This is a genomic window from Prosthecobacter sp., from assembly GCF_046154365.1.
GTDB lineage: Bacteria > Verrucomicrobiota > Verrucomicrobiia > Verrucomicrobiales > Verrucomicrobiaceae > Prosthecobacter.
In genome coordinates this window covers 1-55,473 of record NZ_JBJXFV010000122.1, presented here as the reverse complement: position 1 = coordinate 55,473, position 55,473 = coordinate 1, and the positions used below count along the sequence as shown (strand labels likewise).

At 60.2% G+C, this 55,473-nt stretch carries 44 protein-coding genes and 1 CRISPR repeat array; of the genes, 34 read left to right on the top strand and 10 right to left on the bottom strand.

Annotation, left to right across the window (positions count from 1 at the left end):
• A partial coding sequence (locus ACKVY0_RS15930; protein WP_409215812.1) for a PSD1 and planctomycete cytochrome C domain-containing protein occupies window positions 1-2,194 on the bottom strand: 2,194 nt, incomplete at its 3' end.
• 42 nt (window positions 2,195-2,236) lie between these two features.
• Window positions 2,237-3,481, bottom strand: a complete 1,245-nt coding sequence (locus ACKVY0_RS15925) for a polysaccharide pyruvyl transferase family protein (RefSeq protein ID WP_409215811.1) — start codon at window positions 3,479-3,481, stop codon at window positions 2,237-2,239.
• A 108-nt stretch (window positions 3,482-3,589) separates the two neighbouring features.
• Here ACKVY0_RS15925 and ACKVY0_RS15920 point away from each other — a divergent pair, with 108 nt between their 5' ends.
• The 5 genes from ACKVY0_RS15920 to ACKVY0_RS15900 all read left to right on the top strand — a co-directional run bounded on the left by ACKVY0_RS15920 (window position 3,590) and on the right by ACKVY0_RS15900 (window position 15,316).
• Entirely contained in the window at window positions 3,590-11,650 is an 8,061-nt protein-coding gene (locus ACKVY0_RS15920) for an MG2 domain-containing protein (RefSeq protein WP_409215810.1), read from the top strand.
• Window positions 11,651-11,697: 47 nt separating this feature from the next.
• The gene (locus tag ACKVY0_RS15915) at window positions 11,698-12,156 is read left to right on the top strand and encodes a c-type cytochrome domain-containing protein (protein WP_409215809.1); all 459 of its coding nucleotides are present in this window, start codon (window positions 11,698-11,700) and stop codon (window positions 12,154-12,156) included.
• Between the two features lie 70 nt (window positions 12,157-12,226).
• Entirely contained in the window at window positions 12,227-13,363 is a 1,137-nt protein-coding gene (locus ACKVY0_RS15910; protein WP_409215808.1) for a hypothetical protein, read from the top strand.
• Window positions 13,364-13,490: 127 nt separating this feature from the next.
• Window positions 13,491-14,591, top strand: coding sequence for an AAA family ATPase (locus ACKVY0_RS15905; protein WP_409215807.1), 1,101 nt, complete (start codon window positions 13,491-13,493; stop codon window positions 14,589-14,591).
• Window positions 14,588-15,316 carry a DUF4276 family protein gene (locus ACKVY0_RS15900; protein WP_409215806.1) on the top strand — a complete coding sequence of 243 codons (729 nt, stop codon included), beginning with the start codon at window positions 14,588-14,590 and terminating at the stop codon, window positions 15,314-15,316. Before ACKVY0_RS15905 ends, ACKVY0_RS15900 begins: the two co-directional genes overlap by 4 nt.
• On the opposite strand, the gene folP is transcribed toward ACKVY0_RS15900, so the two are convergent.
• Window positions 15,306-16,238, bottom strand: a complete 933-nt coding sequence (gene folP / locus ACKVY0_RS15895; RefSeq protein ID WP_409215805.1) for a dihydropteroate synthase — start codon at window positions 16,236-16,238, stop codon at window positions 15,306-15,308. The genes ACKVY0_RS15900 and folP overlap by 11 nt on opposite strands.
• Before the next feature lie 77 nt (window positions 16,239-16,315).
• Between folP and ACKVY0_RS15890 the strand changes: the two genes are divergently transcribed.
• From ACKVY0_RS15890 to ACKVY0_RS15865, 6 genes are read left to right on the top strand one after another with little or no spacing between them, the layout of a single operon-like run.
• Window positions 16,316-17,752, top strand: coding sequence for a hypothetical protein (locus ACKVY0_RS15890; protein ID WP_409215804.1), 1,437 nt, complete (start codon window positions 16,316-16,318; stop codon window positions 17,750-17,752).
• Window positions 17,749-18,030: an acylphosphatase gene (locus ACKVY0_RS15885; RefSeq protein WP_409215803.1), complete on the top strand. Its 282-nt coding sequence runs from the start codon at window positions 17,749-17,751 to the stop codon at window positions 18,028-18,030. The genes ACKVY0_RS15890 and ACKVY0_RS15885 overlap by 4 nt, the downstream gene beginning before the upstream one ends.
• Before the next feature lie 5 nt (window positions 18,031-18,035).
• Entirely contained in the window at window positions 18,036-18,890 is an 855-nt protein-coding gene (locus ACKVY0_RS15880; protein ID WP_409215802.1) for an ABC transporter ATP-binding protein, read from the top strand.
• A complete protein-coding gene (locus ACKVY0_RS15875) occupies window positions 18,887-19,810 on the top strand; it encodes a hypothetical protein (RefSeq protein ID WP_409215801.1) in 924 nt (307 codons plus the stop codon). Before ACKVY0_RS15880 ends, ACKVY0_RS15875 begins: the two co-directional genes overlap by 4 nt.
• Entirely contained in the window at window positions 19,807-20,598 is a 792-nt protein-coding gene (locus ACKVY0_RS15870) for a hypothetical protein (protein ID WP_409215800.1), read from the top strand. Before ACKVY0_RS15875 ends, ACKVY0_RS15870 begins: the two co-directional genes overlap by 4 nt.
• Window positions 20,599-20,654: 56 nt before the next feature.
• Window positions 20,655-21,272 carry a redox-sensing transcriptional repressor Rex gene (locus tag ACKVY0_RS15865; RefSeq protein ID WP_409215799.1) on the top strand — a complete coding sequence of 206 codons (618 nt, stop codon included), beginning with the start codon at window positions 20,655-20,657 and terminating at the stop codon, window positions 21,270-21,272.
• A 3-nt stretch (window positions 21,273-21,275) separates the two neighbouring features.
• Here the strand turns inward: ACKVY0_RS15865 and ACKVY0_RS15860 are convergent, their stop codons facing one another.
• Genes ACKVY0_RS15860 through proS form a run of 3 tightly spaced genes read right to left on the bottom strand, consistent with a single transcriptional unit; the run spans window position 21,276 to window position 23,302 of the window.
• Window positions 21,276-21,578 (bottom strand): hypothetical protein, encoded by a 303-nt coding sequence (locus tag ACKVY0_RS15860; protein WP_409215798.1) that lies wholly within the window; start codon window positions 21,576-21,578, stop codon window positions 21,276-21,278.
• Window positions 21,575-21,775, bottom strand: a complete 201-nt coding sequence (locus tag ACKVY0_RS15855; RefSeq protein WP_409215797.1) for a hypothetical protein — start codon at window positions 21,773-21,775, stop codon at window positions 21,575-21,577. The genes ACKVY0_RS15860 and ACKVY0_RS15855 overlap by 4 nt, the downstream gene beginning before the upstream one ends.
• Window positions 21,776-21,787: 12 nt before the next feature.
• On the bottom strand, window positions 21,788-23,302 hold the full coding sequence (gene proS, locus ACKVY0_RS15850; protein WP_409215796.1) for a proline--tRNA ligase: 1,515 nt from the start codon (window positions 23,300-23,302) through the stop codon (window positions 21,788-21,790).
• Window positions 23,303-23,412: 110 nt separating this feature from the next.
• Here proS and ACKVY0_RS15845 point away from each other — a divergent pair, with 110 nt between their 5' ends.
• Window positions 23,413-27,102 carry a S8 family serine peptidase gene (locus ACKVY0_RS15845; RefSeq protein WP_409215795.1) on the top strand — a complete coding sequence of 1,230 codons (3,690 nt, stop codon included), beginning with the start codon at window positions 23,413-23,415 and terminating at the stop codon, window positions 27,100-27,102.
• A gap of 22 nt (window positions 27,103-27,124) precedes the next feature.
• Window positions 27,125-27,430, top strand: coding sequence for a hypothetical protein (locus ACKVY0_RS15840; RefSeq protein WP_409215794.1), 306 nt, complete (start codon window positions 27,125-27,127; stop codon window positions 27,428-27,430).
• Here ACKVY0_RS15840 and ACKVY0_RS15835 read toward each other — a convergent pair.
• Window positions 27,412-27,612: a hypothetical protein gene (locus tag ACKVY0_RS15835; protein WP_409215793.1), complete on the bottom strand. Its 201-nt coding sequence runs from the start codon at window positions 27,610-27,612 to the stop codon at window positions 27,412-27,414. The genes ACKVY0_RS15840 and ACKVY0_RS15835 overlap by 19 nt on opposite strands.
• A gap of 119 nt (window positions 27,613-27,731) precedes the next feature.
• Here ACKVY0_RS15835 and ACKVY0_RS15830 point away from each other — a divergent pair, with 119 nt between their 5' ends.
• From ACKVY0_RS15830 to ACKVY0_RS15820, 3 genes are all read left to right on the top strand, one after another.
• Window positions 27,732-28,904 carry a PQQ-dependent sugar dehydrogenase gene (locus tag ACKVY0_RS15830; protein WP_409215792.1) on the top strand — a complete coding sequence of 391 codons (1,173 nt, stop codon included), beginning with the start codon at window positions 27,732-27,734 and terminating at the stop codon, window positions 28,902-28,904.
• 58 nt (window positions 28,905-28,962) lie between these two features.
• Entirely contained in the window at window positions 28,963-29,472 is a 510-nt protein-coding gene (locus ACKVY0_RS15825; protein ID WP_409215791.1) for a Uma2 family endonuclease, read from the top strand.
• A 62-nt stretch (window positions 29,473-29,534) separates the two neighbouring features.
• Window positions 29,535-33,221: a c-type cytochrome domain-containing protein gene (locus tag ACKVY0_RS15820; protein WP_409215790.1), complete on the top strand. Its 3,687-nt coding sequence runs from the start codon at window positions 29,535-29,537 to the stop codon at window positions 33,219-33,221.
• Window positions 33,222-33,363: 142 nt separating this feature from the next.
• Here ACKVY0_RS15820 and ACKVY0_RS15815 read toward each other — a convergent pair whose 3' ends face one another.
• The 3 genes from ACKVY0_RS15815 to ACKVY0_RS15805 all read right to left on the bottom strand — a co-directional run bounded on the left by ACKVY0_RS15815 (window position 33,364) and on the right by ACKVY0_RS15805 (window position 35,451).
• Entirely contained in the window at window positions 33,364-34,122 is a 759-nt protein-coding gene (locus ACKVY0_RS15815) for a hypothetical protein (protein WP_409215789.1), read from the bottom strand.
• Between the two features lie 259 nt (window positions 34,123-34,381).
• The gene (locus ACKVY0_RS15810; protein WP_409215788.1) at window positions 34,382-35,014 is read right to left on the bottom strand and encodes a fibronectin type III domain-containing protein; all 633 of its coding nucleotides are present in this window, start codon (window positions 35,012-35,014) and stop codon (window positions 34,382-34,384) included.
• Window positions 35,011-35,451, bottom strand: coding sequence for a hypothetical protein (locus tag ACKVY0_RS15805; RefSeq protein WP_409215787.1), 441 nt, complete (start codon window positions 35,449-35,451; stop codon window positions 35,011-35,013). Before ACKVY0_RS15805 ends, ACKVY0_RS15810 begins: the two co-directional genes overlap by 4 nt.
• A 44-nt stretch (window positions 35,452-35,495) precedes the next feature.
• Between ACKVY0_RS15805 and cas10 the strand changes: the two genes are divergently transcribed.
• The 18 genes from cas10 to cas2 all read left to right on the top strand — a co-directional run bounded on the left by cas10 (window position 35,496) and on the right by cas2 (window position 53,543).
• Window positions 35,496-37,319, top strand: a complete 1,824-nt coding sequence (gene cas10 / locus ACKVY0_RS15800) for a type III-B CRISPR-associated protein Cas10/Cmr2 (RefSeq protein ID WP_409215786.1) — start codon at window positions 35,496-35,498, stop codon at window positions 37,317-37,319.
• Window positions 37,316-38,764: a type III-B CRISPR module-associated Cmr3 family protein gene (locus ACKVY0_RS15795; RefSeq protein ID WP_409215785.1), complete on the top strand. Its 1,449-nt coding sequence runs from the start codon at window positions 37,316-37,318 to the stop codon at window positions 38,762-38,764. The genes cas10 and ACKVY0_RS15795 overlap by 4 nt, the downstream gene beginning before the upstream one ends.
• 56 nt (window positions 38,765-38,820) lie before the next feature.
• Window positions 38,821-39,651 carry a type III-B CRISPR module RAMP protein Cmr4 gene (gene cmr4 / locus ACKVY0_RS15790; protein ID WP_409215784.1) on the top strand — a complete coding sequence of 277 codons (831 nt, stop codon included), beginning with the start codon at window positions 38,821-38,823 and terminating at the stop codon, window positions 39,649-39,651.
• A gap of 24 nt (window positions 39,652-39,675) precedes the next feature.
• Window positions 39,676-40,086 (top strand): type III-B CRISPR module-associated protein Cmr5, encoded by a 411-nt coding sequence (gene cmr5 / locus ACKVY0_RS15785; RefSeq protein WP_409215783.1) that lies wholly within the window; start codon window positions 39,676-39,678, stop codon window positions 40,084-40,086.
• Complete coding sequence (gene cmr6, locus ACKVY0_RS15780; RefSeq protein WP_409215782.1) at window positions 40,083-41,483, top strand: type III-B CRISPR module RAMP protein Cmr6; 1,401 nt, start codon at window positions 40,083-40,085, stop codon at window positions 41,481-41,483. The genes cmr5 and cmr6 overlap by 4 nt, the downstream gene beginning before the upstream one ends.
• The gene (cmr1, locus tag ACKVY0_RS15775; protein ID WP_409215781.1) at window positions 41,480-42,352 is read left to right on the top strand and encodes a type III-B CRISPR module RAMP protein Cmr1; all 873 of its coding nucleotides are present in this window, start codon (window positions 41,480-41,482) and stop codon (window positions 42,350-42,352) included. Before cmr6 ends, cmr1 begins: the two co-directional genes overlap by 4 nt.
• Entirely contained in the window at window positions 42,349-42,603 is a 255-nt protein-coding gene (locus ACKVY0_RS15770) for a hypothetical protein (RefSeq protein WP_409215780.1), read from the top strand. The genes cmr1 and ACKVY0_RS15770 overlap by 4 nt, the downstream gene beginning before the upstream one ends.
• A gap of 175 nt (window positions 42,604-42,778) precedes the next feature.
• Window positions 42,779-43,168 (top strand): hypothetical protein, encoded by a 390-nt coding sequence (locus ACKVY0_RS15765; RefSeq protein ID WP_409215779.1) that lies wholly within the window; start codon window positions 42,779-42,781, stop codon window positions 43,166-43,168.
• A 35-nt stretch (window positions 43,169-43,203) separates the two neighbouring features.
• The gene (gene csm6, locus ACKVY0_RS15760) at window positions 43,204-45,273 is read left to right on the top strand and encodes a CRISPR-associated ring nuclease Csm6 (RefSeq protein ID WP_409215778.1); all 2,070 of its coding nucleotides are present in this window, start codon (window positions 43,204-43,206) and stop codon (window positions 45,271-45,273) included.
• A 14-nt stretch (window positions 45,274-45,287) separates the two neighbouring features.
• Complete coding sequence (locus ACKVY0_RS15755) at window positions 45,288-45,692, top strand: cupin domain-containing protein (RefSeq protein WP_409215777.1); 405 nt, start codon at window positions 45,288-45,290, stop codon at window positions 45,690-45,692.
• A 4-nt stretch (window positions 45,693-45,696) separates the two neighbouring features.
• Window positions 45,697-46,281, top strand: a complete 585-nt coding sequence (locus tag ACKVY0_RS15750) for an NADPH-dependent FMN reductase (RefSeq protein ID WP_409215776.1) — start codon at window positions 45,697-45,699, stop codon at window positions 46,279-46,281.
• 58 nt (window positions 46,282-46,339) lie between these two features.
• Window positions 46,340-47,797, top strand: coding sequence for a putative CRISPR-associated protein (locus ACKVY0_RS15745; RefSeq protein ID WP_409215775.1), 1,458 nt, complete (start codon window positions 46,340-46,342; stop codon window positions 47,795-47,797).
• Between the two features lie 58 nt (window positions 47,798-47,855).
• Window positions 47,856-49,052, top strand: a complete 1,197-nt coding sequence (gene csm6, locus ACKVY0_RS15740; RefSeq protein ID WP_409215774.1) for a CRISPR-associated ring nuclease Csm6 — start codon at window positions 47,856-47,858, stop codon at window positions 49,050-49,052.
• 71 nt (window positions 49,053-49,123) lie between these two features.
• A complete protein-coding gene (locus tag ACKVY0_RS15735; RefSeq protein WP_409215773.1) occupies window positions 49,124-49,270 on the top strand; it encodes a hypothetical protein in 147 nt (48 codons plus the stop codon).
• A 64-nt stretch (window positions 49,271-49,334) separates the two neighbouring features.
• Window positions 49,335-50,780, top strand: coding sequence for a hypothetical protein (locus ACKVY0_RS15730; RefSeq protein ID WP_409215772.1), 1,446 nt, complete (start codon window positions 49,335-49,337; stop codon window positions 50,778-50,780).
• Between the two features lie 14 nt (window positions 50,781-50,794).
• The gene (locus tag ACKVY0_RS15725; RefSeq protein ID WP_409215771.1) at window positions 50,795-52,153 is read left to right on the top strand and encodes a reverse transcriptase domain-containing protein; all 1,359 of its coding nucleotides are present in this window, start codon (window positions 50,795-50,797) and stop codon (window positions 52,151-52,153) included.
• Between the two features lie 23 nt (window positions 52,154-52,176).
• The gene (gene cas1, locus ACKVY0_RS15720; RefSeq protein WP_409215770.1) at window positions 52,177-53,190 is read left to right on the top strand and encodes a CRISPR-associated endonuclease Cas1; all 1,014 of its coding nucleotides are present in this window, start codon (window positions 52,177-52,179) and stop codon (window positions 53,188-53,190) included.
• 5 nt (window positions 53,191-53,195) lie between these two features.
• On the top strand, window positions 53,196-53,543 hold the full coding sequence (gene cas2 / locus ACKVY0_RS15715; RefSeq protein WP_409215769.1) for a CRISPR-associated endonuclease Cas2: 348 nt from the start codon (window positions 53,196-53,198) through the stop codon (window positions 53,541-53,543).
• 214 nt (window positions 53,544-53,757) lie between these two features.
• Window positions 53,758-55,430: direct repeats of the CRISPR family, unit length 37 nt; unit sequence GGCATCAAAGCCCACACAGCCGAAAGGCATTGGAGAC.
• Between the last annotated feature and the right edge of the window lie 43 nt (window positions 55,431-55,473).

Here is a 55,473-nt window from a genome sequence, read left to right as displayed (position 1 = left end):
GCGGCACGTTCGTCACATCGCGGTCGCCCGTGACGAGATTGGGGTTCGCCACATCGAACTGCTCCAGCACGTCGGGCAGGTGATCCCGCAGTACCGGCAAATAAATGGAGCGACGCTTCGATCCATCAAGATCGGACGGCAGCTTGGTGTTGAAGCCGATGAGCGAGACCGACTGGCCATCCAGCTCCGACACCAGTGATCCCGGCCTGCGCGAAGTGTCCAGCACGCCGGAGACGGCCAGCATCGAATCACGAATCACCTCGGCATCGAGCCGGCGTTTGTTCGCACGCGAGAGGAGGCGATTGTCTGGATCGGCATTCGCTGCGGAGTGCTGGAGTGATGGAGTATTGGAGTGCTGACCATCACTCCCTTTCTCCATCACTCCACCACTCCCCTGCCGATACGTCTTCGACATCACGATCTCCTTGATGAGCGTCTTCACGGACCAGCCATTGTCCATGAAACGAACTGCGAGGTAATCCAGCAGCTCAGGATGGCTTGGCCGTTCGCCGCTGAAGCCAAAATTATCGACGGTGCGCACGATTCCCGCGCCAAACAGATGACGCCACACACGATTCGTCATCACACGCGCCGTCAGCGGATTTTCGCGACTGGTGAGCCACTGCGCGAGTTCGAGACGGCCGCTTTGCTGCTTTGGAACCGTGCCTTGGACCTCGATCACACGCGGAAAGCCACGCGGCACCGCCTTCACCGGATGCGCGATCTCGCCGCGATCATAAAGCTGCGAGTCGGTGATGCGTTTGGCATCTTGAACGCCCATGCACAGCGGCAGGGCGCGTCCGGCGTCATCCACCGTCTCAAGCTGGCCTTCAATCCCGCCGCGCGTCCACAGGATGCGGATTGCGTTGGTGAGCAGCTTGTGGAACTCGCCGCTGATGTCGCGGCCTTCGAGCTTCGCCTTGATGGCGTATTCCTTTTGATCCTGTTCCTCCTGGTTCAGCTTCGCCAGATCGTTTTTGAGCTGCTTCACGCGTTCTGCCGTCAACGGTTTGTTCGGAATCACCTGACCAGGAAGATCAGGCAGACGGATGAGGTGGCCGTGGTTGTTGTTCTCGGAGTCGATCCAGTTGCCGTAAAAGGTCTGCGTGCTCTTGAAGATGCCTGCCAGCCCATAGTAGTCTTCCATGCTGAACGGCTCCGTCTTGTGATCATGGCAGCGCGAGCAGGCCACCGAGCTGGCCATCACCGCGCGTGTCACCGTGTCGAGCTGCTCATCGGCCACGTCTGCGGCGAACTGCGCCGGACTCATCTCATTCAGCCCCTTGGGGCCAAAGGCGAGAAAACCGGTCGCGATGAGCAGCCGCGCACGTTCCGCATCGTCCTTCGCCGGCAGCAGATCACCTGCGATCTGCTCGGTGACAAAGCGGTCAAACGGCACGTCCGCGTTCACCGCGTCGATCACATAGTCGCGGTAACGCCACGCATGCGGGAAAGCCAGATTCGACTCGCGGCCATTCGATTCCGCAAAGCGCGCCACATCCAGCCAGTGGCGGCCCCAGCGCTCGCCGAAGCGTGGGCTGCGCAGAAGCTCGTCCACGACTTGCTCATAGGTCTTATAGGACGCATGTGACCTATTCAGGAATGCCGCCACTTCTTCCGGCGTCGGCGGCAGGCCGATGAGATCAAAGTAAAGCCGCCGCAGAAGCACCACCGGCTCCGCTTCAGGCGCAGGAACCAACCCGTTCTCCTTCAATTTGGCTTCAATGAATCCATCAATGCTGCCAGCAATCAGTTTCGGCTTTTGATAGCTCCAAAACTTCCTCCCCGACTCCACATCCACCGGCGGACGCTCAGCCGCCTTCACCGCCGATTCACGCGAATCAGCCGCGCCGGCTTTGATCCACGTTTCAAAGTCCGCGATGATCGCTTTTGGCAACTGCGGCTTCTTCGGCGGCATTTCGAGATCAGGATCACTGTGCTTGATCGCCGAGAGCAGCAGACTCCTCGCGGCATCACCCGGCACCACCGCCGGACCCGTTTCGCCTCCCGCACGAATGCTCTGTTTCGTGTCCAGCATCAGATCGCCCTTCGATTTGCCGGATTCAGCCGAATGGCATTCATAGCAATGCTTCACCAGCACCGGACGAATCTTCGCCTCAAAGAAGGCGATGCCGTCCTCGCCATTCGCATGGACGGCGAACAGCAAAACGGCAAGCAAAGGCGTCGGCTTCATGAGCAGAAGATAAACGCGACGCCTGCCGCCGTCATTGCAGACTCACGCTGGCAGTTGGCCCTTCACCACACCCATGCTGGCAGCGAACTTGCCCATGACGAAGTCGCGCGCCTTCGCGGCTTTCGCCTTCGATCCGACGGGATCTTTTGCCATGGCGAGCACGGTTTCGGCAACGCGGGCGAGTTCGTCGTCCTTGTCGAGATCGAACAGCCAGTCATTCAGGCCGATGTCGCGCCACATGAAGCCTTTGCTCGTTTGTTCGGCCCAGCGGCACACGATGGCGGGGATGCCGTTGCCGATGCACATGATCGGGCTGTGCATCTCGTGACCGAACAGGCCGGCGCTGCGGCGGTAGGTGCTGATCGCCTCGTCGGTGAGCCAGTAGTTCTCGCGCCAGACCACGCGTGACTTCACATCCTCCGGCAGCTTGTCGTAGAGCATCTCTTTGCTGATCTTCATCTGCGTCTTGTCCTCCGGGCAGAGCAGGATCTTCAAATCGGTGTTCTTGATCACGCTCACGATGGCATCGAGCAACGGCTTGCCGTCGTGATCCTTCATCGCCTCGTTACGAGCGTGCCTCTTTTCATCCAGCGCCGCCTTTTTCTCCGGCAGCGTCCAGTAGGGCGTGTTGCGCATGCGCGGAATGCAGCAGAGGAATTTGCCCTCCTCCAGCCCATGCGCCTTCAAGAACGCCTCCGCCTTCGCATCGTCCTTCAAATCGACCGCGAAAGCACCATCGGGACCGAACTCCATCAGCGGGCAGGTGCAGCCCATCTTCTTCGCCAGTTCCAGCGACACCGAGTCGCGGAAATAGGCAAACTTCGCGCCGCTGAGCACATCGATGGTCTTCGGCACCGGCTTAGACTTGTCCTTGGACGCCTGCTGGCCCGAGAACGTGATGCCATACACGCCGTAGGGTTTGCCCGTGGCCTGCGACCACTTCACCACATCTTTTTCGGCCACCAGCGACGGCCCGGAGCCATGCAGCAGGAAGTCACACTCCTCGAAGGCCGTCTTCACCGCTTCACCGCGAATCACCGTGACCTTCGGGAAACGTGCCGCGAGCATCTCCGCGACACCGTTGTCCAGATTGCTCGGCCACAGTCGCACTTCCACATCCGGCAGATGTTTTTCCAACAGCGCCAGCACGCCCGGTGTGTGCGCGATGTCGCCGATGTTCACCGTCTGCCACGATGATCGCAAAACGAGCCGCTTCGGCTTTTCCGCCGCGATGGCAGAGATAAAGGGCAGTGCGGCGGCCGAATGGATGAAGTGGCGGCGATTCATGGGAAGTTGGTGTGATTGTAAACGGAGCGTAAATTGAATGCTTCTACTTCATGCGCCTTGCCATGCGCAACACAAGATGCGCATAATGCCTCATTCATTGGAGGCATCATGCACAACCACACCATCCTCATCCTCGCGTTCGCGCTCACTCAAACACTCCACGCTGGTCCTGTCGAAGACGCCAGCCTGCTGCTGCAACAGCAGCGCTATGCCGAGGCCGCCGTGAAGCTCACCGACACAGCCATCGGCGCTGAAAAGGACGCCGGCTACGCGCACTACCTCCGCGCTGTCGCCTGGGCCGAGTCCAAAATGCACGACCGAGCTATCGCTGACTGCGACGCGGTGCCCGCCGGTCATGCGTGGCAGCGGAAAGCACTTTTTCTCAAAGCGCAGTGCCTCGCCGAGCTGAAACGGCATCAAGAGGCCGAGGCGATTTACAGCGCGGAAGCCACGCGGCTGTTTGCGACGACGCGCAAAGAAACCCTGGCCGCAGCGCTCGTCACCCTCGCACAGGAGATCACCAAACCGGCCGTGCCAGGCCAAAGCGTGAGCGGTGATGCCCACGCGAAAGCGCTCGCGCTGTACCGCAAGGCGCTCGAACTCGAAACGGGGCCCACGTTGCGTGAGAACCTGCTGTTTCAATCAGCGGCGATCATCCGGCGCATCTTGAAGCACCAGGAGTTCCCCACCGCGTGCGATGCGTATCTGCGCGAGTTCGATCCCGACTGGCGTGGCCTCACCGGCAGCACACCGCCGAAGACTCCCGCCAAGGAAACCGGCGCGCGTCGCTGGGAAGTGCGGGCGATGCTCATCGAGAGCCTGCTCGTCAACGGTGCCAGTGATGCTTCACGCGTTTACGCCGAGGACATGCTCAAGCTCTGGCAGGCAAAACCGCTCGCCGCAGGCACGAAGCCGGACATCGGCGAACTGGAATGGCTGCTGTGCCGCAGTCACGGCGCATCTGCTTACCGTGAATTTGATCCTCCACAGATCGCGCAAACTCGCGAGGACGTTCAAGACGTTCAGCAGGGCACTTTTCAGCGACTGCAGTTGCAACAGGGCACGATGCTCACCCCCGGCGACCCCGTGAAGCATGTCGCGGCATTACGGGCCTTTTTGAAAGCGTATCCGGCGCATACGCGATCCGCCGAGGCGGCGGTGACGCTGGTGCAGGCCCTGATCGGTCAAAACAAGCCGGATGAGGCCATCGAAGCCTGCAAGGCGCTCTACGATCGTGCCGACTGGCCCGCACCCGCCGCGAACGAGATGGACAAACGCACACCAGCGGAGCGTCTGGAGTCATGGCGGCAGATGGCGTTCTTCCAGATCGGCGCACTGCATTTCGCCGCACGCCGTTATCCGCAGGCCATCGAGCAATGGCGCGGCTACATCGCCAAACATCCTGATGGCGGCCTCTGGCAGCAGGCGCAGGCGCGGATTATTGAGGCGGAGTTTCAGCTCTGCCTCGAAGCCGTGGCGACAGACAACCGCGACGAGGCCACGAAGCGCTTCGATGCCTTCATCGCCGCGCATCCGCTCGATGCGCGTTGCGCACAGTTGCTGTTCTTGAACGGCCAGTGGCACTATGCGGCGGCATTGAAGGCCAAAGAGGGTGCGAAGCCGCTGTTTGAAAGCGCCATCGCCGAGTGGGCGCGGCTCATCATCAAGCATCCGCAGAGCGAGGAGGCCTCGCTCGTGCTCTACCGCACCGGCGTGATTCAAGCTGAGCATCTGGACCGGCATGAGGATGCGTTGAACACGTTTCAGCGTCTGAACTGGGGCGGCTGGAAGCAACTGGCCGCCGAACGTGCCGCGATGATGCCGGAACGCTCGCTGGCGCTGCGCACGCCGCGCACCTTCCGCACGAACGAAGCCGCGCAGGTGCGCGTGAACGTGCGCAACCTCGAAAAGCTCAAGGTCTCGCGCTACACGCTCAATCTCGAAGATTTTTTCCGCAGCCGGCATCGCCTGGATGGTGAGTCGGGCATCGGCTCGCTCGACATCGATTTGATCCAGCCGGACAAAACCTGGGAAGTGCCGGTGACCGGTTACACGCGGCTCAAACCCATCGAGCAGGCCATCGACGTGCCGTTTGACGATGCGAAGCCCGGCGTGTGCCTCATCCGCGTCGAAGGCGAAGACTGGCAGGCCAGCACGATCGTCATCCGCAGCGACATCGACCTCATCGTGCAGTCGGCGTGGACGGAGGCGCTCGTGTTCGTGCAGGATCGCGTCAAAGGCAGCGCTGTGGCCGATGCGGAAGTGCTGATCAGCAACGGCAAGGAAATCATCGGCCAGGGCCGCACGGCGAAGGATGGCGTGTTTCGTCTGCGTGGCGAAATGATCCGCGAGGCAGCCGATCTCTGCGTGCATGTGCTCACCGATGCCGGTGTGGCGATCCAGCGGCTCAATCTTCGCGGCATGACGCAGGAAATCACCGGCGGCGGCACGGATCGCGACAGCGTGGCGCTGTCACGACGCGGTTTCCTTTACACCGACAAGTCCGCCTACCGCGCCGGCGATGCGGTCCACTTCCGCGGCATCATTCGCGACGTGCAGGACGGCGCCTACAGCGTTCCCGTGGGCCGCGAGTATGACATCAGCATCACGGATGATGGCGGGCGGGTGCTGCGCCGCATGAAGTCGAAGCTCGGCGACTTCGGCAGCTTCACGCATAGCGTCCCCCTGCCTGCCAGCACGCCGGTCGGCAACTATCGCATCACCGCGAAGGCTGTGGAGGGCGATGAATCACACACGGCTTGGTTTGAGGTGAAGGAATTCGAGATCGAGGAGATCAGCGCTGTCATCGAGACCAAACCGGAGGCCGTTTTCCGTGGTGACCACATCGAGGGCACGTTGCGCGTGAGCTATTCGTGGGGTGCGCCACTCGCGGACGAGCCCGTCCGTCTCCGCATGCCGGACGGGCGGCTCCTCGAAGGCAAAACCGATGCAGAGGGCATCTTCGCCTTCACCCAGGAGACCACCGCGTTTCAACCCGGCGGCTTTGTGTCCTTCCACGCCGAACTGCCCGCACGCCGCCGCCACGTGCCGCACACAGTCGCCATTTTGAGCGCTGGACTGCGGCTCGTGTGGGACCGCGTGCCAGCACCTGCGCTCACGGACGAGCCTGCGCTCATTCGTGTGAAGGCGCTCGATCATCGCGGCAAACCGGCTGCGACATCGGTGAAGGTCACGCTCTCACGTCTCGACACGCAACTGGCGAATCCCGTGCTCTCCGGCCTGCCAGGACTCGTTTACATCCCCAATGCCAGCGCACCGGCGCGCATCGCTGAGTTCGTCATCGAAACCGATGCCACCACCGGCGTCGGCAGTTCCACCGTGGTGCTGCAATCCGCCGTGCAGCACCAGCTTCACGCACAAGCCGCCGACGCACGCGGAAACGCGGTGGAAATCACCACCCATGTGCAAGCCTCCGGCCCCGAGGACACGACGAAGCTGCGCTTGTTCAGCGACGATGACGAGGTCAACGAAGGAGCCGCGCTCAAGGTCGATGCTCACAGCCGCATCGCCGCGCCACTCGCGCTCGTGACGCTCGCGGGCGAGGAGATGATCGAGCATCGCATCATCAAGCTCGCTCCGGGGCACAATGACCTGCCTGTCGCCGTCGCCACCGCGCATTGGCCGCACTTCGAGGTCAGCATCGCCTGCCTCGACGGCGACAAGCTGCACAGCGCCCGCCGTGGCTTCGCGGTGAAACGTCCGCTCAAGATCGAAATTCAAACACTCGCCCAGCCCGTGAAACCCGGCGCTGCCACCGAGATCACGCTCACCACCACCGATGCGAACGGCAAACCCGTCGCCGCCGAGCTGAGCCTCGCACTCGCCAGCGCCGCGCTCTTTGCGCAATACCCGGATGACACCGAAAGCATCGACGACTTCTTCCACGGCAGCCTGCGCCATGCCACCAGCCTGCGCATCAGCAGCAACGCCGGTTTCGAGCATCGCGCCGCTTCGCAAGTCCTCACCAAAGACGAATCCGGCAACGTCATCGCTAGCACGAACACCACGCCGTCACATGTCGAACGTCTGCGCGAGATGGAGGGACGCGAACGCGGTGCTTGGAACAATCAGGCAGCCTATAATCAGCAACGTGCGCGAGTGCTTGTGCAGCGAGATTTCACCTACCCCGCCGAGTTTGATCCGCCGCAACTGCCGCAACTCGGGCAAACCGTGGCCTTGGGCAGTAGTGGCGTGCTGGTGACGAATGGCAGTGGAACGATGAACACTCTGAATTTTTCCGGCGCCATCAGCGGCGGCTGGGCCGTGAACACACCCACGACACCGGCTGCGTTTGAAACCCGTGATCGCTATGTCGATTTGAATGAACCCGTGACCCGACTGAGGCGGCTTAACGACATTCCCATGATCGGCAGATTGTTCCAAACCGCCGACGGTCATCCCAACCACGGCAAACCTTTCGCGCCGGATGCGCAATGGTATTGCCCGCTCGTCACCGATGCCTCTGGCAAGGTGAAGGTAAGCGTGACCTCACCCGGCGTCGGTGGTGCATGGCGTTTGTCCAGCCGTGGCTGCACGGTCACGACGCATGTTGGGCAGGCGGAGAAGGAGATGATCACGAAACGCGACTTTGATGTCGAGGTTCGGGCACCCCATGCGCTCAGTCCCGGCGACACCTTCACGCCGCGCATGCTGCTCCACGGTGCGCCCGCAGGTGAAACGACTGCGGAGGCTGCGTTCGAAGCCGCCAGCATGCAGAAGCGCAGCGTGACCCTGAAGCCGGACGGCACCGTTGAAGTTTTCTTTGATGCGGTCACTGCGCCCGCATCGCCGGGTCTGAGCATCGCCACCGCATCTGCCAAGACTGCCAAAGGAGTGATTTCGCTGCCGGCGAATTTCATCGTGACGCCTGCCGGCGAAACACACTTCACTCATGCCGCGAATTTCCTCGCCGCTTCGGGCGAAGCATTGATCGCAGCGGTTCCAGCTCAACGCCTGCAAGTCTCCGTGCTCGCTTCGCCACTCGCCTTGCTGCAAAGCATGCCGTCCGTGTCGCAAACGGCCGCCAGTCGCTTGTTGCAGCGCGTTTCCGCCGCTCGTGCTGGCAAAGCATCGAACGAAGAACAAATGCGTCTTCTGATCTCCGAGCTTCAGATCACCCAGCGCGACGGCGGCTGGACCTGGCAGGACGTGGCCTGGCAGCATGACAGCGTCGTGACCAGCCTTGGCCTGTGGGCCTTGATTGAAGCGCGTGCGCTTGGCTTTGAAGTCGAGAACGACGCCATCAAGACGGCTTCGGCCTATTTGAAGAAGGCGCTGGCGATCATTCCACCCGATGAACCGGACAAAGCGGCGGTCATTCTACATGCGCTGGCCTGCGTGAATGAGGCGGACTTCTCGGTGGCGAACCGCATGTATCGCGACCGGACCAAACTGAACGATCCGGCGCTCGCGTGGCTGGCAGCGGCCTTCCAGCGCATGAATCGGGTCGATGAGGCGAAGGAACTACTCAAGGCGCTCGAAGCAAATCCGGCGTGGACAGGCAGCAAGACGACCTCGCGCCTCAGCAGTGATAACGACACGACCGCCATCGTGCTTTATGCGGCGGCGAAGACGGAACCTAGCTCCGCCTTGGCCAAGAAAGCGGCGGAGGCGCTGCTGCAGCGGCTGGGCGTCGATCTGGGGGCGCAGTCGGCCGTGCAGGGGCTTTGGACAGCGGCGCTGGCCGAACATTTCATCAGCAGCGGCATGCATCAGACGCCGGAGGCGCAGGAGATGAAGCTCACGCTGAATGGCGAGACGCGGAACGTCGGTTCGGGTGAGACGATTCAAATCCCAACACCCAAACCGGGCGCGGACGGCAAGATTCATCTCGGCCTGAGCTGGAAGGACAACAAGGGCACGCCCATCGTGCTGACGACCTTCATCAACGAGCAGCCGGTCGATGTGAAAGCCGTGCGCGTCGCTGATTTGCCCTCGGTGGTGCGACGTTCTTGGTTCCATGAGAATTTGCGGCATCATGATGTGCCGATTGATGCGCCGGGAAGCTCTCCGGTGCGCATCGCAGCACATGGGCAGCGTATTCGGGTGAATCTGGAGTTGGGGCCGCCGAAGCAGGTGCAGAACGGCTACGTCATCATTGATGAGCCGTTGCCCGGCGGCTGCATGTATGTGCCGGACTCGCTGGTGGGTGGTGCGGCCCGCGTGGAGCAACTGCCTGGCATGCTGCGGCTGTGGTTCATTCCACGTCACTTCTCCACGGATGTCATGACGGACATCAGCTACGATCTCATCGCCCTGCATCCAGGCACTTATCACATCCCGCACACCCGCGTGCGTGATGCCTGCCGCCCAACCCGCTTCAATGCCGGCCCCGAGGGCAAACTGACTATTCTGGAGCCGGGCCAGCCCTCCCCTGACCCATATGTGATGAATGGTTATGAGCGCCTGGTGCTGGCGAAACTGCTCTTCGATGAAAACGCCCTGGATGCCGCCCTGCCGCATCTCGAAGCCGTGCGCAACGACGCAGGATTGAAATCCAATGAGCGTGACATCGCCCGCATGCTGCTCTGGATTCACACCACACGCGACAAGATGGACGCGCGGCAGGTGGTGGAGCTGTTCGAGGCGCTGAGCGAACGCCATCCCGACATCGTCATCTCATTCGACAAAATTTTGAAAGTGGCGGTGGCTTACCGCCAGATCGGCGAGTTTGAACGCGCGTGGCTGGTGTATCGCGCCACGATGGACAGCAGCTTCGTCAGCGATGCGAACGTGAGTGCCGCACTCGAAGCCGCCGGTGACTTCCCCGGCAGCGCCGAGCATCAAACCAGCCTGTGGATGGAATATCCCAACGGCGCGGACGGTTTGCTGGCCTCATTCAGCCTCGCTCAGCGCTTCCAGGAAATGGCGGCGAATCCGGCAAGCGTGCCGCTGCGGCCCGGCGCGGCGAAATGGACGAAAAACCAACTGTTGGAGCGCAGCCGTGATTTGCTGCGCCGCTTTGTGACGCTGCATGCGAAGGACGATCTCGCCGACGATGCGGCGTTCAGCCTCGCCAATGTGTTCTTTGATCTCAAGGACTACGCCAGCGTCGTGACCACCGCCGGAAACGCCGCGACAACATTCACGAAGAGCAGCTTCCTGAACAACTTCCATTACATGACCGCCCTCGGCCGCTTCTGGCAGTATCAATTCCCCGAAGCGCTCGCCGCAGCCGCTCCGGTGGCCGCAGGCAGCAGCGAAGACGCGCCGAACGCGCGCTACATCACTGCCCAGATTCATCACGCACAGGGCAAGGCCGCCGAGGCGATCCGCTGGTATGAAAAGGTAAAGGACGAGTTCGATGATGCGCGTGAGTCCATCACCGTGCTTCAGGAGAAGGGCGTGAAGCTGCCGCATGCCACGCGAGTGAAGCCGGGACAACCGGTGAAGCTCGAACTCGACCACCGCAACGTGAAGGAGGCCGCGCTGCTCATCTACCGCGTCGATTTGATGAAGCTCCAGGAGCGGCAGAAGGATCTGAGCAGCGTCAGCAGCGTGAACCTCTCCGGTATCACGCCGCAGGCCGAGATGAAGGTGCCGCTGGGCGATGGGCTCGATTACGCGTGGAAGAAACGCAGCATCGAGCTGCCGCTCAAAGACGAAGGCGCGTATCTGGTGATCTGCCGGGGCGATTCGCAGATGACCAGCGGCATCGTGCTGCTCACCACGCTCGACCTGGAGGTCCACGAAGACGCCATCAACGGCGGCGTGCGCGTGCAGGTGCGCGACACGACGCGCAACGCCTACGTCGCCGATGCCGACATCGCCGCCTACGACAGCAGCGGCACCACGCAGCCGCAGAAAGGCCGCACCGATCCGCGCGGTGCCTTCAGCGCGAGCGACATCCACGGTCATGCGACCGTCGTCGTGAAGCTCGGTGAGAATCGTTACGCCATTCATCGCAGCGCCGACAGCCTGATGCCACCGCAGGTCGCGGAGCGCACCCCCGTGCTGTCGCCGACGAACGGCGCGCCCACGCAGCAGCCCGCCGCTCCCGCCTCAGGCAAGCCGATGAGCAAGGACGATTATCTCTTCAACGTGAAGGGCAAATTCGACGCCAGCAACTCGGGCAACAAGGCCGTCTGGCTCGACAAGCTGCAAAACGAAGGCAAAGGCGTGAAGGCCGAGAAGGCGTTCAAGAAATGAGGACACTGGCGCATTGCATGCAGCATCATTCGTTGTTGAGTCGCCTTATGAAATCATCTTCTGCCGCTCTTCTGCTTTGCGCCCTCCTTGCCTCGTGCTCCACGCCGCCTGATCCGGAAACGAAGCCGATGGGCGAGAATGTGCTGAGCAAGGAGGCGATCCACGCCGCGAAGACCGGCCCGGTGGATTTCGTGGCGCATGTGAAGCCAGTGCTGGAACGGAAATGCGTGATGTGCCACAACCGCAAGGCGCTTCCCGGCCACATGAGCCTCGAAAACCGCACGCAGGCGATGCGTTCCGGGGCGCTGGGTGCTTACATCGTGCCCGGCCACCCGGAAAACAGCCTGCTCATTGCGAATGTCCATTCCGCGCATCAAAACGTCAGCGTCATGCCCGCCGTCGGTGAACGACTGACGAAGGACGAGTATGCCATCCTCACGAAGTGGGTGAAGGAAGGCGCGAACTGGCCTGCGGGGGCGGCGGGGACGCTGGAGATCGTTCGCTGATCAGAATTTCCGATCTCAGGCATTCGGAATTCGTCTTGGCCCCTCGGCCCTGTCATGCTCTACATGCCGGATGCCTGACATCCGCGCCCTCATTTCCAATCCTGCCGACCTCAAACCGTCCACCGCCTGGAACGAGACGGTCTGGGCCTATACGAGCGAGGAGGAACTCATCGATCACACCACCAAGGCGCGTCTCTGCGTCGCCACGCTGCTGCCGTTCAAGGATCAGAAGCCCGACTGGGATGGTTTTAACAAGAGCGTGCGCTGGATGCAGCAATGCGCCGCGCATTACGGCGTCGAGATGGTCTTCGTGCTCAATGCGGACACCGGTTACATCTTCGATCTCAGCAACGACCTCTACGCCGAGGTGCTGAAGCGCTTTCGCGCTGAGTTTCCCGAGCAACGCTTCATCGCTGGCGTCACGGCACGTGGCGCGGAGAACGACACCGCGTTCAAGGCCGAGCGTTACTGGCCGCTGCTCGACATCGCGCAGGAGCATGACAACTGCGAGATGATGATCATGACCAGCAAGCTGCTGAACACGCTGGAGAACGAGCCGCGACGCGACGCCTACTTCAAAATCGCCGAGCATCTTATTCGTCCCGGCATCGCGCATGCGCTGGAGCCGTCCTTTGTGCCATGGGCCACGCCGTTTGATCCGTGGCTGTTCCATGAGATCGCTCTGCATCCGACCTATGTCGGTGGAAAAGTCAGCACACTCGACGAACCGCACTTCCATTACTGGGCCGCCATGTGCAAAGGCCTGAACCTGCCCTTCTCCCCGCACAGCGGCGACGACTACGGCATCGCCACCGCCATCAAGCTCGGCCTGCCGCTGCTCATCGGCGCGGGCGTCAGCGCCTGCCCACTCATCTGCGCCGCCCGCGACATGTGGCTGCTCGACAGCGTGGCCGACAAGCAAATCAAAACCGGCACCGGCCGCTTCGACACGCGCGTGTACAAGCTCTTCGAAGCCTTCCAATCCTTCGAAGACCTCGTCTTCCGTCTCGACGACCGCATGAGCGCCTCGCCTTACAAGCACAGCACCGCGCATGTGCTGAATCAACTCGGCCTCATCGACGCACCGGAAGCGCATCCGGATTGCAAAGACCTGCGTGGAGCCGACGAAGCACAACGCATGGAAGAAGCGATGCGCCGGCCAAAACGTCTCGCAAAGAAGCTGGGGATTCCGTTTTTTGGAGAGTGAGTTGTGATACGGGCGTCCAGCCTGTATCACCTTCTCGGAGCCAGAGATCACGTCCAAACTTCACCTTTGCAGGCATGCCTGGTAGCTGCATGATGCCAGCGTTTGCCATTGTTATTCAGGAGCCAATATGCCTAAACCCAAACCACTCACAGCAATTCAACTGGAGGGCTTTCGTTCGATACGAAAGCTGCCGGAACTGACATTGAACTGGGGTCTCAATGTGTTGATCGGCAGCAATGGAGCGGGCAAATCTAATTTCATCAGCTTCTTCCAGATGCTGGGAGCCATGATGGATCCCAAGGTGGGATTGCAGCACTATGTTGCCGAAAAGGGTGGGGCTGACACCCTTCTGTTTAGAGGTGTTGAGACGACGTCTGAGATCCGCGTCTTCCTAAAGTTTAGCAGCAACACTTATGAAGTGGTTTTGCATGCCTCGGATGATGGTCGGATGTTTTTTGCCAAAGAGGAAGCGACATTTAAAGGGCCCTATCTTGGCAAGTCATCTTACTGGCATGGAAAGACGGGCCATTTCGAAAGTCTGGTGCCAGGAGACGCAAGCGTCGCAGGCAAGCTATGGACTTTGGAAGCGCTGAGTGATTGGCGTGTGTATCACTTTCACAACACCAGCCGCAAAGCGGCCCTCATGCGTCCACAGAACGCGATTGATCATGAGCGCCTATGGTCCGATGCCGGCAATATCGCACCTTTCCTGCTACACCTGCGCAACAAGCACGAAGCGTATTACAAGCGGATCATCTCGCATATTCAGCAAGCGGCGCCGTTCTTTGGTGACTTTCACCTCAAACCGGACAACAACGGTCAGGTGCAACTGCTCTGGACGGAGCGCTATTCCCCGAAGCTCTATTATCCCCACCAGCTCTCAGATGGCTCGATTCGCTTCATCTGCATTGCCGCACTGCTGCTCCAGCCGGAGCCACCCTCGACCATCATCATTGATGAGCCGGAGCTGGGATTGCACCCTTTTGCCATCACCGTGCTGGCTGGCATGTTCAGACTGGCTGAGGAGAAGTGCCAGATCATCGTTTCAACCCAGTCTAGTCCGCTGGTGGATCATCTCCAACTGGAGGATCTGATCGTCGTGGACCGGGTGAATGGTGAGACCACGCTGTCGAAGCCTGACCCGGATAATCTAAAGGTCTGGATGGAGGAATATTCTGTCGGTGAGCTGTGGGACAAAAACCTGATCGGAGGCATGCCACAACCATGAGCCGGGTCAGTGTGTATTGCCTCGTCGAGGGCTTCTCGGAGGCCAATCTCGTCAAGCGTCTGCTGGCTCCGCATTTGAGCCGTCATGGTGTTGATATTTTTGCTCCCATGGTGACCACGCGGCGAGATCGAAAAGCTGGGAAAGTCCACAAAGGAGGAGGAGCAAGCTTTCAGCCCTACCGCAATGATCTCGAACGCCTGATCAAGCAATGGCGTGGCAAGCCCGAGGTATGGATCACAACCCTCATGGATGTTTATGCCTTGCCGAGTGATTTTCCAGGCCGGGCCGACGGTTATACGCTCAGAGATCACCATGCCAAGGCGGCCTTCTTTGAAGGCAAAATACATGAAGTCGCAAATGAACTTGGCGCACCGCGCTTCATTCCACATCTTGCCTTACATGAGTTTGAAACCCTCCTGCTCGCAGATGTGGCTGCTCTTGGCACGCTCTTCCTGGACAAGGGGCATGAGATTCAACAACTCGCGCAGGACATTGCCGCGTTTCCCGACGTCGAGGCGATCAACCACACGCCGCAAGGTTCTCCATCGAATCGAATTGCACGAAGGATACCTGGCTATGATCGCTACAAAGCCAATGATCAAAGTGGTGCCATCAACGTGCTTGAGGTCGTTGGCTTGGACGCGCTGAGACAGCGTTGTCAGCATTTCGACGCCTGGATCACCAGATTGGAGCTGCTCGCTCCAGCAGAGACGATCATGACTTGAGGCTTTGAATGACCTTGAGTGAGTCAAACTTGGGGCCAGCAGCATCGCCCACATAACACTGTTCTGCCAGTTCACGCGTCATAGTCGGCCCTAGAATCGCCTCCATCATCCGCAGCGCCTCACGATTCGGCTTCACGTCATGCACACGCACAATGCGGGCACCGTGTTCACGGGCGTAGGCGCTAAGGGCGATGGTGGGCCAGAAGCGGTCTTCCATGGCATCGGAGTGAAGCACTTTGGCGATCATGGATTTGCGCGAGACGCCGACGAGGAGCGGTCGGTCTGAGACGGAGAGCTGCGGCAGTTCGCGCATGAGGGTGAGGTTGTGCTCCAGCGTCTTGCCAAAGCCGAAGCCGGGGTCGAGCACGACGCGTTCGGGGGCGACGCCTTCTTTTTCGAGCAGTTGCAGGCGGTTTTCAAACCAGGAGCGCACTTCGGTGACGACATCGTCGTAGTGCGGGTTCGCCTGCATGGTCTGCGGCGTGCCGGTCATGTGCATGACGACGATGCCAGCGTTGGATGCGGCGGCGAGGCGCAGCATGGCGGCGTCACCACGCAGGCCGGTGACGTCGTTGATGATGTCGGCTCCGGCGTCGAGTGCAGAACGGGCAACGGCGGCCTTCATGGTATCGATGGAGATGAGCGTCTGCGTTTGTGAACGTACGGCACGAATGACGGGCAGCACGCGGCGGAGTTCTTCGGCTTCTTCAACAGGTTCAGCGCCTGGGCGAGTGGATTCGCCGCCGATGTCGAGGATGTCGGCCCCTTCGGCGATCAATGTGAGCGCATGCTCGACGGCGCGGCCGGTGTCGAGGTAGCGGCCACCATCGGAAAAGCTGTCGGGCGTGACGTTGACGATGCCCATGATGAGGCCGCGATCCGTGAGATCGAGGTCGTGGGGACCGAAGCGCCAGTGCTGCATGCGGCATGGTGGCGCGAAATTGACCACGTCCAACGAGAAAACTGGAGATGATCGGCGGGCTGTTCTATGAGTGATGCATGAAGCTCAACCCCGCCGCATTGCTGGTCATTCTCCTGGCCCTGGGAGGTGGCGTGGCGTTTTTTTTGACGGGAGTGAAGCCACCGAAGCCGGAAGCGGCGCCGATCAAGGTGATCGACGTGACGAACGGCACAGCAGAAGATTTGCAGAAGCAGATCGTGCTGCTGCAAGGGCAGATCGAGTACCTGCAAGGCCAGAATGATGCGCTGAAGGATGAGAATGCGCAGTTGCTGCAAAAGCTCGGCACGCTGGGCATGAAGAACGTGCCGAAGATCGACATGAAGGACGATGGCGTGGCCCCGGACTTCGTCGGCATGGGTTTGGAGATGATGAAGATGCGCAAGCTGCACGCGCTGCCGATGGTGACGACCACGGTGAGCCAGGAGGAGGTGGAGAAGGCGATTCTGGCATGGTTGAAGCACCAGCAGCCGAATGATGAGGCGAAGAAGCTCACACGCGGTCTCGCGGCGCTCGGCTGGATTCCTGAGGCAGTTGATCCACTGCCGCTGCGTGCGGCGTTGCTGGCACGCCAGCTCGGCGGCTGGTATGACGCGGAGTCGGAGACGATGCTCACGATTGATCCTTCGACGGCATCTGGCCCGGCGGTGACTTCGAACGAGCCGATGGGCATCGCCTTCGGCCAGTTGCTGCGTGAGTACGGCAGCACGTTGTTTCAACCACAGCACGGACCGCTGACGACGGACATGCGACTGGCACGCGAGTCGTTGATCTCAGGCGATGCAGGCCTCACGCGCTTCCTGCACTCGCTGCAAAACCCGGCTTCAGCACCAAAGGACGATCTGCCGTCCGAAGATCCCGATCATCCGCTGAATCAGGTGCCGATGCCGGCGTTTCTCCGCGAGATGGCATTATTTCCCTTCAATCGCGGTTTTGATTTCGCGCAGACACTGCACAGCGCAGGAAACTTCGCGCAGTTGAACGCCGCCTACAGCCGCCCGCCGATCAGCACAGCGGAAGTGATCGAACCCGAGGTGTATTTGAATCCTGAACGGCCTGCGCCGGTGGAGATCAAGCTGGATAACGTGAAGCTCAATGGTGCGCTGCCGTTTCTCGATGACCGCCTCGGCAAATTCGTCTGCGTGACGGCCCTGCGCACCTACAACAACGATGAAGACGCAGGGCTCGGCACACGCGGCCTCGTGGCGGATCGATTTCTCGCCTGGGCGGCGGATGGCGGCGCAAAACGCGATCATGCGGCATGGCAGACGCTGTTCATGGACAAGTCCTCCGCCGATGCGTTTTACAAGGCGATGCTGAACTCGCTCAAACAACGCTACGAGACGAGGGGCGAAGCCGAATTCACGGCGCAGGGCCGGTTTGTGAGCCTGCAGCGCAATCGCAGTGACGCGGGCGTGGTGTTGATTGATGTGGCAAACGAACAGGCACTCACCGCATTGAAGCTTTTGATGAAATGATGACCGCCAAACAAGTTTTCTATAAAGGCCACGTCCAAGGCGTGGGTTTCCGCTACAGCACGAAACGAATCGCTTCCGGCTTCGATGTGACAGGCTGGGTCAAAAATCTGCCCGATGGCCGTGTGCATCTCATGGCGCAGGCTTTTGAGGCGGATGAACTGGATGCGTTTCTCGAAGACATCCAGCAGAGCAGTCTGGCATCGCACATCAAGGAACGTGAAATGAAAGTGGTGCCTGCGGAGACAGGCTTGCGCGGATTCAGTATTGTGAGTGATTAGCCGCCATGTCCGCTGTTTCCGTCAATCATCTGAGCAAGGTCTTCAAAGGCTCCTTGGTTAAGGGCGCGTTCCGTGCGGTGCATGATTTGTCGCTGACGGTGAAAGCGGGCGAGGTGTATGGCCTCATCGGCCCGAATGGCTCGGGCAAATCAACAACGATGAAGGTCATCCTGGGCCTGCTGAAGCCGACCGAGGGCGACACGAGCATCTTTGGCGTGCCGAGCACCGAAGTGGCCAGCCGCAGCGATGTGGGCTTTCTGCCGGAGAACCCGTATTTCTATAAGCACCTCACCGGCCGTGAAACCCTGCACTTCTACGGCAGCCTGTGCGGCATGCGTGGCGCAAAGCTGAAGGAGCGTGCTTCCGAAATGCTGGCGCTGACCGGCCTCGAAGATGCGGCGACACGACGCGTAGGCGGATATTCCAAAGGCATGCTGCAACGGCTCGGTCTGGCGCAGGCTTTGATTCACGAGCCGCGCCTGCTGGTGCTCGATGAACCGACGGCAGGCGTTGATCCCGCAGGTTCGCGGAAGATTCGTGATTTGATCATCGAGTTCCGCTCGCGTGGCATCACGGTGCTCGTCACTTCGCACCTGCTGGAGCAGATGCAGGAGGTCTGCGACCGCGTGGGCATCATGGCGCATGGCCGCATGGTGCGTGAAGGGCGGCTGGAGGATTTGATCGCGGTGGAGAATCAAACCGAGATGGTCATCGAGAACGCCTCCCCGGCCCTGCTCGCGCAGATTGACGCACTGGTGCAGGCCGCCGGCGGTGACACGCGCCTGCTGCGCAGCGGTCATCCGCGCACGACGCTGGAACGCCTGTTCCTCGAAGCCACGAACGAAGCGAAAAAGCCATGAGCGACGCCACGATCAGTTCTGCTGCCGCAAAGACGCCCAAAGTGCGCTTCTCGCCGCAGCGTGTCTGGACCATGGCGATGGCGACGGTGACGCAGCTCATCCGCATGAAGATTCTCGCGTTTCTCGTGCTGTTTTGCCTGCTGGCGGTCGGCGCGGGTTTTGCGTTCTCCGTCATCAATCCCGAGCAGCAGCTCAGCTTGTTGAAAAGCGTCACGCTGGGTGCGTTGCAAATTTTCAGCATCGTGATTGGCGTCGTCTCCACGGCGTTGCTGCTGCCGAAAGATCTGGAGGATCGCACGCTCTACACGATCCTGTCGAAGCCGGTGCCGCGCTTTGATTACCTGCTCGGCAAACTCATTGGCGTGCTGATGCTGATCGGCGGCGGCTTGATCGTGATGGATGCGGTGTTGAGCCTGATTCTCTGGATGCGGCAATCGCTGTTGTTTGAGGAGGCCGTTAACCATCTGCGCATGGAAAAAATGGATTCGGCGGAAGCGGTGACGCAGGTGCGTGAGATCGTGGCAAGGCAGGGATTGACCTGGAACCTGCACTGGGCGGTGTGGGCGATCTTTTTGAAGGCAACCGTAGTGACCACCGTGGCACTGCTGCTATCGAGCATCGCGAGTTCAACGCTGTTCACCATCGTCATCGCCTTCTGTGTCACGATCATCGGCCACGGCGAGGCGCTAATCCGCGAATTCTTCTTCACGCCGAATCTCTCCGGGATGACTGGCCGTGCGGCAGCGCTGCTGCTGGCAGCGATCTGCCCTGATCTGGCACAGTTCGACATCGTGGACAGCGTGGTGAACGGCGAGATCGTGCCGTGGGCCGCCGTGCTCAACATGACAAGCCTCGCGGCGATTTATGTGACGGTGTACATGTTCATCACCCATCTGGTGTTCGCGGAGAAGGAGCTATGAACCGAAAACTCCAAGCGCTGGCGGTGCTGCTGCTCTTTGGCGTGGTAAAACTGCCGCTGGAGCAGCATGTGACGCATGAATTGCGGACGCAGGGAATGCTGCAGGAGCCGATTCGCCTCGGCGTGGGAGAAGATCTCGGGCAGGCAGGTATTGCGGCATCACTGGGCGGACTGCGCGGACTGGCGGCGTGCATATTTCAACTGCGCGCGCATGTGGAATTCACATACGTGAACTGGGCGAAGGTGGACAGCCTCTACAAACTCGTGACACGGCTGCAGCCGCGCAACTCGCGTTACTGGGAGGAAGCAGCGTGGCACATGGCTTACAACGCGGCGTCGTATTATTTGTACAACCAGGAGCTGAAACCGGCGCTGCGGGGTCAGCTTTATCATGACCATGTGAAACGCGGCGTCGCCATCCTGGAGGAAGGACTGCGCTTTTTGCCGCGCAATCCGCGCTTGTGGGAGAAACTGGCGGAGGTGCATGCCAAGAGAACCTATCAGTTCAAGGATGCGGGCGATGCGTATTGGAACTCGTTTCAATGCGGTGGCCTGAATTACATGGAGCGGTTTGCGGCCTACGCGTATGCGCAGTCGAATGACCCTGACGCGTGGCAGAAGGGTTACGCCATTTTGAAGCGGCTCTATGATGCCAAGAAAGTCACGCCGGGCCTGATCGAATTCTTGAAGATGCTGGAGGAGAAGCTGCATCTCCCGGCCGGTCAGCGCATCCCGGATGCGGCACCGGTGCGGCAGATACCGCCGCCGGAAGCAGGGCCGCGACGGTGACATGGGTGTCAGCTTGGCCTGTTTGACTTCCGGCACATCCGGGTGAAATTTCACAAGTGCCAACCAAAATAGACATCCCCCGCAAGTCGATCTACCGCCTGTCGATCTACCAGCGCTGCCTGCACCGGCTGCGTGAAAACCGTGTGGACACGGTTTCCTCCGCCGCGCTGGCGAAGGCCGCCGGGGTGAAGTCCACGCAGTTGCGCAAGGATCTGGCCTACTTCGGGCAGCTCGGCACGCGTGGCCTCGGCTACAATGTGGATGCCTTGAGCACGACCATTGGCGATGTACTGGGGCAGAATAAACTGCAGCCGGTAATCCTCGTTGGTGTCGGCAATCTCGGCTCGGCGCTGCTGCATTACGGCGGGTTTCGCAAAGAAGGCTTCGAGATCGCGGCGGCGTTCGATCTGAACCCAAAGAAGCTGCCAAGCCTCAAGGTGCCAGTGCTCAATATGTCGGAAGCGGCCACCTTCATCACTCGCCATCACGTCAAGATGGCGATCCTCACCGTACCGGCCAACAACGCCCAGTCCGTGACCAATGATCTGGTTCAGCACGGCATCCAGGCGATCCTGAATTTCTCGCCCACGGTGCTCGACGTGCCGGAGCACGTCGTGGTGAACAGCGTCGATCTGGCGGTGGAGCTGGAGAACTTAAGCTACTTCATCCGGTGAGGATTATTTCCTCGCTGTCTTTGGCGGCAGTTCACGAATGAATGACCAGGAGACTTCGGCAACCTCGCCCGTGTCATAAGTCACGATGAAATGACTGCGGAGTTCTTCGTCCACCTCGACCTGAACCGGCACCGCCTTGGTGGAAATACGATTAGCTTTGCGAATCGTCGCATGTGGCTCCAGAAAACAAAGACCGTCCTCGAACTCGACATCAAAAGCGTCCTCCCAGCCAAGATAGCGGGCATGCTTGACGCGAGAAAAGGTTCCCTTGCCGAAAGGCTTTTTGAGTTGAACGGCGATTTTCATAGTCGGCCCTGCTTTTGAAGTTCTGTGATCAGCTTTAGCAGCTTTTTATCGGGATTCCAGCCCTCATGCCCGGTCAGCGTGTTTAGATTCAATCGGCCCATGAAGCCACCCTTGGCATCATAGACATGCACATGCCGTGGATCATGGTCACCGATGAACCACTCGATCACATAGCCATGCCGACGGATGCGTCCCATGATTTGAGGGCCTCAATAACTCCGCGCAAAGATCACGCGACGGCTGCTCGGCTTGCCGGTGAGGAAGCATTTCCCTTCCTCGGCAAACTGATCGCCATGCGGGATGCAACGGATCGTCACCTTGAGTTCCTTGCTCAAGGTGTCTTCATCCTCGCTGCTGCCGGCCCAGTTCATCAGGGCAAAGCCGCCTTCGGAGTTCTCAGCGAAGTAGGCTTTGAATTCTTCGAGCGTTTCGAGCTTCTTCATGTTGGCGTCACGCAGTGCGGTGGCACGAGCGAGCAGAGCGTCCTGAATTTCGCCCAAACGCTCCTGCACCGACTGAATGAACTCTTCCTTGGGCACAAACTCCTTAGCCTTCGGCCCCAGATCGCGACGGCACACAGCCACGCTACGGCTGGTGATGTCACGCGGTCCCATTTCGAGGCGCATCGGCACGCCTTTCTTGATCCACTCCCAGTTTTTCGCGCCGCCTTGCAAGTCGCGCTTGTCCACATGCACGCGCAGCGGTTCGCCGCCGAAGGTTTGTGTGCGCAGCGTTTGGGCGAGCGCTTCGCAGGCGTCGATGACTTCCTGCCGCGTCTCCGGCTTCGGCGTGACGGGCAAAATGACAATCTGGTTTGGCGCGACGCGTGGTGGGATGATCACGCCGTCGTCATCGCCATGCGCCATGATCACGGTGCCGATGAGACGTGTGCTGACGCCCCAGCTGGTGGTGTGCGCGAGCTGACGCGTGTTGTCGCGGCCGAGGAACTGAATGTTCGCGGCTTTAGCGAAGTTTTGGCCGAGGTAATGCGACGTGCCGGCCTGAATGGCCTTTTTGTCCTGCACCATCGCTTCGACGGTGAAAGTCTGCACCGCGCCAGGGAAACGCTCGCGCTCCGTCTTCTCGCCAGGAATCACCGGGATGGCGAGATGGTCGCGCAGGAAATCCTCATACACCTTGTGCATGGTGCGTGTCTCCGCGATGGCCTCTTCGGCCGTTTCATGCGCGGTGTGGCCTTCCTGCCACAGGAACTCGGCGGTGCGCAGGAACAGGCGCGGGCGCATCTCCCAGCGCATGACATTGCACCATTGGTTGATGAGCAGCGGCAGGTCGCGGTAGCTCTCCACCCAGCGGGCGAAGGCGGCGCCGATGATCGTCTCCGAAGTCGGGCGAATCACGAAGGGCTCGGCCAGTTCGCCGGTGGGAATCATCTTGATCGTGCCATCCGGCTGTTTCTGCGCTTCGAGGCGATGATGCGTGACCACCGCGCACTCGGTGGCAAAGCCCTCGGCATGCTGCGCTTCTTTTTCGAGATAGCTCAACGGGATGAGCAGCGGAAAATACGCATTCACATGGCCGGTGGCCTTGAACTGCGCATCGAGCTGGCGCTGGATGTTTTCCCACAGGCCGTAGCCCCACGGCTTGATCACCATGCAGCCGCGCACCTCGGAGTTCTCCGCCATGTCGGCGGCACGCACGACCTGCTGGTACCATTCGGGGAAATCTTTGTCGCGGGTGGGGGTGATAGCGGTGGGGGTGCTCATGGGGCGGGCATGGTAAATGGTTTGCCGCAGCGGTCAACGGGCACGGACAAGGCGGAATTGTGTTTTGATTGATCCAAACCAGCCGCTACCTGTCTCAAGCAGCCCGCTTCATGAAACGACTCCTTCTCCTGCTCGCCATGTCATTCTGCACGCTGGCGGCGGCGCAACAGCCGTCCGCCATTGACGCGCGCACGAACTTCGAGATCGAAGATGGTGGCAAAAAGCGGCGTTTTGACGTGGCGCTGGATGAATTGGCGGAAAAACCGTCGGGTGGCAAAGAACGGGCCGCGAAGATGGCCAAAGCGGTCAAAAATTTCGGCGAAGCACGCCGTCAGGCGAAGCAGACCGAGGCGGCGACGGGCGTGAAGCAGGACATCGTGCTCTATGAACAGGGCAAACCGCACGACGAAAGCTCCCGCCGGGTGGTGACACGCAAGGTGCTGGTGAAGGTGGCGGCAAATTTTGACCTGAATGCGGCGGCGCTGAAGATCAATGCGCTGGGCACTGAAAAGCCCCGTTACGCGCCTGGATATGTCCTTTTGACGGTGCCAGGCCCCGGCGACGCGCTGGCGGTGCTGGAGACGCTGCGCACGCTGCCCGGTGTGATCTCGGTCGAGCCGCAACTGGCGCGGCAGCAGCAGCGGCGGCTCATTCCCAACGACACCTTCTTCTCTTACAACGCCGCCAACCCCGGCTACCAATGGCATCTGCGCAACACCGGCCAGTCGCCGGGCACGGCGGGCATCGACGTGAATGTGACGACGACCTGGGACACTTACACGGGCAGCGGCATCCGCATCGGCATCGTAGATGATGGCCTGGAGGTCGCACATCCCGACCTCGCGCCCAATGCGGACACGGTGAACGATCATGACTGGAATGATGGCACGCCGGATGATCCCACCGGCAGTCCCAGCTCCGACACGCACGGCACGGCCTGCGCGGGCGTGGCGGGTGCCAGAGGCAACAATGGCACGGGCACCTCCGGCTCCGCGCCGAACGCCACGCTCGTCGGCCTGCGCCTCATCGCCGCCGCCGTCAGCGATGCGGATGAAGCGGCGGCTTTGACCTGGAGAAACGACCTCATCCAGCTCTACAGCAACTCCTGGGGCCCCAGTGATGACGGCAGGGATCTGCGTGATGCCGGACCGCTGGTGAAACAGGCCCTCGCCAACGGTGCCAGCACCGGCCGCGGCGGCAAAGGCTCCATCTGGCTCTGGGCGGCGGGCAACGGCGGCGATGTGACGGACAATTCCAACTACGACGGCTACGCCAACTCCATCTACACCATCGCCGTCGCCGCGATGAACGACACCGGCGGGCGCAGCGCGTACTCCGAGCCGGGCGCCAATGTGCTCATCTGCGCCCCATCGAACGACATCACCGGCAGCCATCGCGGCATCACCACCACCACGACCAACAGCGGCTACACGCACAGCTTTGGCGGCACCTCGTCCGCCACACCACTGGCGGCAGGTGTCGTGGCTCTGCTGCTGGAGAGCAATCCCAATCTCGGCTGGCGGGATGTGAAGGAAATCCTGCTGCGCAGCGCCACCAAGGTGAATCCCACGCATGCCGACTGGATCAACAACAGCGCCGGCTATCACTTCAATCACGACTACGGCGCTGGATTGATCAACGCACAGGCCGCCGTGGCGCTGGCCGCCGGCTGGACGAACCTCGGCCCGCAAACCACGCAGCAAATCGCCCAGACGGGTCTCGCTCTGTCCATTCCCGACGGCAGCACCACTGGCGTGACGCGCACCTTCACCGTGCCAGGCTCCGTCTTCATGCGGGTGGAGCACGCCACACTGCACATCGCCGCCACACACGGCAAGCGTGGCGACCTGAACATCACGCTCACCTCGCCCGGCGGCACCGTGAGCAAATTGTTCGTCAACCATACGGGCGATGCCAATCTCGACATGGACTGGACCTTCTCCTCCGTGCGGCATTGGGGCGAAGGTGCCGCTGGCAACTGGAGTGTGAAGGTCAGCGACCTCGCCGGCGGCAATCTCGGCACCCTGACGAGCGCCACGCTCACGCTCTACGGCGCGAACACCGCACCGCCGACCGCACCGCCGGTGATCAGCAGTGTGCTGAGCATCAGCGGCAATGCCGAGTCGCCATTGAGCTATCAAATCACCGCCAGCAACAATCCGCAGACCTTTTCCACCGCCGGACTGCCCAGTGGACTGAGTCTGAGCGCCAGCGGCCTCATCCAAGGCACACCGACACAGCAGGGCACCTTCAACGTCACGCTCGGCGCCACCAACATCCTTGGCACTGGCAATGCGACACTCGTCATGAACATCGGCGCGCGCCTGCCCACGCCGCCCGTCATCACCAGCACCCTCGCGGCGCAGGCCGTGCTCAATGTGCCGTTCAATTACCAAATCAGCGCCACCAACACGCCCACCAGCTACGCCGCCAGCGGCATGCCCGCTGGCATCACTGTGAACACAACGAGCGGTGCCATCAGCGGCATCCCGACGGTGACCGGCACCTTCAACATCACCCTCTCTGCCACCAACGCCGACGGCACGGACACCAAGACGCTCGTGCTCAATGTCAGCTCCACGGCCTCCTTGCTGGCCCAGGCCCTGGATTCACCGCAGTTGATCTTCACCACCGGCGGCAACGTGCCGTGGGTCGTCCCCGCCACCAGCACGCACGATGGCAGCGATGCCGCTGAGAGTGGTGACATCACCAACAACCAGCAAAGCTGGCTCGAAACCACCATCACCGGCCCCGCCTACGTCAACTTCTGGTTTCAGCTCGACTCCGAGGCGGGCTACGACTTCTTCCGCTTCTCCATCGACGGCGAGGAACTCTGGTACAGCGATGGCTTCCACGCCTGGCGGCTGCTCGGCTTCTATGTGCCGCCCGGCATTCACACCGCCCGCTGGAACTACACCAAGGATGATAGCGCCAGCACCGGCCAGGACCGCCTGTATGTGGATCAAGTCGAAGTCCAAGGCGTACAGCAACTCCTCGGCAACACACTCGACAATCCCAACCTCACTTGGCAAATGCCCAGCGCGCAGGCTTGGCCCTTGCAGAACCGCCGCACCATCGATGGCGCCGACGCACTCATCAGCCCCATTTTTCTCGATCACAGCCGCAGCAGCGTCATTGAGACGCCCGTCACCGGCCCAGGCAGCGTTTCCTTTTGGTGGACGGTTTCATCTGAACTCAACGGTGACTTCTTCCGCTTCGAAATCGACGATACGGTGCAAACCCAGATCAGCGGCAACAGCAGTGGCAACAACCTCCCCTGGGCGCAGCAGACCTTCAATGTACCAGCCGGTCAGCACCTGCTGCGCTGGCGCTACATCAAAAATGAAGCCGTGGTGGATGGCCTCGATGCCTGCTGGCTCGATTCGATCACTTACACCCCCACCTTCGCCAGTGGACCGCCCTACGCGCAATGGCTCAACGGCCTTTTCCCCACCAATCAGCTCGGCAACGGCTTCATCACCGGCCCCAGCATCGACTCCGACGGCGACGGCCGCAGCAACCTGCACGAATACGCCTTCGGCGGCTCCCCCCTCGTCCACGACAGCACACAGCCCCTGTCATCACAGCCCGCCGGCAGCGAAGTCTTCTTCGACTACACCACGGACAGCGCCAAAACCGATCTCATCATCACCCCGCGCCTCTCCGACGACCTCACCACCTGGACCGACGCCACCAGCGAATTCGTCTCCCAGGCCGGCACCCTCACCCAGCGCCGCGTGCGCGTGCCACAGAGCGCGGGAAAGAAATTTTTCATGCTGAAGGCCGATCTGGTGCCGTGAGGGTTTGGCAGGCTGCAATGGCATGGCCTTCCTGCCTTTCATCGGCACGCATCGGTCAACGATCTGCGAGCCTCATCCTGAGTATTTTCACATCACGGTCCGCAAAATCCCACCAGTACGTCACCGCGTAGTTGCCGCAGATGTGGACATCCAGCGGGCGATCCACGCTGTCCCGCTCCTGAAACTCGGCGAAATGCCCCGGAGCGTCGGCGATCTAAAGAAACCGGTTTCTCAACTTCAGTCGCTCGCGTCGCGGCAGCCCATCGAGAAAGTCCAGCACCTCCTGCGCAATCAGCAGCCGGTATTCGCTTATGACTCAAACCCGTAGCGACGGTCGAGATCTTCAATCGTCACCCAATTCTTGGGATCTTTGTCGTCAATACGCCGGGCCATTTCTTCAGCGTAGCCTGCCTCGCGTGAACGCCTGACGCTCACCAGATAGACAGACAAACGACGCGAATCCTCGTCACTCAGCTTGCTGGCTTCTTGCATGATGGTTTCCAGGCTCATGTCGCAAATCGTATTTCTTCAGCGCTTGATGGCAACTGGAACTTTGGCAACGCTCCAACAGCTAAAAATCTTCATTGCCCTGCAAGACTCGCCCCGCATAGACTGACTATCTCGAACCTATGCGCTCCCTCCTCTGCCTCGCCCTCGTCGCGTCCACCGCCTTCGCTGCCGACACGCACAAACTCACCCGCGTTTATGAAAAGCTCACCACCGAGCGGCCCATCGCCGTGGTGATCCCCGATGATGGCAGCGGTCGCGAATTCCTCGCTCTCCAGCGCGGCCAGATTCTGATCCTGCCGAAAGACGAGCAAGGTACCGAAGCGAAAACCTTCCTCGATCTCTCCCCACGCGGCATGGAGGCGAAGGACGGCCTCTTTGAAGAAGGACTCAACGGCCTCGCCTTTCACCCGAAGTTCAAAGACAACGGCCTGTTCTACCTCTGCTACACGCTGCAGAAGCCGAAACGCCTCATCGTCACCGAGATGAAGGCCGAGGGCGACAAAGCCGACGAAAAAACCGAGCGCGTGCTCATTGAAGTGCCGCTCATCAACTGGAACCACCACGGCGGCAACATCCTCTTCGGCCCCGACGGCTTCCTCTACATCGGCGTCGGCGACAACTCGAAGCGCAACGGCGAATTGAAGATGTCCCAGCTCAACGCCACGCTCTTCGGCAAAATCCTCCGCATCGACGTCAACAGCCGCGAGTACCACAACGCCTACGGCATCCCCGCCGACAACCCGTATGCCAGCGGCGTCAATGCCCTGCCGCAGATCTACGCCAACGGCATCCGCAACCCTTGGGGCCTCAGTTTCGACGCCAAAGGCCACCTCTGGTGCGCCGATGTCGGCCAGGACATCTGGGAAGAGATCAACTGGATCACCAACGGCGGCAACTACGGCTGGCAATTCCGCGAAGGCCCCGCCGCCTTCCAGCTCAACACCGACACCCCGCCCGCCGACGCCAAATTCATCGAACCCATCCACTCCTACAACCACGCCGACGGTCTCAGCATCACCGGCGGCATCGTTTACACCGGCAAAGCACAGCCCGAACTCCAGGGTGCCTACATCTACGGCGACTTCGTTCTCGGCAAAATCTGGGCGCTCAAAACCGACGATACCGGCAAGGAACTGAGCAACACCCTGCTCTACACCAGCCCGCAGACCCCAGCCAACGACCCCAAGAAAAAGCCGACGGTTCTGGTGAAGCCCACCGCCTTTTGCGCCAACGCCGCCGGGGAGCTGCTCGTGCTCGATTGGAATGGTGTCATCTACAAGCTGGGGAAATGAGCAGCCGCAGCCAGGGATTGCTCGTTGCCAAAAAGCGCGCGCCCAAGTAATCTAGTCCATGAGCACCGCAGTCCTTGCCGCCCCTGCACCCGACCCATCCAGCATCCAGCAAGAGGATGTGGCGGCTCTTTATCTCCAAGAGAGAGGAAAACCCATGCCTGGAAAAAACCACGCCATCGTTCAGCTCAATCTCGGTGTCGCCTTCGCTCAGCACCGCGATTTTCGCACCATGAGCGAGTTGAACCTGGAACTCGACGGCTGGCGCGTGGTCCCAGACCTCTGTGTTTTTCCGCGCAGCAGCAACAACTTCGATGCAGACATCGCCTGGGTCACCACCGTGCCGCTCATCGCCGTCGAAATCATCTCCCCCAGCCAGACGCTCGAAGAAATGACCGCCAAGATCAACAAACTGCTCGCCGCTGGCGTGCCCAGCGTCTGGTTCATCATTCCCAGCGTGCGCGTCATCTCCATCTATCAAAAGGGTGCGCCTCTGCTCAGCGCCACCGCTGGAGTGCTCACCGATCCTGTCACCGGCATCTCGGTGAATGTGGATGAAATCTTTGCCTGAGCATCACGACCGCAGCGAAAGGCCGCGCCACTTGCGCACGTAGTTCTGGGCATCATCCCCCTATGATGTCCAAAACCACCCTCTCGCTGACCTGTGCGGCATTCGCCGCTGTATCTTTGCATGCCCAGGATGCTGCCGAAAAAATCACCTATCAGGACCACATTCGTCCATTGCTGGAGAACAAATGCTTCTCCTGCCACAACCCCGATAAAAAGAAGGGCGATCTCGATCTCACCAGCTTTGGCGCTTTGATGACCGGTGGTGGTGGTGGTGCCGTCGTTGATCCCGGTAATGTCGATAGCAGCCGCATCTGGAGCACCTGTGCGAAAAAAGAAGAACCCTTCATGCCGCCAGAAGGCGCACCGCTCGGCCCCAAAGATCTCGACCTCATCGCAGCGTGGATCAAAGGCGGCATCCTCGACACCAAGAGCAGCCTCGCCAAGAAATCGGCCAAGCCGAAGGTCGATATGGCCGTCGCCATCACCAGCGGCAAACCTGAAGGCCCCATCGCGAAGCCGGAGAACGTCCTGCTCGAACCCGTCGTCGTCACGCAGCGCACCACCGCCGTCACCGCCATGGCCGCCAGCCCGTGGGCACCGCTCATGGCACTCGCCGCGCCCAAGCAGATCCTGCTGTACGACACCGATACCAAGCAGCTCGCCGGCATCTTCCCTTACACCGAAGGCTACGCCCGCAGCCTGCGCTTCAGCCGCAACGGTTCGTTGCTCATCATGGGCGGCGGACGCGCCGGCAAAAATGGTCACGCCATCGTCTGGGATGTGAAAACCGGCAAACGCATCACCGAAGTCGGCAAAGAATTCGACCAAGTCATGTCCGCCGACATCAGCCCCGATCACAAGCGCATCGTCATCGGCAGCCCGTCGAAGAAAGTGAAGTGCTACAGCACCGCCACCGGTGAGGAAGAATACGTCATCGCCAAGCACACCGACTGGGTCATGGGCACCGCCTTCAGCCCCGATGGTGTCCTGCTCGCCACCAGCGACCGCAACGGCAACGTCATGGTCTGGGAAGCCGACAGCGGCGGCGAATTCTACATTCTCGGCCAGCACAAAGGTTCCTGCGTCGATCTCGCCTGGCGCTCCGACTCCAACATCCTCGCCTCCTGCGCCATGGACGGCACGATCATGCTCTGGGAGATGAATGAAGGCAAAAAAGTCAAGGAATGGGCCGCGCATGGTGGCGGCGTGCAGTCCGTTTCCTTCACGCCCGATGGCAAACTCGTCTCCTCTGGCAACGACGGCCTCGTCCGCACCTGGGACATCAACGGCACCAAACTCGGCGAAGCCCCCAGCCAGGGAGATCTTGTCACCAAGGTCATCGCCGGTTACGATTCCAAGTCCGCCATCTCCGCCAACTGGCGCGGCGAAATCATCCAGTGGAACTTCGGTGTCACCGCCCTCACCGAAACCGGCCGCTACGTCAGCAACCCGCCACTCATCGCCCAGCGCATCGTGCAGACCGAGCAGCGCATCGCCGAACTCACCACGAAACTGCCCACCACTCAGGCTGCCATCAAGGCCGCCGAAGCCGACGCCAAAGCCCGTGATGAAGCCCTCGCCAAAGTGCGTGCCGAAGTCGCCGCCACCGAGGCCCGCAGCAAAAGCCTGCCCGGTGAAATCGCCGCCGATGAGAAAGCGCTCAACGATTCGAAAGCCGCTCTCGCTAAAGCCACCAAGGACAAAGAGGCACGCACCGCCGCCATCAAGCAGTTCACCGAGCGCTCCGCCAAAATCGCCGCGCAGGAAAAAGAACTCGCGCCAGTCGCCGCCGAAGCCGCCAAACTGCCTGCCGCCGACAAAGCCATCGCCGACATCAACGCGGCACTCGAAGCCGCGAAGAAAGAACTCGCCGCCAAAGCTGGCGATGCCGCTCTCACGGCCAAAGTGAAAGACACCGAGACCAAACTCGCCGCCGCGAAGGCCGCGCAGCAAAAAATCGCCCCCAACAAAGCCAAAGCCGATCAACTCGCCGCCGCCATCGCCAAAGCGAAGACCGAACTCGGGGCTGCGCCCGCTCCCGTGGCTGATCTCGACAAATTGATCACCGACACCAACGCCAAGATCAAAGCCACCGCCGACGGCATCGCTGCAAAGAAAGCCGAGCTGCCCAAGCTGCCCGCTCTCGTCAAAGCCGGCCCGGATCGCATCAAAGGAGCCGAAGGCAATGCCGCCGCAGGCAAAACCGCCCTCGCCGCCGCCCAGGCCACCGCGAAAGCCACCAGCGATGAAATCGGCATCCTGCAAAAAGTTCCCACCGCGCTCAAAGCCGCGCAGTTCAACACCGGCGTGCTCACCGAGAAGGAAAAACTCGCCAAACTCGAAGACGACTTCAACGACTTCACCGCCGCCAAAAAAGATGCCGAAGAAGCCAAAGTCGCCGCCGCCGCACGCATCGAAGCCTCGAAGAAAGCCATCGCTGAATCCATCGCCGCCCTTCCCGGCCACGAAGCGACGATGAAGAAGCTCCAGAGCGAACTCGCCGCGCTCGAAACCTCCATCGCCCCCACGCGTGCCGCTGACGGCGCTGCCAAAGCCAAAGTGGACGAACAGAAAGCCATCCTCGCCACCAAGGCAGCCGAACTCGCCGCCGCCACCAAGGCGAAGGACGACGGCATCGCCGCCGCGAAGAAATCCGCCGAGGACATCGCCAAGGCCATCGACCCCTTGAAGAAAAAACTCAACGAAGTCGCCGCCAAGCTCGATGCGCCTCAAAAAGCCGTGAAAGCCAAGCAGGACGCTCTCGCCCAAAAAGACACCGCCCTCGCCGCTGCGAAGAAAGCGCTCGCCGATGCGACCGCAGATGCCGCAGCCAAGGCCGCCGCCTTCAAGAAAGCCGAAGCCGCCGTCGCTCCCGCCACCGCTGCCACGCAGGCCGCTGAGAAAGCTCTCACCGATGCTCGTGCGAAACTGAATCAGGCCAATCAAGCCGTGCAGCCTGCCAAAAACGCCGTTGCCGGTGCCGAGAAGCAGATCGCCGACCTCAAGGCCAAGAACCAGCCAACCGCCCCTGCTGAACCCGCATTGAACGATGCGAAGGCCAAGCTCACCGCCGCTCAGAAAGCTGTCGTCGATGTCACTGCGTCACAAACCAACGCTCAGAAGGACGTTGAAGCCAAGAAAGCCGCCAAAGCAGCCGTCTCGCAAGCCTTTGAAGCCGCCAAAAACGCCAACGGCACCGCCACCAGTCTCGTGACCAAGGCCACCAACACCGCCAAGCAGACCGAGCAGCAGCAGGTCGCCGCCAAGAACGAATTCGCCAGCGCAGAGAAAATCGCCGCGCCAATTCGCGGCCAACGCGACAGCATCGCCAAAGAAATCGAAGCGCAGGGCAAAGCTCTCGCCGAGAAGCAAGCCGCGCCTGCCGCCATCGAAAAAGATTACGCCGCCAAGATCGCCCCGATCAACGCCGCCATCGCCGCCGCCAAGACCGCGCTGCCGCCGCTCGAACAGACCTTCGCCACCGCTCACGGCAAGCTCGACGCCGAACAGAAAGTCGTCGATGCCAAGAAAGCTGAGGTCACCAAGTCCATCGCCGATGTCGAAGGCACCAAGAAGAAAAAGACCGACGCCGAAGCCACCATCGTCGCCGCCACCAAAGAAATCCCTGAGAAGGACAAGGCCCTCGTCGAGATCACCGCCGAACTCGCCAAGCTCCAGCCCCAGCTAGAGCCGATGCGCACCAAAGTGAAGCAGATGAACGACCAGTATCTCACGATGCTGCCGAAGTAGCCCGTAGCCGCATTCGCCAGAATGCGGATGCCCCGCGCTCCGTTCATACGCTGATCCACGTTCTGGCGAACGTGGCTACAGAACTCCAGTCGCCGCGCGACTGGACGACGTGGCATTTCGCGGCATCATGCGCGCCCCTCCCCTACCTCCTCAAGGCATTGATCAGCTCATTGATCTTCGCTCGCATGAGTTCCAGATCAGCCAGGGTCGGCGGATCGTTGGTGAAGGCGGTGTCCAACGTGCCCACCGCATTGCTGTTGTTGCTCGTGCCAGCGATGGCACTGCTGAGCTGCGCATTCGTCACCTCGCCAGGCAATCCCTGCGCACCGGTGCCGCCGTCATTGCCGGTGAAACCACGCGGGAGATTGAAGATCAACCGCACCGCGCTGCCGTCGAACATCGTCTGCACACTCGCTGGATCGCTAGGGTTCAGCATGTTGACACCATCGACGACGAAGTTCGTGAATGGCGGCCCCTGACCGCCATCAGACCCGTTACTGCCATTCGTGCCGTCATTGCCACGCGGAATGCCAAACAGCAGTCGTACGTTCGCGCCATCAAAGCTGGTCTGCACCGTGGCATTGTCACCGGGATTCAAGGTGTTCACACCATCCACCATGAAGCTCGTGACCGGCGTGGCGCTCACGCCGTCCTGACCTCTGGGTATCCCAAAAGTGAAGCGCACGTTCGCGCCGTCCCAGCTCACGCTGGCTTGGGAGGCATCACCAGGATTGAGCGTCGTCGTATTGTCGATCACCGCACCCGTGACGCTGGTGCCATCGTTGCCGGGCGGCCCGGCGGGCACGGCATCAATCAAGTCTTTGAGGCCGTTGAACTGCGCACGAAACTCCGCTGACTTGAGTTTGATGCCTTGGGCAGGAAAGGTGGGATCGTAGGGCATGGCGTGTGGCGCGGAGCGCCGGTTAACGTTGGTTTGCAGTTGTTGACGATTCATCCTTCGCAGTGTTGCTACGGAGAATGGCTTGCGGAACAGTGGTTGACGGTGGCTGGCCCTTGAAGCGTCCTCGTCCTCGTCCTCGTTCTCGTTCTCGTTCAAGGTCAGGCGGGTCGCCAAAGTAGTTTTGAGCTTTAGCTCGTGATTGGGAGATCGAACGACGCCGACCAGAACCAAAGCGAGCTAAAGCTCTCGACGACTTTCCTCATGGAGCCATCTTTACGGCTTCATCACTCCAGGGGCCTTCGCCGGAGGCACCGACAGCGCGCACGCGGAAGGCGTAGGTCTTGCCGGAGGTCAGACCCGGCACTTCCGTGCGCGAGGTCGTGGTCACCTTCACCTGCGCCCACACCAGCGGTGTGGCGTGTTCCGCGAACTCCAGGATGTAGGAACGCGCGCCCGGCACAGGCTTCCAGTGGGGCTTCAGCGTGCCAGGGGTGTTGCTGGTGCCGATCTCGAAGTTGATCGGCGCGGGCAGATCGCCCACAGGCGCACGGTCGGCGGCCAGATCAAAGCCTGCCAGCACGATTTTGGCAGGATCGCCCTTCGCGGCGAGCTGCACATACGTCACACGGAAGCGCAGCGTGTCCTTCAGGATCGCCAGCAGGCCTGGGGCCGCCTCCTCGGCGGACGTGAGCTGCGCTTTGAGGGTGCTGCGCAGGTTCAGGTTGTTCACCACCGCCGCGTGGGCGGCGGCATGCGCTGCGGCCGTGGGGACCGGCGTGGTGAAGAAAGCGGCGGCATCAGGTTCAGCCATCGCCTGGGTATGGCGGGTGGAGACGGTCAGCGTCGCCACTTCATCCTTGTCAGTAATATCGAGTTTGATTTTCGCATTCATAGGTTTGAAGGCCGGAACTGGCGCGACGTTCCCTTCATCGAAAAAACTGTCCGCATCAAAGGCGGCACCGCTGTCAAAAAAAGCCATCGCGTTCGCACCGGCAGGTGTTGGAATTGTTGAGCACACAAAGAGGGCGTGTCACTCGGAAGCGGGCCGTCAAACAGGACGGCCACATGGCAGTCGATGCATTTTGACCCGGCGTGTTTGGTGATGCTCAAAAGATTTTTCCTTTTGGCGAACGTTCGTGCGGCGAAAACGAGCAAGCGGATATTCAGCGCGGTGACGACACCATCCGATCTGGATCTGACCCCGCGCACGCAATCCTGGCATTTTTTCTTTTTCGTACGAGTGAGATAACCATTGCATCGCGAATCAGCTTCTGATTTTCTTTCCGCGTCTTGTTTTGATGCACTCATCCCAAAGATGTCCACGGACATCCGGTCGCTTTCCCTCATACGACTCCATCCCTTATCCTGTCCGCATGGCCCCGAGCACACCCACCTCTCACCTCCTGCGCTTCCAGATCGGCCCCGTGCAGGACTTCATCGCCCAGGCGCGCAGCACGCGTGATCTTTGGAGCGGCAGCTATTTGTTGAGCTGGTTGGTGGCAGCGGGCATCAAGGCGCTGCCGCAGGGTGCGGAGTTGATCTTCCCCAACCTCGCGAGCCAGCCGTTGCAGCACCCACTGAATCCCGAAGCCGAAGGCATTCTCGTTCCCAACCTGCCCAACATCTTCATCGCCAAGATCACTATCGCTCTGCCGAAAGGCCTGGCCGAAAAAGTGAGAGATGCCATCAAAGCTGAATGGCAGGCCATCGTGAAAGCCGTGTGGGACCAGCGTGACAAGATAGGCCTACCACAAGAAGCCGAGAAACGTTTCTTCGCCCAGGTAGATCGGCACCTGTCCATCGCCTGGCAAGTCACCCCGCTGGCGAATGACTCCCCGGCCTCTTATCTGGCAGCTTACCAGCACAACGGCTGGCTCCTTGATGCCGTGCGGCAGACACGGGATTTTCATGCTTGGGATTCTGTGGTTGGAGAGGGAAAAAACCGGCTGACGACTGAGAAAGACAGCCTCAGCGGCAAGGAGGAGGCGCTTGTCGGTGGCACGGAGTATCAAGAGAAGATGGTAGCTCTAAAGGTGGCTTCAGAAAAAACGATTCACGAAGCCTATGCCTCGCTGTTTGCCAAACACGCGGACTACCTTGGAGCCATCGCCATCATCAAGCGCTGCTGGCATCTGGCTTATCTCAATTACGCCCACAACCCGAGACTCAAGACACGCTCGAAGGACTTTACCATTCGCTCCATCCCCGCCATCGCCGCCCGCACTGACGAGCACGATGACAACCGATCTCCAGATGAAACCAGCGGCGGAGAGAAATACATTGCCGCCATCGCTTTCGATGGCGACAGCATCGGACGTTGGGTCAATGGCGACTTCTGGCCGGATAAGAATGCACTAAAACAGCACCACTCCGACTTCAGCAAAGCCCTTTCCAACTTCGCCCTCGGTGAGGTGCGCAGGATCGTGGAAGGCCCCCTGGAAGATCAGAAGCAGGGGATTTGGAAAGGCCAGCTCATCTATGCGGGTGGTGATGACGTCGTCGCTCTCGTCCCGGCGGATGCGGCGCTTGGAATCGCTGCTGAATTACGCCAAGCATTCCAAGACGCGACCACGAACACCCCTTCCATCCGCGACAAACCCGATGCCTCCGCCGGCATCGCCATCGCCCACATCCACTCGCCGTTGCAGGATCTCATCCGCGAAGCGCAGAAGGCCGAAAAACGCGCCAAGAACACCGTCGGGCGCCCCGCCTTCTCCATCACGCTCATGAAGCGCAGTGGCGAAATTTCCCATTGGGGTAGCAAGTGGGAGAGCAAGGGCTTGGAACTTTACCGCGCCATCGCTGAGCGATTGAAACCCGACGGCCTCAGAGCCAAGTTCCCCCACAGAGTCTGCCAGCTTCTCACCCCCTACCTCACACAAAACTCTGGCCTGTCCAAGCAGCAGGATGCTATCACGGACATCAATGTTGCGAAAGACCTCATCGCTCGCGAGTTCGCCCATGCGGCGGAGCGGCAGGGTTCCAAAGACCTCGCCCGCGAGCTGGCAGCCCCCTTGATGACTTACCTCGATGGCATCCTCATTGCCCGTGCCGAGGGAGATAAAGCCATCGGCAAACCTTCAAAACAGTCCGCTACACAGGAACTCCTCACCTCGGTCATCGCCCTCTGCACCACCGTCGCGTTTGCCGACCGCACCAAACCTGCTCCCGCTGAAAAGCAACCCACCGCCGCATGAACACGCTCCTGCTCCAGCCCACTGACGTTCTCTTCTTCCGCGATGGCCGCCCCATGGGCGGTAGCCTCGGCGGTCACGGAGCCGCTTGGCCCCTGCCCACCGTCGCCAGTGCCGCCCTGCACGCCGCATTGCATCGGGCCGATCTCGAAAAGGCATCGGGTGCCCGACTCCATGGACACGATCATCACCGTAACGATGGTGAACGTATCAACGACGTCCGCAAGTTCGGCTCCCTCGTCTCCGCCGGGCCTTTCCCTGTCATCAAGGACAAGGACGGGAAGGAAGCCTGGCTTTTTCCCCGCCCGCTGGATGCCGGGATCGACAAGGACGAAAACGACTCCACTCAGCCCACCCTCCTGCCTTTGGCAGAAGGCTTCACGCAGGAGCACTCAAGCCTTCCTCCTCCGCTGAAACTCGCCATCGCCAACACCTGTGGTCCCACCAAGAAATCCCCTTCTCCCTGGTGGAACGCTGCCGCTTGGGAGACTTACCTCGGCACCGTCGAAGTCGATGCAAAACCCGCCTACCATGAGGACAGTGCCTTCGCCGACACCGAGTTCAGCTACGGCATCGGCATGAATCCCGACACGGGCACCCAGGACGGCGAGCGCTTTTACTCCGCCCACTACCTGCGCTTGAAGCCCGAAGGCCGCCTCGGATTGCTCGCCGAATCTCAGGACAAAATCAACGGCGATCCCAACGACAAACGGGATCTCATCATCTCCCTCTTCCCCAACAACGGTAGCCAAACCCCCGTCATCGTCGGCGGCCAACAGCGCCGCTGCACCGTCGAAAGCCATCACCACGCCCCCGTGCCTCTGCCCAAAGGCAAAACGGACGGCTTTGAGAGCAAAGATGCCGGAGAGAAATCCACCTGGCTCGTCAAGTGGGTGCTCCTCACCCCAGCTATTTTCCCGGTCATTCCAGACAAAGACAAAAACGGCAACCCAATGAATCCACATCCTGGGGGCTGGCTTCCCAATTGGGTGTTTCTTGATTGGGACAGCGATAAAGGAGAAGCGCGTGAGCACGCAGATAACGGTCGGGTCATGTTGAAATTGGGCGACACCGCACGCAGGGAGAGAGAGGGCCGCGAAACTTGGCGCAGGCGTGTCGCCGCGCTTCCCAATATTACAGCCACCCTCGTCGCCGCCCTCACCGGCAAGCCCATCCCTGTTACCGGCTACGCCCTGCCAAACCAAGATGTGGTGGAGATCCAAGGCGGAGCCAAGCATACCCATCTCGCCGTCCCCGCTGGTAGCGTTTATTACTTCACCTGCACCACCAAGGATGCCGCTGAAAAACTCGCCGCCGCCCTCAACTGGCACGGCAAGGAAGACTTCACCACGATCAAGAACCGCAGAAGCACCCTCATGGGGGAGAAAGGCTTCGGCCTCGGCGTCTGCGGCACCTGGCAGTTCCACGACGGCCAAATCCCCACCTGACATCCCCGGACATCCGTCTCTCTGACACATCATCCATCCCCATTTATCCATCATCCATGAACTCTAAAATCCTCTACCTCTTCACCCGCACGCCCCTCCACGTCGGAGCCGGAGCCAGCGTCGGTGCCATCGACCAACCCATCCAGCGCGAGCGGCATACCGGCTTTCCGATCATTCCTGGCAGTTCGCTCAAAGGCGTGCTAGCTGACCTCTACCTGAGTGACCGCCCCAAAAGCCTCCGCAACGCCGAGGGCACCGAGCTTTTTGGACGCCAGGACCATGAAGTGGATGAAAAGACCGGTCTCAAGCACCAGTCCGGCAGTCTCTCCATTGCCGAGGGCCGCCTGCTTGCCTTCCCGGTCCGCAGCGCTAAAGGCTGCTTCGCTTGGGTCACTAGCCCGCTCCTGCTGGAGCGTTGGAAGCGCGACACGGGCAAAACGGCCACCCTGCCAGCTCAGAAACCCACCGGCACAGACATCTACGGCCCACCAGACCTCCAGCTCGGCACCCCGATCGTCCTCGAAGACTACGCCCTCGACCACAAAGGCATTTTCGAACCCGGAGATGATCTCCTCAAGGCCATCTCCGATTCCCTCTGGACCGAACTCAGCCCCACCCACCTCTGCCTCATCAGCGATGACATGCTGGCCCATTACGCCCGCACAGCTTGCGAGGTAGCGCAGCATGTCAGCATCGACGACGCCACCGGAGCCGCCGCCGATCAGAAGCTCTTCAACCAGGAGAACGTCCCTGCCGACACCCTCTTCTACAGCGTCCTCACCGAGCTGCGCCCCAAAGCACTCGAGAAGTTTCACGACCCGAAACTCCTGCAAGTCGGCGGCGATGCCACCACCGGCCTCGGCTTCTGCACCACCCAGCTCGTCTAAACCCCTTCATCCCTCCTTTCGGCCATGCCCATCACTCATCTCGAACAAAGCCGCGCCGCGCACGCCCTCGCCAGAGCCCAGACTTGTCGCAAGCAGGAGAAAGACGGCGACTGCCTGCCTGGCTACCCCGGTCTCATCGTCAATAACGGCCTGCTCGCCACCTTGGCCTTCGCCATGGAAAAGTCCCTCGAAAAAGGCCGCATCAACCCCCGCGCCCAATGGTGGGCAGTCTCCAGTGCCATCGCCTACCACCTTCACCAACTCGGCATCGTCACTCACCAGCGGGGTGAGCCTGATGCCGCATCGCTCCGTGATGAACTCATCAGTCCCCGCTGTGATGCCTTTACCCTCCGCCGCGCCACCGATGAGGCCCTGGCCTTCCTCGGCTACCTCAAGCGCTTTGCCAAACAGCCAGCCGCAGCACCGCAGCCATGATTTTCAGCACCTCCAGCGTTAGAACAGCGCTCTCCCGACTACGCTCCAGCCAGCCGCCAGACTCTCTGGCCCGCAGCCTGGCCGGGACACGCTACGTAGATTTCCCCAACGGTCCCGAGGACAAGGGATGGCGACGGCGGAATGCCGAGGCCATCCGCAGTGGCAGCATTGAGCCGCGCAAGCTCCCCTCATGGCGTAGCTTCGCCCTCGCCCTCGCCGGGCCGGAGGGTGAAAAATCCCCCCGCCTCCTCTTCGCCCGCCAGATGAGCCGTCTCATGGTCGGCATGGCCGGTGGCGTTTTTGAAAATGGCGGCCTCACGCTCGACCGCCTCAGCGGCATCCCGCTTATCCCAGGCAGCGCCGTCAAAGGCTGTGCCCGCCGCGCCATTCTGTCCGCCCTTCAGGAATGGACTGCGGGCGTTCTCAAGCCCGGAGATGCCGCCAATCCCCTCAGCCCGCTCATCGAAGGCTTCCAATTGCCCGCCGACCTGCTGGTTGAGGTCGCCCTCGTCTTTGGCTGGAGCGACCTCGAATGGCAAGGCCGCGAAAACATCAGAAACGACAAAGAATGGGAAGAAAAGCGCCCCGACTTCGCCTGGGCCTGCGGTGAGCAGTGGCAAGTCATCCGCCAGTCCGTTTCCAAGCGTCTTTGCGAGCATCTGCGCATCACTCCCGAAGAATCTGACAAACCCTGGCAGAGTCTTCCTCACTTTGCCGGCAGCATCTCTTTCCTCCCCGCCTATCCCTGGGACAAAGACCCCGGCATCGACCTTGATGTCATCACCTGCCATCACGGCGAGTATTATAAGGAACCCAAAGAGCCTGATCTGCCACAGTCCGATCCAAAATGGCAGCGATGGAAGCGCGATCACGATTCATGGCAACAGCAATGGGGCAACGCCCCCGACACCGAAGAACCCGTCCCCATCATCTTTCCCGCCATCGCTCCAGGCCAGACCTGGGCCTTCCTCCTTCACCCCACGCCACGCGCCCAAGACTCCCACCTCATCCATGCCCGCCGCTACCTCGCCCACGGCCTGGAGATTTTTGGTATCGGAGCCAAGACGAATGCAGGGTATGGATGGTTCCAGACGCTTTCCTCTCCATCCGAAACTCCGACAAACGTCGCCGCTGCACTCCTCCCACCACCACCAGAATCGGATGCCTTTCTGAAGACTTGGGGTAGCAAGAAGCTCAACCCATTCTCAGCCAATGTATTCATCCAAAAAGCCTCCAAGGTTCAGAATGATGGAGAGCTGCTGCGCATCTTTCAGGCATTGGCTCCCGAACAGCTCCCCCTGATCAACACGCGTGATCCCTTCTGGAACCCTTTTCTCACCCAGCCCAAAGGGAAAGTGCTGCTCGACCGCATCAAAAACATCCTCTCCACCTCATGAAGCGCACTATTTTCCAACTGAAGTTTCTCACCCCTGCACTCATTGCTGGTGCACAGCCAAAAACCGTGGGCCAAATTCAGGCCACTGCGGAACTGCGAGAGGCATCCATTCGCGGCCTGCTCCGTTGGTGGCATCGTTTGCTTGGCTATGACAGGGCATCTGAAGAGCGTATTTACGGTGCCGCCGCAGGCAGTTCCGGCCACGCTTCCGGTGTTCTGATCCGCATCCTTGATGCGCCAACACCAATCGTTGAACCCCAAAGTGCCCACGATTTGGACCTCCACCCCCAGGGTGGCATTGTCGAGTATCTGGCATTCAATCTTCGCTGGGATAAGGGGAAAGCCAACAAAGAGGATGTGAGGCGTTCCGCCTTGCCCGCTGGCACCGAATTTCACATCTTGCTCCAGGCAGGGAGGCTTACAGAAGCCGATTGGACGACACTCCTCCGCACGATGGAAGTTTTTTCCTGGCTCGGATCCCTCGGGACAAGATCCCGCCGTTGCTTTGGAGCCCTCACTCTACTGAGCAAAGACGGGCAGGCTTGCCAGAGACCTACATTATGGAATTCCATTCTCGGAAATCAGAATGTGGAGGCCCGCATCGTCCCAGGAAAGGAGGCGCGCGAATGGAGGGATCTCTTCCGCCAAGCAGGAAGCTGGCTGCGGGAACAGCGCGGGATCGTGGCGAATAAAAATCTCCTTTTCGGCACAGCGGGCAGCAGGCAGCGGATAGCTAGCACCATATTGCTGCGCCCCGACTGGGTAGATGACCGCTTCACCCTTCTCGCCATCGGACGCCCAACCGACCTGAACCAGACTAGCCTTGCTACTCTGACTTATGAGCCCTTGCCCGAATCATCTGATTTATGACCCCCTGGCACTTCACCCCTCACCCCGCAGACCTGCCTATCGAGCAGGTCCGCGAGCGGTTTTACCACCCAGACATGCCGGAGAAGATGGAGATGATTCGCGGCAAACTCTTCTGGTCAGACACCGAGCGACTCCACGTCCTCGGCATCTTGATCGAGAGCCTGGGCACCGATGCGGTGGAGCGCTTCATCCAGCAGCACCGCGCTGCCCCAGACTCGGCAGGTGGAGGACCATCCGCCCCACCCCGGTAGGCGCATTCGCCAGAATGCGGAGGCCCCCGTCCGATTCTCCAAACCCCGCATTCTGGCGAATGCGCCTACACGCTGAAACATCCCCGGACCTCCGCCCGCCTGCACATCCGCATCTCGCCCGCTACCCTTCGTCCTGCGTCATTCGTCATTCGTCATTCGTCATTCACCGCCTGCCATGTCTCCCATCCTCATCAGCAACAGTTTTCCCTTCTCCCTCGTGCGCCGATCCATGCAGGTCGAACCGCGCAGTGTGGGCGAACTGCTCACCGTCATGCATCAGCGGCCTTGGGTCTCCGCATGGGGGCATGAGAACACGGTGGCGCTGGCAAGCACCCTCGCCTGCGCTGACTTGCGCCCCGCCACGCCGCGCCCTGCGCTTACGCTGGATGCAGACCTGCTCCCCAGCCTCGACGGTCAGAGCTTTGAGGAAGTCTGGCTGCTCAGCCCGGACTACGCCCCCGGTTTCCGTCCTCAGATCGGGCAGGAGGTGCCGCCGCAGGCCATCACGGGCTGGCAGGTGCTCTGCATTGATTTCCCATCCGGTTGCCATTCGTCGGCAGAGTGATTGACAGACCTAACGCCCCCGAGCACATCCTACCGATGAACACCGCAGACAAAAAAGGCGACTCGCTCGCTGGACAGACCATCCTGCTCATGGGAGCTGGCACTGCTGTGCCCGTCATTTCCGAGACCGTCTGGGCACTAGCCCATGAGGAACCGCCAGTGATGCCGCACCGTGTCGTGGTGATCACCACGACATTCGGACGTGACAACATTCTCCAGGCATTTTTCAACGATGACAAGCAGTGGGAAAACCTGCGTTCGGTCCTGATCGGGAAACTACAAGACACCGTCCCGGACGTAGCCGGGCGGGTTCTGTTTGACCGTGACCGGGACCTACTCGTGCCGACCGCCCCGAATCAGGCTGGTGCGGAAGAACCCTTGCAGGACATCCGTTCCACCGTGCAGACCCATGTCATGGGTGATTTCATTTTGCGGGTGTTGCGCGACATCATCTCACGCGGCGCGGAGCGCGTCATCACCTCCGTGGCCGGCGGGCGCAAGACGATGGGTGCATCACTGGCCTCAGCACTCACCGTTTGCGGACGTCTTCAGGACAGGCTGACACATGTGTTGGTGAGCGACGGCCTTGACGAGGGCATTTGGCGGCCAAGATTTCTTTTCCCCGACCCTCAAATCGGCTGCTACGAGCAACTCAAGGACAGGTCCGCCGACGCCGTAGTGGTCAAAACGGTGGAGCGGGATCAAATCAAACTGGAGTTGGTGGACGCGCCCTTCCCGCGACTGGGCGAGGTCTTGACCACCGAGGGGGACGACGTGCGTTCCCTTGAGGCATCGGTGGATGCCCTCATGAAACGGCTCCGTTTGTTGGAAGCACAGGCCGAACAAGTGACCCTTGCCGACCCGAGTTCTCCGTCCGATGACACCCGTGAGGCACTGCGGCGCACCAGTGTGAAGCGGACGCCACTGCTGGGATACTTTTCCCGGCATCCAGATTGGAAAAGGGAACAACCATTTCGCGGCACTCGTGTGCTCATCGTGCTGCACTACCTGTCAAATCTGGTTTCCTTCGTGGACGGACTGCTGGGATTGGGAATGCAGCCCGAGATGACAGTTGCGCTTTACAAGGACTATCCCTACCCGCAGAAGCGGCGCATCGAAGACTGGTTGCGAGCCAAGGGCGTGAGAGTGGGGCCGAACACCGTGTCAGAACGGAAGGTGGTGCTTGACGAGATCGAAAATGCTCACGGAAACGAACCTATCGTGGTGATTGAAGACGGGTGTTACTGGACAATGGATTTGCTTGCACGGCCTGCCCTGGCGGCACGGGTGCGTGGAGTCGTGGAACAGACAACACGCGGCCAGCGAAAAATTGAGAAATGGTGCAGCGACAACCCGGGCAAGAAAGAGCCATTCCCAGTTTTGCTCCTGCCCGAGTCTCACACCAAACGCGATTTCGAGCCGGATCATGTCAGTGGTGCCATCGTGAAGAGCATTGATGCTATGATCCCTGATTTCTTGGCCCGGATGGAGGTTACCGTGTTCGGCTTTGGGACCATCGGCGAAAGGGTGGCGGACATCCTCGCTCAATTCCACGCCCGTGTGACTGTGTGTTCTCCAGACGCACCCGCGCGCGCTCACACCCAGAACAAGGGGTTCAAGTTTGTGCAATCACCCGTAGAGGCTGTGAAGGGGGCCGATCTTGTGATTGGCACCGCAGGGTGCCTGACGATTGATTGCGATGTCATCGCGGCGCTCAAACACAACACTTATCTGGCAAGCGCATCCTCTGAGCAGGTGGAGATTGATCTTGAATGCCTTGACCGGCTGGATGCCGAACCCAAGCCGTTCCTCCATGACTTCTTGGAGAAGGCTGGCGGGGAGCCTCTCCCAATTGGCACCATCTATACGCTGCCGCCGGATGATCGAAAAATCATCCTGCTGGCCGACGGCATGCCCGTGAACTTCACTGGCTTCTCAGGAATGAAGGACCAGGCGGCTGATCTGATCATGACCCTGCTTTTCGTGGCTGGCGTGCGTATGGCAGCGAGAGACTATGATGGCCGCTCAGGCATCGTGCCCGATGCGATCAACAAACTTGAAACCGAATTTAACATCGCCAGGGAGTTCAACCGTCTTCAATCCTAGTTACCGTCCACACAATGCAATCTTCCACACCAACCTGGCTCGTAAGGGCCGCCGACGCCCGCCGCTTGCGGGATGACCGCTACGGCACGGTTTTCGAAACCTGCTCCCCCGTGATGAGTGCTCTGACGCAGCTCGGTTTTGCCTTCGTGGAGATTGATGCAGGTGCGGAAAGCCCGGCGCATTACCACCGTCGGATGGAGGAGATTTACTTCATCACCGAAGGCGCGGGTCAGATGACCATTGGCGATGAGGCTGTGGAAGTCGGCCCGGGGGACACCATCAACATCCCACCCGGAGCGGTGCATAAGATTGCAAACCCTGGGACTTCACCACTGCGTTTTGCCTGCGCCACATGGCCGCCCTACGATCCCGAAGACGATTTCGAAGTAGCCGATCTCACAATCCCGACGCCCCCATGAACCCATGAAACCCCTCATTACCATCATCAGCGGCACCAACCGCCCGGACAGCAACACCCGAAAGGTCGCCGGCCTAGTGCAAACCCTTCACACCAGCGCAGGAGCGGCCACTTGCATGCTCGACCTGCAAGAACTGCCTGCGGAGTGTTTCAGCCCAGACGGCTACGCCCGGAAGCCTGCGGAGTTCCAGCGGCAGTTCGCGGATGTCGTGCTCGAGTCGGACGGGCTGGTGATTGTCACTCCGGAATACAATGGCAGCTTCCCCGGCGTGCTGAAATACTTCATCGACCTTCTGAAGTTCCCGGAAAGCTTTGAACGCCGTCCGGTGTGTTTTGTGGGGCTGGCTGCTGGCGACTGGGGGGCACTCCGCGCGGTGGAGCAATTGCAGATGATCTTTGGTTATCGGAACGCGCATATCTTCCCGCAGCGCGTATTCATGCCTGCCGTGGATGATCTCCTGGATGAGGATGGCGGACACATCATGGATGCCGCCATGCGCGAGCGTCTGGAGGCGCAGGCGCTCGGCTTCCAGTCATTTGTACTTCAATTGCGCGCACGAAAAAATCCTACCAACGCGGGCGACGCATAACAACCGGTTGCCGGACAGCCTGACTTCCGCCATCTCATCTCCCATCGCGACCTTCGTCATGAAAGAGTTTTCGCACCTCGTTATCACCGCAGGCATCTCTGCTATCAGTGAACGCAATGCCTTGGGCCGCATGCTTCGCGCCAGTCCCGGACCACTCATCTTTCCGGAGAGGCAGCAAAACCCCGGCCTCCAAGAAGGTTCTTCGACTGAACAGGCAGAGCAGCATGCCCGGGAGTGTTGTTCCACCAAAGAAGCCCTCGCAGCCGTAGAAGCCGACCCGAAGTCTGTGAGTGCCGAGTATTCACTCCTGCATGCACTACGAGGCATGGACCGGTTGCACGATGCACCCACCGTGGTGCTTCTGCATACAGACACGCTTTCGGGCCGCATTTCCGCGCAGGCCGTGGCCGGGCTGATGGAATTGGCCTTTGGTGCTACTTGCCGTCTGCGGGCAATTGCAGGTCTGGACACTTCCAATCAGCGCGCGTTACAAGCAGGGCTGGGAGCATTCATGCATCAAGTGGTGAATGAACTGCGGGAGGTGGACCCCTCCTTTGCCTGCTTTGCTCCTCAAGGTGGTTATAAGGTCATGACTTCTCTTGGCTATGTGGCGGGTTCATTTCTGGGCTACTCCACGGCCTATCTTCACGAGGACAGCCAGGCTGCCCTTCACATCATTCCACCCATTCCTATTGCCCTTTCAGCGGACGAAAAGGAGGCACTGGGCGTGCTCGCGCGTGCGGTCGAACGCACCCAGGAATTTCCCAAGCTTACCGCTACTGAGCAGGACGAGGTTCTGGCGCATCCGTGGCTCTTTGAGGTGTCTGATGATCTGGTCGTGCCCAATGCCCTCGCTCAATTTCTCGGCCTGGATACCCAGCCTATTTTCCTTTCACCTGAAGCCAATGCGGCAATGAACGCTTCCCACCGCGCAGCTCGTATTCGCAGCAAGCTCCGCGAGCTTCCCGGCATGATCCGCGCACGTCAGCGGGACGCCCGTGCCTATCTCAACATCATTGATCACGAGCGAGATTTCACCAACCTCAACCGGCCCGGCAACAAGCCGGCTTTTCATATTTGGAAAGCTGTCAACGGGGAGATCTACGTCGCCTGGAAAGAGCGAGAGGATGGGGCGGCACTGATCAATCGCATATGGGCGGACGATCATACGGGCTACGAGGATGCGGGAGACCATGCTACTCCCGCGTTCAGCAAAGGGCTGTTCGATGACCCGATAACCATCGCATGGACGCCCCTTGCCGATGATGGTGATTCACTTCCGGAAATCCTCCAGGTGCAAAACGATAGCAGCCAGGCTCGGCAAGCCCCCGCTTCAACCGAAGTGCCAACTCTCAGGTCAAAGATCAAAGCGCTGAATCGCGACCTCAATTCCTCCCAGCAAAATGCCGCAAAATTCAGAAAGGAGGCGGGACAACTTCGCACTGAGAAACTGGATTTTGAGAACCAAATAAAGAACCTCAAGATGCAGATCGCCGTTTTGCAGAAGGGGCAATGAATCCCATGTCTCAACTTTCCGCACTTCCCTTCTTCGCAACCTTGCCATCCCTCTATCCATGCCCGCCAAGCCTAAATCCTCAGCCTCGAAAGCACCCATCACCGCTCCGCCCCAGACCATTCTCATTGCCGTCACCGGCCTCTCGCCTGCGGTGCTGACCGAGACCATCTGGGCACTGGCGAAGCATTCGGAGCAGCCGGTGATTCCTGACAAGATCATCGTCCTCACCACCCTCACGGGAGAACAGAAGCTCAAGGAGCAACTCTTCGGTCCCGATGACTTGTGGCTGACTTTGCGGAAGCAACTCCTCGGCAAAGACCATGCGAGCGATCCCCGGCTCGACTTTGCCGAGACGGCGGACCGCATCCGTGTCTTCACCCGCAAGAGCGGCGGCAAACGCATCCCGCTCGACCGCATGGACACGTTGGCAGAGACGGAGGCCGTGGGTGACTGCCTCGTTGAGGAAATCTGGAACTGGGTAGGCCGCCCAGATACACAGGTCTTTGCCAGCATCTCCGGCGGCTTTAAGACCATGAGCGCCCTGCTCTACGCCGCCATGACCGTGCTCGGCGGGCCGCGCGACCGAATCCTGCATGTGCTCGTGGGTGAGCCTTACGATGGCGGCACCCGCCCCATGTTCTACTGGCCTGAGCAGCCCGTGCAGGAGCTGGAATGCACCCGCCCCAGCAAGCTCGGCCCACCAGGCACGCTGATCAAAGCTGGCAAGGCGGAACTCGTCCTTACCGATGTGCAGTTCCCACCGCTGCGGGAGCTTTTTGGCAGTTACGGCTTCAACGAGCCGCCCACCTTTGGCGCACTCGTCGCCATGTGCCGAAATGCCGTGGTCAATCTGGCACCGCCTGCCATCTCCAGCCTTGTTCTTCATCCCGCCACGCTCACCGCCGAAGTCAACGCACTCCCCCTCGACATAAGCAAGACGGAGTTTTATGTTTTGTGGTTCCTGGCTGAATCCGCCATTGAGAGCATTCAATTTGACCGTTCTGTGGAGTGTGCCGATGCCTACCGCGAGTTTCTCATCAGTCAGAAAACGAGGGCACCCCAAAATCGCCGCGCTTTTTTAGAGGAACGGATCAAAGCCTTGGGCGATGCCGAAGGAGCGCGATTCACAAAAACACGTTCGGCACTGAAGACAAAGCTCATTCAAGCAGGCATCACAGGCAAGGCACTGGCCCTGCATCTTCCTGATGGCAAACACAGCCTGACCTTGCCCGTCGAACTGATCACCCTGGAGTAGGCGCAGGCGACGCGGACATCTCGGGTTCTCCGAATATATGAGGTGGATCATGCCTGGGGTATTGCTCCCCCATGCACACACCCCGCCTCCCTCAGATCAAGCGTCATGCTTTCTCGTGGCTGAAGTCCCTCATGACTTTCGCCGTCGTCCTCGTCGGTCTCCTGCATGTCTGGGAGTCCATTGAGGAGGCTTTCAAACGTAGCCGTGACCGTCAGTGACCGCCGACATCACCGGACATCCGCTCATCTGCAAAGACCACACATTTAACACACACTCACGGCCATGAACGACTACCTCTCTACTCACGCCTCTACCGCTACTCGTCAGCCTGAACAAAACTCCAGAGTCGAAACCAGAATCCTCGATCTGGTCACTGCTGAGGCGGTGCGTCGTCATCCCTGGCTGCGCATGCTGGGGCTGGGCTGCTTCGGCCTGCTGGGAGCGTTGTTGCTCTTCATCCTCACACGCCTGCTGGTCATCAACCATGTGCAGGGCGAGCTGATGGACCCTCTCGGGCGTGTCGTTCGTCGTCTGGACCTGTCTTCGGGTGCCACGAAGCTGGTGAACTATGTGACGCTGATTTGCAGTGCCAGCAGCCTGGGCATGGTCATACGCGGCCTGTGTTATTTTTTGCTGCCAATGCCGTCTTTGCGCCCGAGTTTGAAGCAAAGCGCGCTGTTGTTCGGTCTGCTGGGACTGCCATTGCTGGCACCGGATGTGGGTAAAAAAATGTATCCAGTGCGTGAGGTTGATCCCACTACCGTCGCCTGGTTCGACGAGTCCGAGGATGGCAGCATCGAGCCGCACGGTCTCATTGGTTGTGTGCAGGAAGACTCCGGCGGCTGGTGGTTCTGCAACGTGCGTGGTGGCCCACGCCCAAGTGATGGATCGCCCATTCAGCCTGTCACCCCGGCAGTGCATCGTGAATGGAAGCAATGGCTGAAAGAGCAGGCCGACAAAGCGCAAGAAGCCGAACGCGTATCCCAAGCTGCCGCAGCAGCCGAGCAGCAGCGCCTCCAGCGTGAGGCAGACGCCGAAGCCAAGAAACAGCAGCAATTGAAACAGCAGCAGGAACATGCAGCCAACGAGCGCAAAGCTGTGCTGGCACAGGCAGAAGCCGTCTTGGAACAAGCGCGTAAAGAACGTGCCGCTGAGGAGGCACGACTGGCAGAACAGAACCGCCTGGCCGAGGAAGCACGACTAGAGCAAGCCAGGGCTGAGGCCAAGGCCGCAGCAGACCGCCTGGCAGCTCAGCAAGCCGAAACCGAACGACTGGCAGAACAAAACCGTCTGGCTGAAGAAGCGCGGCGTGATCAAGTCAAAGCGGAGGCACAGGCTGCGGCAGACCGTCTGGCTGCGCAGCAGGAAGAAACCAAACGACAGGAAGAAGCCGCCGAAAGGGCGAACACTGCGCGTCGTGATGTCTCCTTGCGCATTCAGCAAGAGCGGGAACTGGAGCAGACACCAACCCCACGTTTCACTACTCCTGCTGAACCGCCACCGCAGGTCATTCAGCTCCGGCAGGGTGCGTGGAATCACATCAACGTGCATGGCGACTGCGTGGAGGTCTGGACCGACGGACCCGTCAGTCTTGGCGCGGATCATTTCGCGCCGCAGACCTTCCCAGGCGGGGAACGTCACATCCGCTTCAATCAGGGGGCGAACGTCATTCACGCCATGCCCGCAGCTTACGGCACCAATCGGTTATTCATCCGCAAACTGCGCTGACCCCTCTCACGCCCATGAATGACTGGCATTTCTCCCGCAGCCAATCAACGTCCAGCACCTCGACATCCGTCCTCTGGCCGCAAATCCTGGCTCGTGACAACGCACTGGCTGCCTGGGACAAGGTGCGGCGCAACAACGGTGCTCCCGGCATTGATGGTGTGAGCATCCGCGATCTCACACCTTGTATTGAGCAGGAATGGAAAGCAGTGGATGCAGCCCTGCGACGGGGCACCTGGCAGCCGCAGCCGGTGCGCCGTGTTTCGGTGCCCAAGCCTGATGGTGGATTACGACATTTGGGCATCCCAACCGTCATGGATCGCGTGGTGCATCAGGCCGTGGCTCAGGTCATGACACCGCTATGGGAGAGACGCTTTTCAGCACACAGCTTTGCCTACCGGCGTGGCATGGGAGCACGGGAGGCATTGACCGATCTCGTCACCCAAGCCCATGCTAGCTCGGCCACCACGGCATGGCATCTAGACATCCGACAGTTTTTCGACTCGGTGCCTCATCCGCAGGCGCTGCGTGCCGTGAAACGTGTGGCTGATGAGATCGAGCCGTTGCGCTTGGTGCAAAGCATCCTCACTGCCGGTGTTTTTGCCGACGGTCGTGTGCAGCCCACGAGCACGGGGATTCCACAAGGAAGTCCTCTCTCGCCGCTGCTCGCCAACGGGGTTCTGCACAATCTCGATCTGTGGCTCACCGAGCAAGCACTGCCATTTGTCCGCTATGCAGATGACATTGTGATCCTCCTGCCACCGGGCCACACTCCGGCGCACTGGCAGCAGGCGGTGGCTGAGAGGTTGAAACTACTCGGCCTGGTGCTCCATGAATCCAAGACCACGCATGGCCCTCTCAGCGAACTGAATTTCCTTGGCTTCAGTTTCTTCGAAGACAACCAGGGAGCTTGGCGCAGAAAAATATCGCGGGCATCCTGGTCTGCATTGGAGCTTGAATTGTCTCGTCGCAATACTGCCGCCTTCGCTCTGGTGGGTGAGGATGATGGCACCGCCGCCGACTACCTCACCGGCTGGCTTGCCCACTTCGGCATCACCGAGTGTCCGCAGGATCGCGGGCGCTTGACACAATTCGCCGCCGCTCATCAAAGCAGCGCCTTCGCCCCCGCACCGGTCCGAGTCCGCATACCCTACGATGGTGCCGCCAAAGCACCGGGCAGCAGCTCAACAACTGGGAACCCGGCATCACGGACCAAGCACTCGCAGTGGCTGCAAACCATGCACCTCTGGATCGCCCGCGCACTTGCCCGCCGCTGGGTGCGCATCGGCTTGGACTGGGGGCGTGGGCGACGCGGACTGCCTTTGCAGGCCGTACGCATCACACTCGGCCCGTTCAATTTCCGTTTCCGTCTGTAACTCACACTTTTGTCATCACACCCATGCCCAACGCCTGGATCGAAACCCCTGGTGCCATCATCCGTCTGCGCTCAGAGCGGCTTGAGGTCACTCTACCGGCAGATGACATGACCAGTGTTACTCCGCCGCCGGTGGACCTCCCGTTGGCGGAGATTGAACGTCTCATCGTCGCCGAAGATGTGCGGCTGACCTTCCCCGCCTTGTGCGAGGCGCTGCGGCGTAGCATTCCTGTGATGGTCCATGACTGGCGTGGGGACGTGCTCGGCACCATGATTCCCGCCACTACGGCACATGCCGCCTTGCGTCTTCAGCAGTATCGTTGTGCGCAGGATGCCACCTTCGCCACGGTCATCACCCGTGCGTTGTTGCAGGCCAAGGTGCGCAACCAGCGCCGGCTTTTGAGCCGTTTGAATTACACGCGGCCCAATCCTGAAGTGGGTGTGATTTTGGATCGCATTGCCGCCATCCTTGAGGAATCCGACCGCACTAGCGATGTGGCCGCCTTGCGTGGTTTTGAAGGTGCTGCCTCCGCACTCTACTGGCCTGCATGGGCGGCATTTCTGCCTGCGGAGTTCATTTTCGAACGCCGCTCCACCCGCCCACCCCTCAATCCCGTCAATGCTGTGCTCTCGTATCTTTCCAGCATTCTCTATGGTGAAACACTCGCGGCCTGCCACCGGCGCGGGATTGATCCCGGTCTCGGCCATTTGCATGTGACTGCCAATGGTCGCTGGTCGCTCGCGCTTGATCTCATGGAGCCGTTCCGTCCTGCCGTGCTGGAGGCGACGGCGTTACGGCTGTTCACCCACCGCATGCTTGGTCCCGCCGACTTTCAGCAGCGGGATGGCGGCACCTACCTTACCGCCAGCGGCAGAAAAACCGTCATTGAGCAGTACGACCGGCGCACCACGCGTGAGTTTCACAGCGAGCACGTCGCCCATCGCACCACACTGCGGCAGCAGATCGAGGCCACTGTGCTGAGCTACCGCATGGCGTTGGATGATGCCGCCTCCTTTCGTCCTTTCATCATGAACTGATCCTCGTGACACCCGATCCTTGGTCCGATTTGCTGCCGGAGACCAGCAGCCTCACTCCCTTCGTTCCCGAAACCATGCTTCGACTTATCGCTTATGACATTGCTGATCCCAAACGTCTGCGCCGTGTCGCTGAAGCATGTGCGGACTACGGCATCCGCGTGCAGAAGAGCCTGTTTGAATGCTGGTTGGAGGAGGCGCGCTTTGAACAGTTGTGGGAGCGATTGCAGGACGAGATCAATGTCGAGAAGGATGCGCTGGCAGCCTATGTCATTGACCGCAGTTGCGCCCCGCGACGACGCAGCTCGGGGCGCACGATGGTGCTCACACATTCGCGTGAGCGCTTCATTTTGTGATCTCAGCTCTGCCGTGGAACAAAGGTCAGGCCTCCTCAGGCCGCGAATCTAGGTTAGGCCTGACCTAAGGCGGCAGGGCTGATGAATTCAGCCTTCCTGCCGAATTTATTGGCAGGCAAGAACACCTTCCCGCATCCATGCGCCTGACTTCAGACATGGACCTGACCTTTCACCCCATGGAATGCTTGATGGATTGACAACGCAGACGGGGTAAGGCATCAAAGCCCACACAGCCGAAAGGCATTGGAGACTAATTCTCCCTTCGCCCGAGTATACATCCTCGGGCTTGGCATCAAAGCCCACACAGCCGAAAGGCATTGGAGACAGGTGGCTTTCATTTTTAAGTTAAGGTTCAGGTTTCTCAGGGCATCAAAGCCCACACAGCCGAAAGGCATTGGAGACCTGTTGATCAGTGTCGAACAAAGTGTACAGAGATCAGCGGCATCAAAGCCCACACAGCCGAAAGGCATTGGAGACCATGACGCTCGCTAAGAACCCGCTAAGAAAGCCGCCGGCATCAAAGCCCACACAGCCGAAAGGCATTGGAGACGTTCCGGCCGCCGAGGTTGCCAACAATGCCGGGTCAGGGCATCAAAGCCCACACAGCCGAAAGGCATTGGAGACAAGACTCGATTTCCGTGACGTTTCGCGGGTCGGCTGGGCATCAAAGCCCACACAGCCGAAAGGCATTGGAGACTGGATGTTGACCAAGTCGCAGAAGAATTTCAACATGGGCATCAAAGCCCACACAGCCGAAAGGCATTGGAGACGAGTTGAGTGCTCATTTTGTGTGTAATGCCTTACATTTGGCATCAAAGCCCACACAGCCGAAAGGCATTGGAGACGTGGACAGGTTTGAAGTTGGGGGTTATCGAGGTCTGGAGGCATCAAAGCCCACACAGCCGAAAGGCATTGGAGACCACGACTCATTCCGTTGAGGCAAGCACTGAACCCTCGGCATCAAAGCCCACACAGCCGAAAGGCATTGGAGACAAGAGTGTGACGATGAACAACAGCGCGGCGACGCTGATGGCATCAAAGCCCACACAGCCGAAAGGCATTGGAGACACGACAGGCCGTCCAACTTCCAGCGCGACAACCCAAGGGCATCAAAGCCCACACAGCCGAAAGGCATTGGAGACGCCTGCTGCGCGTAGCCAGGCTGGCCACTGTAGCCGGCGGCATCAAAGCCCACACAGCCGAAAGGCATTGGAGACATAATGGACCACCGACAGTGTGACTGCCAAGCGTTTGCGGCATCAAAGCCCACACAGCCGAAAGGCATTGGAGACCTGGCCTTGGGCTTCGACAGACGTGGATCGGGGCGTCACGGCATCAAAGCCCACACAGCCGAAAGGCATTGGAGACAGGGACGTGAGGGCTTGGTGACGACAGGGTCCGTGTTGGCATCAAAGCCCACACAGCCGAAAGGCATTGGAGACCCCTCGGGGGAGGTTAGCTGTTCGGTCGGGACGCTCGGGCATCAAAGCCCACACAGCCGAAAGGCATTGGAGACCTCGAGACGAACTTGCCGAGGTCGGCGTGCCACTCGTGGGCATCAAAGCCCACACAGCCGAAAGGCATTGGAGACTCGGAGGACTAACAAGGTCCCAAGAGTTTGTCGATGGAGGCATCAAAGCCCACACAGCCGAAAGGCATTGGAGACTTTTCTCTTTCTTCCGACCCAGGCCTTGTAGGCTGAAGGCATCAAAGCCCACACAGCCGAAAGGCATTGGAGACAAGCTTACGATTCGTCGGACCATCTGTAAATGGAATCGGCATCAAAGCCCACACAGCCGAAAGGCATTGGAGACGGCCTCCTAAATAAATAGAAGGCAAGCCTTATTCCGGGCATCAAAGCCCACACAGCCGAAAGGCATTGGAGACACTGACAGTGAGGCAAAGAGGATTATCGCCCAGATTTGGCATC

What these genes read in the sequence shown, in the direction of transcription:
- ACKVY0_RS15725 (WP_409215771.1), top strand. Translation starts at nt 50,795, where the DNA reads ATGAATGACTGGCATTTCTCCCGCAGCCAATCAACGTCCAGCACCTCG.
- ACKVY0_RS15910 (WP_409215808.1), top strand. Translation starts at nt 12,227, where the DNA reads ATGCCTGACATCCGCGCCCTCATTTCCAATCCTGCCGACCTCAAACCG.
- folP (WP_409215805.1), bottom strand. Translation starts at nt 16,238, where the DNA reads ATGCAGCACTGGCGCTTCGGTCCCCACGACCTCGATCTCACGGATCGC.
- csm6 (WP_409215778.1), top strand. Translation starts at nt 43,204, where the DNA reads ATGAACACCGCAGACAAAAAAGGCGACTCGCTCGCTGGACAGACCATC.
- cmr6 (WP_409215782.1), top strand. Translation starts at nt 40,083, where the DNA reads ATGATTTTCAGCACCTCCAGCGTTAGAACAGCGCTCTCCCGACTACGC.
- ACKVY0_RS15870 (WP_409215800.1), top strand. Translation starts at nt 19,807, where the DNA reads ATGAACCGAAAACTCCAAGCGCTGGCGGTGCTGCTGCTCTTTGGCGTG.
- ACKVY0_RS15890 (WP_409215804.1), top strand. Translation starts at nt 16,316, where the DNA reads ATGAAGCTCAACCCCGCCGCATTGCTGGTCATTCTCCTGGCCCTGGGA.
- ACKVY0_RS15905 (WP_409215807.1), top strand. Translation starts at nt 13,491, where the DNA reads ATGCCTAAACCCAAACCACTCACAGCAATTCAACTGGAGGGCTTTCGT.
- cmr4 (WP_409215784.1), top strand. Translation starts at nt 38,821, where the DNA reads ATGAACTCTAAAATCCTCTACCTCTTCACCCGCACGCCCCTCCACGTC.
- ACKVY0_RS15820 (WP_409215790.1), top strand. Translation starts at nt 29,535, where the DNA reads ATGATGTCCAAAACCACCCTCTCGCTGACCTGTGCGGCATTCGCCGCT.
- ACKVY0_RS15855 (WP_409215797.1), bottom strand. Translation starts at nt 21,775, where the DNA reads ATGGGACGCATCCGTCGGCATGGCTATGTGATCGAGTGGTTCATCGGT.
- ACKVY0_RS15805 (WP_409215787.1), bottom strand. Translation starts at nt 35,451, where the DNA reads ATGTCCGTGGACATCTTTGGGATGAGTGCATCAAAACAAGACGCGGAA.
- ACKVY0_RS15770 (WP_409215780.1), top strand. Translation starts at nt 42,349, where the DNA reads ATGACCCCCTGGCACTTCACCCCTCACCCCGCAGACCTGCCTATCGAG.
- ACKVY0_RS15735 (WP_409215773.1), top strand. Translation starts at nt 49,124, where the DNA reads ATGCACACACCCCGCCTCCCTCAGATCAAGCGTCATGCTTTCTCGTGG.
- ACKVY0_RS15875 (WP_409215801.1), top strand. Translation starts at nt 18,887, where the DNA reads ATGAGCGACGCCACGATCAGTTCTGCTGCCGCAAAGACGCCCAAAGTG.
- ACKVY0_RS15765 (WP_409215779.1), top strand. Translation starts at nt 42,779, where the DNA reads ATGTCTCCCATCCTCATCAGCAACAGTTTTCCCTTCTCCCTCGTGCGC.
- ACKVY0_RS15825 (WP_409215791.1), top strand. Translation starts at nt 28,963, where the DNA reads ATGAGCACCGCAGTCCTTGCCGCCCCTGCACCCGACCCATCCAGCATC.
- ACKVY0_RS15810 (WP_409215788.1), bottom strand. Translation starts at nt 35,014, where the DNA reads ATGAATGCGAAAATCAAACTCGATATTACTGACAAGGATGAAGTGGCG.
- cas10 (WP_409215786.1), top strand. Translation starts at nt 35,496, where the DNA reads ATGGCCCCGAGCACACCCACCTCTCACCTCCTGCGCTTCCAGATCGGC.
- ACKVY0_RS15900 (WP_409215806.1), top strand. Translation starts at nt 14,588, where the DNA reads ATGAGCCGGGTCAGTGTGTATTGCCTCGTCGAGGGCTTCTCGGAGGCC.
- ACKVY0_RS15745 (WP_409215775.1), top strand. Translation starts at nt 46,340, where the DNA reads ATGAAAGAGTTTTCGCACCTCGTTATCACCGCAGGCATCTCTGCTATC.
- ACKVY0_RS15830 (WP_409215792.1), top strand. Translation starts at nt 27,732, where the DNA reads ATGCGCTCCCTCCTCTGCCTCGCCCTCGTCGCGTCCACCGCCTTCGCT.
- ACKVY0_RS15920 (WP_409215810.1), top strand. Translation starts at nt 3,590, where the DNA reads ATGCACAACCACACCATCCTCATCCTCGCGTTCGCGCTCACTCAAACA.
- proS (WP_409215796.1), bottom strand. Translation starts at nt 23,302, where the DNA reads ATGAGCACCCCCACCGCTATCACCCCCACCCGCGACAAAGATTTCCCC.
- ACKVY0_RS15915 (WP_409215809.1), top strand. Translation starts at nt 11,698, where the DNA reads ATGAAATCATCTTCTGCCGCTCTTCTGCTTTGCGCCCTCCTTGCCTCG.
- cmr5 (WP_409215783.1), top strand. Translation starts at nt 39,676, where the DNA reads ATGCCCATCACTCATCTCGAACAAAGCCGCGCCGCGCACGCCCTCGCC.
- ACKVY0_RS15860 (WP_409215798.1), bottom strand. Translation starts at nt 21,578, where the DNA reads ATGAAAATCGCCGTTCAACTCAAAAAGCCTTTCGGCAAGGGAACCTTT.
- ACKVY0_RS15840 (WP_409215794.1), top strand. Translation starts at nt 27,125, where the DNA reads ATGGCCTTCCTGCCTTTCATCGGCACGCATCGGTCAACGATCTGCGAG.
- csm6 (WP_409215774.1), top strand. Translation starts at nt 47,856, where the DNA reads ATGCCCGCCAAGCCTAAATCCTCAGCCTCGAAAGCACCCATCACCGCT.
- cas1 (WP_409215770.1), top strand. Translation starts at nt 52,177, where the DNA reads ATGCCCAACGCCTGGATCGAAACCCCTGGTGCCATCATCCGTCTGCGC.
- ACKVY0_RS15750 (WP_409215776.1), top strand. Translation starts at nt 45,697, where the DNA reads ATGAAACCCCTCATTACCATCATCAGCGGCACCAACCGCCCGGACAGC.
- ACKVY0_RS15845 (WP_409215795.1), top strand. Translation starts at nt 23,413, where the DNA reads ATGAAACGACTCCTTCTCCTGCTCGCCATGTCATTCTGCACGCTGGCG.
- cmr1 (WP_409215781.1), top strand. Translation starts at nt 41,480, where the DNA reads ATGAAGCGCACTATTTTCCAACTGAAGTTTCTCACCCCTGCACTCATT.
- ACKVY0_RS15835 (WP_409215793.1), bottom strand. Translation starts at nt 27,612, where the DNA reads ATGAGCCTGGAAACCATCATGCAAGAAGCCAGCAAGCTGAGTGACGAG.
- ACKVY0_RS15885 (WP_409215803.1), top strand. Translation starts at nt 17,749, where the DNA reads ATGATGACCGCCAAACAAGTTTTCTATAAAGGCCACGTCCAAGGCGTG.
- ACKVY0_RS15755 (WP_409215777.1), top strand. Translation starts at nt 45,288, where the DNA reads ATGCAATCTTCCACACCAACCTGGCTCGTAAGGGCCGCCGACGCCCGC.
- ACKVY0_RS15815 (WP_409215789.1), bottom strand. Translation starts at nt 34,122, where the DNA reads ATGCCCTACGATCCCACCTTTCCTGCCCAAGGCATCAAACTCAAGTCA.
- ACKVY0_RS15795 (WP_409215785.1), top strand. Translation starts at nt 37,316, where the DNA reads ATGAACACGCTCCTGCTCCAGCCCACTGACGTTCTCTTCTTCCGCGAT.
- ACKVY0_RS15925 (WP_409215811.1), bottom strand. Translation starts at nt 3,481, where the DNA reads ATGAATCGCCGCCACTTCATCCATTCGGCCGCCGCACTGCCCTTTATC.
- ACKVY0_RS15730 (WP_409215772.1), top strand. Translation starts at nt 49,335, where the DNA reads ATGAACGACTACCTCTCTACTCACGCCTCTACCGCTACTCGTCAGCCT.
- ACKVY0_RS15880 (WP_409215802.1), top strand. Translation starts at nt 18,036, where the DNA reads ATGTCCGCTGTTTCCGTCAATCATCTGAGCAAGGTCTTCAAAGGCTCC.